The sequence below is a fragment of the Dyella acidisoli genome (assembly GCF_030160295.1).
GTDB lineage: Bacteria > Pseudomonadota > Gammaproteobacteria > Xanthomonadales > Rhodanobacteraceae > Dyella_B > Dyella_B acidisoli.
Map to the genome: position 1 here is coordinate 86,084 of NZ_BSOB01000010.1, position 57,478 is coordinate 143,561.

General features: G+C 61.0%; 53 protein-coding genes (1 of these 53 only partly in view). 37 read left to right on the forward strand and 16 right to left on the reverse strand.

Annotated elements, in window-relative coordinates; genetic code table 11:
* The first annotated feature begins 112 nt into the window (after window positions 1-112).
* Genes crcB through QQJ86_RS05205 form a run of 4 tightly spaced genes read left to right on the forward strand, consistent with a single transcriptional unit; the run spans window position 113 to window position 2,879 of the window.
* A complete protein-coding gene (crcB, locus tag QQJ86_RS05190) occupies window positions 113-499 on the forward strand; it encodes a fluoride efflux transporter CrcB (RefSeq protein ID WP_284319860.1) in 387 nt (128 codons plus the stop codon).
* 18 nt (window positions 500-517) lie between these two features.
* On the forward strand, window positions 518-880 hold the full coding sequence (locus QQJ86_RS05195; protein ID WP_284319861.1) for a DUF190 domain-containing protein: 363 nt from the start codon (window positions 518-520) through the stop codon (window positions 878-880).
* Window positions 877-1,995 (forward strand): cyclopropane fatty acyl phospholipid synthase, encoded by a 1,119-nt coding sequence (cfa, locus tag QQJ86_RS05200; RefSeq protein ID WP_284319862.1) that lies wholly within the window; start codon window positions 877-879, stop codon window positions 1,993-1,995. The genes QQJ86_RS05195 and cfa overlap by 4 nt, the downstream gene beginning before the upstream one ends.
* An 8-nt stretch (window positions 1,996-2,003) precedes the next feature.
* On the forward strand, window positions 2,004-2,879 hold the full coding sequence (locus QQJ86_RS05205) for a TraB/GumN family protein (protein ID WP_284319863.1): 876 nt from the start codon (window positions 2,004-2,006) through the stop codon (window positions 2,877-2,879).
* 172 nt (window positions 2,880-3,051) lie between these two features.
* Here the strand turns inward: QQJ86_RS05205 and QQJ86_RS05210 are convergent, their stop codons facing one another.
* Window positions 3,052-3,513, reverse strand: a complete 462-nt coding sequence (locus tag QQJ86_RS05210; protein ID WP_284319864.1) for a hypothetical protein — start codon at window positions 3,511-3,513, stop codon at window positions 3,052-3,054.
* A gap of 117 nt (window positions 3,514-3,630) precedes the next feature.
* Here QQJ86_RS05210 and parC point away from each other — a divergent pair, with 117 nt between their 5' ends.
* The 7 genes from parC (at window position 3,631) to QQJ86_RS05245 (ending at window position 10,116) form a co-directional block, all read left to right on the forward strand.
* Complete coding sequence (parC, locus tag QQJ86_RS05215) at window positions 3,631-5,871, forward strand: DNA topoisomerase IV subunit A (protein ID WP_284319865.1); 2,241 nt, start codon at window positions 3,631-3,633, stop codon at window positions 5,869-5,871.
* Window positions 5,872-6,047: 176 nt separating this feature from the next.
* The gene (locus tag QQJ86_RS05220) at window positions 6,048-6,533 is read left to right on the forward strand and encodes a hypothetical protein (protein WP_284319866.1); all 486 of its coding nucleotides are present in this window, start codon (window positions 6,048-6,050) and stop codon (window positions 6,531-6,533) included.
* A gap of 254 nt (window positions 6,534-6,787) precedes the next feature.
* Window positions 6,788-7,627 carry an alpha/beta hydrolase gene (locus tag QQJ86_RS05225; RefSeq protein ID WP_284319867.1) on the forward strand — a complete coding sequence of 280 codons (840 nt, stop codon included), beginning with the start codon at window positions 6,788-6,790 and terminating at the stop codon, window positions 7,625-7,627.
* A 14-nt stretch (window positions 7,628-7,641) separates the two neighbouring features.
* The gene (locus tag QQJ86_RS05230) at window positions 7,642-8,001 is read left to right on the forward strand and encodes an EamA family transporter (RefSeq protein WP_284319868.1); all 360 of its coding nucleotides are present in this window, start codon (window positions 7,642-7,644) and stop codon (window positions 7,999-8,001) included.
* Complete coding sequence (locus QQJ86_RS05235) at window positions 7,998-8,459, forward strand: DMT family transporter (RefSeq protein ID WP_284319869.1); 462 nt, start codon at window positions 7,998-8,000, stop codon at window positions 8,457-8,459. The genes QQJ86_RS05230 and QQJ86_RS05235 overlap by 4 nt, the downstream gene beginning before the upstream one ends.
* A 186-nt stretch (window positions 8,460-8,645) precedes the next feature.
* Complete coding sequence (locus QQJ86_RS05240; protein ID WP_284319870.1) at window positions 8,646-8,900, forward strand: acyl carrier protein; 255 nt, start codon at window positions 8,646-8,648, stop codon at window positions 8,898-8,900.
* A gap of 1 nt (window position 8,901) precedes the next feature.
* Complete coding sequence (locus QQJ86_RS05245; RefSeq protein ID WP_284319871.1) at window positions 8,902-10,116, forward strand: beta-ketoacyl-[acyl-carrier-protein] synthase family protein; 1,215 nt, start codon at window positions 8,902-8,904, stop codon at window positions 10,114-10,116.
* A 168-nt stretch (window positions 10,117-10,284) separates the two neighbouring features.
* On the opposite strand, the gene QQJ86_RS05250 is transcribed toward QQJ86_RS05245, so the two are convergent.
* The gene (locus tag QQJ86_RS05250) at window positions 10,285-10,773 is read right to left on the reverse strand and encodes an NUDIX hydrolase (RefSeq protein ID WP_284319872.1); all 489 of its coding nucleotides are present in this window, start codon (window positions 10,771-10,773) and stop codon (window positions 10,285-10,287) included.
* Between the two features lie 94 nt (window positions 10,774-10,867).
* On the opposite strand from QQJ86_RS05250, the gene QQJ86_RS05255 reads away from it, so the two are divergent.
* Window positions 10,868-11,680 carry a phosphodiester glycosidase family protein gene (locus QQJ86_RS05255; protein WP_284319873.1) on the forward strand — a complete coding sequence of 271 codons (813 nt, stop codon included), beginning with the start codon at window positions 10,868-10,870 and terminating at the stop codon, window positions 11,678-11,680.
* Window positions 11,677-14,091: a penicillin acylase family protein gene (locus QQJ86_RS05260; protein ID WP_284319874.1), complete on the forward strand. Its 2,415-nt coding sequence runs from the start codon at window positions 11,677-11,679 to the stop codon at window positions 14,089-14,091. The genes QQJ86_RS05255 and QQJ86_RS05260 overlap by 4 nt, the downstream gene beginning before the upstream one ends.
* Window positions 14,092-14,309: 218 nt before the next feature.
* On the opposite strand, the gene dapE is transcribed toward QQJ86_RS05260, so the two are convergent.
* The 6 genes from dapE to map all read right to left on the reverse strand — a co-directional run bounded on the left by dapE (window position 14,310) and on the right by map (window position 20,863).
* The gene (dapE, locus tag QQJ86_RS05265) at window positions 14,310-15,470 is read right to left on the reverse strand and encodes a succinyl-diaminopimelate desuccinylase (protein WP_284319875.1); all 1,161 of its coding nucleotides are present in this window, start codon (window positions 15,468-15,470) and stop codon (window positions 14,310-14,312) included.
* A gap of 3 nt (window positions 15,471-15,473) precedes the next feature.
* Window positions 15,474-15,839, reverse strand: coding sequence for an arsenate reductase (locus QQJ86_RS05270; RefSeq protein WP_284319876.1), 366 nt, complete (start codon window positions 15,837-15,839; stop codon window positions 15,474-15,476).
* Window position 15,840: 1 nt separating this feature from the next.
* Entirely contained in the window at window positions 15,841-16,668 is an 828-nt protein-coding gene (gene dapD, locus QQJ86_RS05275; RefSeq protein WP_284319877.1) for a 2,3,4,5-tetrahydropyridine-2,6-dicarboxylate N-succinyltransferase, read from the reverse strand.
* Window positions 16,669-16,751: 83 nt separating this feature from the next.
* On the reverse strand, window positions 16,752-17,228 hold the full coding sequence (locus QQJ86_RS05280; RefSeq protein WP_284319878.1) for a PepSY domain-containing protein: 477 nt from the start codon (window positions 17,226-17,228) through the stop codon (window positions 16,752-16,754).
* Between the two features lie 120 nt (window positions 17,229-17,348).
* Window positions 17,349-19,997: a [protein-PII] uridylyltransferase gene (gene glnD, locus QQJ86_RS05285; protein ID WP_284319879.1), complete on the reverse strand. Its 2,649-nt coding sequence runs from the start codon at window positions 19,995-19,997 to the stop codon at window positions 17,349-17,351.
* A 101-nt stretch (window positions 19,998-20,098) separates the two neighbouring features.
* The gene (gene map / locus QQJ86_RS05290; RefSeq protein WP_284319880.1) at window positions 20,099-20,863 is read right to left on the reverse strand and encodes a type I methionyl aminopeptidase; all 765 of its coding nucleotides are present in this window, start codon (window positions 20,861-20,863) and stop codon (window positions 20,099-20,101) included.
* A 309-nt stretch (window positions 20,864-21,172) separates the two neighbouring features.
* Between map and rpsB the strand changes: the two genes are divergently transcribed.
* Window positions 21,173-22,069: a 30S ribosomal protein S2 gene (gene rpsB / locus QQJ86_RS05295; RefSeq protein ID WP_284319881.1), complete on the forward strand. Its 897-nt coding sequence runs from the start codon at window positions 21,173-21,175 to the stop codon at window positions 22,067-22,069.
* 63 nt (window positions 22,070-22,132) lie between these two features.
* Window positions 22,133-23,014, forward strand: a complete 882-nt coding sequence (gene tsf / locus QQJ86_RS05300; RefSeq protein ID WP_284319882.1) for a translation elongation factor Ts — start codon at window positions 22,133-22,135, stop codon at window positions 23,012-23,014.
* A 98-nt stretch (window positions 23,015-23,112) separates the two neighbouring features.
* On the opposite strand, the gene QQJ86_RS05305 is transcribed toward tsf, so the two are convergent.
* Window positions 23,113-23,514: a VOC family protein gene (locus tag QQJ86_RS05305; RefSeq protein WP_284319883.1), complete on the reverse strand. Its 402-nt coding sequence runs from the start codon at window positions 23,512-23,514 to the stop codon at window positions 23,113-23,115.
* Window positions 23,515-23,749: 235 nt separating this feature from the next.
* On the opposite strand from QQJ86_RS05305, the gene pyrH reads away from it, so the two are divergent.
* The 13 genes from pyrH (at window position 23,750) to dnaE (ending at window position 39,933) form a co-directional block, all read left to right on the forward strand.
* Window positions 23,750-24,472 carry a UMP kinase gene (gene pyrH, locus QQJ86_RS05310; RefSeq protein ID WP_284319884.1) on the forward strand — a complete coding sequence of 241 codons (723 nt, stop codon included), beginning with the start codon at window positions 23,750-23,752 and terminating at the stop codon, window positions 24,470-24,472.
* Between the two features lie 158 nt (window positions 24,473-24,630).
* Window positions 24,631-25,188 carry a ribosome recycling factor gene (gene frr, locus QQJ86_RS05315; RefSeq protein ID WP_284319885.1) on the forward strand — a complete coding sequence of 186 codons (558 nt, stop codon included), beginning with the start codon at window positions 24,631-24,633 and terminating at the stop codon, window positions 25,186-25,188.
* 265 nt (window positions 25,189-25,453) lie between these two features.
* Window positions 25,454-26,200 (forward strand): polyprenyl diphosphate synthase, encoded by a 747-nt coding sequence (uppS, locus tag QQJ86_RS05320; protein ID WP_284319886.1) that lies wholly within the window; start codon window positions 25,454-25,456, stop codon window positions 26,198-26,200.
* A gap of 188 nt (window positions 26,201-26,388) precedes the next feature.
* On the forward strand, window positions 26,389-27,216 hold the full coding sequence (locus QQJ86_RS05325; RefSeq protein ID WP_284319887.1) for a phosphatidate cytidylyltransferase: 828 nt from the start codon (window positions 26,389-26,391) through the stop codon (window positions 27,214-27,216).
* A gap of 186 nt (window positions 27,217-27,402) precedes the next feature.
* A complete protein-coding gene (gene rseP / locus QQJ86_RS05330) occupies window positions 27,403-28,752 on the forward strand; it encodes an RIP metalloprotease RseP (RefSeq protein WP_284319888.1) in 1,350 nt (449 codons plus the stop codon).
* Window positions 28,753-28,928: 176 nt separating this feature from the next.
* Window positions 28,929-31,382 carry an outer membrane protein assembly factor BamA gene (gene bamA / locus QQJ86_RS05335; RefSeq protein WP_284319889.1) on the forward strand — a complete coding sequence of 818 codons (2,454 nt, stop codon included), beginning with the start codon at window positions 28,929-28,931 and terminating at the stop codon, window positions 31,380-31,382.
* 142 nt (window positions 31,383-31,524) lie between these two features.
* Complete coding sequence (gene lpxD, locus QQJ86_RS05340; RefSeq protein ID WP_284319890.1) at window positions 31,525-32,553, forward strand: UDP-3-O-(3-hydroxymyristoyl)glucosamine N-acyltransferase; 1,029 nt, start codon at window positions 31,525-31,527, stop codon at window positions 32,551-32,553.
* On the forward strand, window positions 32,546-33,019 hold the full coding sequence (fabZ, locus tag QQJ86_RS05345) for a 3-hydroxyacyl-ACP dehydratase FabZ (protein ID WP_284319891.1): 474 nt from the start codon (window positions 32,546-32,548) through the stop codon (window positions 33,017-33,019). Before lpxD ends, fabZ begins: the two co-directional genes overlap by 8 nt.
* Window positions 33,016-33,789: an acyl-ACP--UDP-N-acetylglucosamine O-acyltransferase gene (gene lpxA, locus QQJ86_RS05350; RefSeq protein WP_284319892.1), complete on the forward strand. Its 774-nt coding sequence runs from the start codon at window positions 33,016-33,018 to the stop codon at window positions 33,787-33,789. The genes fabZ and lpxA overlap by 4 nt, the downstream gene beginning before the upstream one ends.
* 21 nt (window positions 33,790-33,810) lie before the next feature.
* Window positions 33,811-35,043 (forward strand): lipid-A-disaccharide synthase, encoded by a 1,233-nt coding sequence (gene lpxB, locus QQJ86_RS05355; protein WP_284319893.1) that lies wholly within the window; start codon window positions 33,811-33,813, stop codon window positions 35,041-35,043.
* Between the two features lie 42 nt (window positions 35,044-35,085).
* Window positions 35,086-35,760 (forward strand): ribonuclease HII, encoded by a 675-nt coding sequence (rnhB, locus tag QQJ86_RS05360; RefSeq protein ID WP_284319894.1) that lies wholly within the window; start codon window positions 35,086-35,088, stop codon window positions 35,758-35,760.
* A 219-nt stretch (window positions 35,761-35,979) separates the two neighbouring features.
* On the forward strand, window positions 35,980-36,177 hold the full coding sequence (locus QQJ86_RS05365) for a hypothetical protein (RefSeq protein ID WP_284319895.1): 198 nt from the start codon (window positions 35,980-35,982) through the stop codon (window positions 36,175-36,177).
* Between the two features lie 156 nt (window positions 36,178-36,333).
* A complete protein-coding gene (dnaE, locus tag QQJ86_RS05370; protein ID WP_284319896.1) occupies window positions 36,334-39,933 on the forward strand; it encodes a DNA polymerase III subunit alpha in 3,600 nt (1,199 codons plus the stop codon).
* Window positions 39,934-40,008: 75 nt separating this feature from the next.
* On the opposite strand, the gene QQJ86_RS05375 is transcribed toward dnaE, so the two are convergent.
* Entirely contained in the window at window positions 40,009-40,479 is a 471-nt protein-coding gene (locus tag QQJ86_RS05375; protein ID WP_284319897.1) for a hypothetical protein, read from the reverse strand.
* A gap of 5 nt (window positions 40,480-40,484) precedes the next feature.
* Window positions 40,485-40,901, reverse strand: a complete 417-nt coding sequence (locus QQJ86_RS05380) for a transglycosylase SLT domain-containing protein (RefSeq protein ID WP_284319898.1) — start codon at window positions 40,899-40,901, stop codon at window positions 40,485-40,487.
* A 244-nt stretch (window positions 40,902-41,145) separates the two neighbouring features.
* Here QQJ86_RS05380 and QQJ86_RS05385 point away from each other — a divergent pair, with 244 nt between their 5' ends.
* From QQJ86_RS05385 to tilS, 5 genes are all read left to right on the forward strand, one after another.
* The gene (locus QQJ86_RS05385) at window positions 41,146-42,102 is read left to right on the forward strand and encodes an acetyl-CoA carboxylase carboxyltransferase subunit alpha (protein ID WP_284319899.1); all 957 of its coding nucleotides are present in this window, start codon (window positions 41,146-41,148) and stop codon (window positions 42,100-42,102) included.
* Window positions 42,103-42,113: 11 nt separating this feature from the next.
* Window positions 42,114-42,500 (forward strand): VOC family protein, encoded by a 387-nt coding sequence (locus tag QQJ86_RS05390; RefSeq protein ID WP_284319900.1) that lies wholly within the window; start codon window positions 42,114-42,116, stop codon window positions 42,498-42,500.
* Window positions 42,501-42,581: 81 nt separating this feature from the next.
* Entirely contained in the window at window positions 42,582-44,120 is a 1,539-nt protein-coding gene (locus QQJ86_RS05395; RefSeq protein WP_284319901.1) for an adenosine deaminase family protein, read from the forward strand.
* A 51-nt stretch (window positions 44,121-44,171) separates the two neighbouring features.
* Window positions 44,172-44,924 (forward strand): NYN domain-containing protein, encoded by a 753-nt coding sequence (locus QQJ86_RS05400; RefSeq protein WP_284319902.1) that lies wholly within the window; start codon window positions 44,172-44,174, stop codon window positions 44,922-44,924.
* Window positions 44,917-46,218, forward strand: a complete 1,302-nt coding sequence (gene tilS, locus QQJ86_RS05405; RefSeq protein WP_284319903.1) for a tRNA lysidine(34) synthetase TilS — start codon at window positions 44,917-44,919, stop codon at window positions 46,216-46,218. Before QQJ86_RS05400 ends, tilS begins: the two co-directional genes overlap by 8 nt.
* Window positions 46,219-46,222: 4 nt before the next feature.
* Here the strand turns inward: tilS and QQJ86_RS05410 are convergent, their stop codons facing one another.
* Complete coding sequence (locus QQJ86_RS05410; protein WP_284319904.1) at window positions 46,223-47,515, reverse strand: MFS transporter; 1,293 nt, start codon at window positions 47,513-47,515, stop codon at window positions 46,223-46,225.
* A 229-nt stretch (window positions 47,516-47,744) separates the two neighbouring features.
* Between QQJ86_RS05410 and QQJ86_RS05415 the strand changes: the two genes are divergently transcribed.
* Complete coding sequence (locus QQJ86_RS05415) at window positions 47,745-48,002, forward strand: exodeoxyribonuclease VII small subunit (RefSeq protein WP_284319905.1); 258 nt, start codon at window positions 47,745-47,747, stop codon at window positions 48,000-48,002.
* Between the two features lie 174 nt (window positions 48,003-48,176).
* On the opposite strand, the gene QQJ86_RS05420 is transcribed toward QQJ86_RS05415, so the two are convergent.
* Both QQJ86_RS05420 and pmbA read right to left on the reverse strand, forming a co-directional pair.
* Window positions 48,177-48,611, reverse strand: a complete 435-nt coding sequence (locus QQJ86_RS05420; RefSeq protein WP_284319906.1) for a DUF4870 domain-containing protein — start codon at window positions 48,609-48,611, stop codon at window positions 48,177-48,179.
* 89 nt (window positions 48,612-48,700) lie between these two features.
* Window positions 48,701-50,071, reverse strand: coding sequence for a metalloprotease PmbA (gene pmbA / locus QQJ86_RS05425; protein ID WP_284319907.1), 1,371 nt, complete (start codon window positions 50,069-50,071; stop codon window positions 48,701-48,703).
* Between the two features lie 100 nt (window positions 50,072-50,171).
* Between pmbA and QQJ86_RS05430 the strand changes: the two genes are divergently transcribed.
* Window positions 50,172-50,426 carry a DUF1653 domain-containing protein gene (locus QQJ86_RS05430; RefSeq protein ID WP_284319908.1) on the forward strand — a complete coding sequence of 85 codons (255 nt, stop codon included), beginning with the start codon at window positions 50,172-50,174 and terminating at the stop codon, window positions 50,424-50,426.
* The gene (gene yjgA, locus QQJ86_RS05435; protein WP_284319909.1) at window positions 50,423-50,947 is read left to right on the forward strand and encodes a ribosome biogenesis factor YjgA; all 525 of its coding nucleotides are present in this window, start codon (window positions 50,423-50,425) and stop codon (window positions 50,945-50,947) included. Before QQJ86_RS05430 ends, yjgA begins: the two co-directional genes overlap by 4 nt.
* Window positions 50,948-51,113: 166 nt before the next feature.
* On the opposite strand, the gene tldD is transcribed toward yjgA, so the two are convergent.
* Entirely contained in the window at window positions 51,114-52,553 is a 1,440-nt protein-coding gene (tldD, locus tag QQJ86_RS05440) for a metalloprotease TldD (protein WP_284319910.1), read from the reverse strand.
* Between the two features lie 409 nt (window positions 52,554-52,962).
* On the opposite strand from tldD, the gene QQJ86_RS05445 reads away from it, so the two are divergent.
* Window positions 52,963-54,165: a sterol desaturase family protein gene (locus QQJ86_RS05445; protein WP_284319911.1), complete on the forward strand. Its 1,203-nt coding sequence runs from the start codon at window positions 52,963-52,965 to the stop codon at window positions 54,163-54,165.
* Window positions 54,166-54,171: 6 nt separating this feature from the next.
* On the opposite strand, the gene QQJ86_RS05450 is transcribed toward QQJ86_RS05445, so the two are convergent.
* Window positions 54,172-57,478, reverse strand: partial view of a YhdP family protein gene (locus tag QQJ86_RS05450; RefSeq protein ID WP_284319912.1) — the 3' portion only. It continues 563 nt past the right edge of the window; the window shows 3,307 of its 3,870 coding nt (coding positions 564-3,870); the start codon falls outside the window, past its right edge; the stop codon is at window positions 54,172-54,174.

Sequence of the window (57,478 nt, forward strand, 5' to 3'; positions counted from 1 at the left end):
ACCTTTCCCGTGGAACGAACCACCGCAAGGTTGATGATGCCTGCACCACCGGATTCCGGCGGCGCAGGCATGCCTGTGTTGCCGGGGAATCGCACATGGGAGACAACACAGCATGAGTTGGAGTGGCTTTTTTGCCGTCGGCCTCGGCGGCGCGATCGGGTGCTGGATGCGCTGGATACTCGGCATCCTGCTCAATCCCGTTTTCCCTACCCTGCCCCTGGGCACGCTGGCCGCCAATCTCAGCGGCGGCTTGATCATGGGTTGCATGATGGGTTTGTTCGAGCATTTCCAGGCATTGCCGCCGGAAGTGCGGCTGTTCGTGATGACAGGCTTTCTTGGCGGCCTCACCACCTTTTCCACTTTTTCCGCGGAAGCGAATACGCTGCTGTTGCGCGGACAAATCATGTGGTTTGGCGCACATGTCGCGTTCCACCTGATCGGCAGTCTTGTGATGACCATCCTCGGCATCTTCCTGACGCGCGGACTATTGCGCCACTGATACGGAGTCGACCACGCCATGAGCATCGACATCTCATTCCGTAACACGCCCGCCAATGGTGTCTTCCTGCGCTTCTACACGCACGTACACGCCAGGCACGATGGACTGCTGATGTCCGAATGGCTGTTGGAGCTGGCCAAACGCAACAAACTGGGCGGTGGCTCAGTGTTCCGCGCCACCGCCGGCTTCGGCCGACATGGCGTGCTGCATCACGAAGCCTTTTTCGAACTCGCTGACGATCTGCCGATGAAGGTGGAATTCCTGCTCAGCGAAGCGAATGCGCAGACCTTGCTGCGCCTGGTGCGCGAAGCAGGCGTTGATCTGGTCTATGCGTGGTCCCCGGTACATTTCGGTGTGTTGGGCAAAGAAGGAGACGCATGAGTCAGGATTCTTTGCGGCAGCGCGCCGCCGAATTGCTGGAAATGGCCGGAGTGCATATCAACGGCTCGGCACCCACGGATATTCGCGTACACGACGAACAGTTTTATGCGCGCGTGTTCGCACATGGCTCGCTGGGCTTGGGCGAGGCCTATATGGACGGCTGGTGGGACGCAGAAGATCTTCCCGGCCTTTTCACCAAGATTCTTCGCAGCCACCTGGACGACCACCTCAAAACGTTGGACACGCTGATCGCGCACTTTAAGGCACGTTTCATCAACAGGCAGCGCGGCCAGCATGCGTTCGAGATAGGCAAGGCGCACTACGATCGCGGCAATGACCTGTTCAAGGCCATGCTCGGCAAGCGCATGATGTACTCCTGCGGTTATTGGGCAAGCGCCACGAATCTGGACGATGCGCAGGAAGCCAAACTCGACCTGATCTGTCGCAAACTAAAGCTGAAACCCGGCATGCATGTGCTCGACATCGGCTGCGGTTGGGGCGAAGCACTGAAGTTCGCCGCGGAACGCTACGGCATCAACGGCGTGGGCATCACCGTTTCCAGCGAACAAGCAGAGTTCGCGCGGGAGATGTGCCACGGCTTGCCGATCGAGATCCGGCTACAGGATTACCGCGAACTCGACGAACCGTTCGACGCCATCATGTCGATCGGCATGTTCGAACACGTCGGCGGCAGGAATTACCGTGAGTATTTCGAAGTCGCGCGCCGTTGCCTGAAGGAAGATGGCCTGTTCCTGCTGCACTCTATCGGTACCAACCAGGCGCCGGCACAGACGGATCCGTGGATCGAGAAATACATCTTTCCCAATTCGATGATTCCCGCCGCCAGCCAGGTCAGCGCAGCCCTTGAAGGCTTGTTCGTCGTGGAGGACTGGCACAACTTCGGCACGGATTACGATCGCACGCTCAGCGCATGGCGTGCCAATTTCGAGGCAGCATGGCCGATGCTGTGCAACCATTACGACGAGCGTTTCCGCCGCATGTGGCATTTCTACCTGTCGGTGTCGACCGCCGTTTTTCGTAGCCGGCGTAATCAACTCTGGCAGCTCACCTTGAGTCCGCACGGCGTGCCTGGCGGCTATCGCGTTCCACGTTGAGTCTTCTCATGTCCATATATCGACGTTTGCTCATCCTGCTGCCGCTGCTCTTCCTGCTGTGCGGCAATGCTTTAGCGCATCCTGCTCTGTGGCACGTCAAAAGTGGCGATAGCACTGTGTATCTATTCGGCACCGTACATCTGCTGCCGAACGATACCGATTGGCGCTTTCCAGCGTTGAACGACGCCTTGTCGAAAAGCCAGACGCTGTATATCGAATTGACGGATGACGATCAGGCCAGCATGACTTCGCTGGTGTTGCACTATGGCATGGACACCGAGCATCCGCTTTCCACGCAATTGAGCGAAAGCGACAACGCAGCACTCGCCAAAGCCGCACAACTGGCGGGATTACCCGGCGGCACCACGGCCTTACAGCCGATGAGGCCGTGGCTGGCCGCGTTGACGCTTGCCGTCGCACCATTGATGAAAGCCGGCCTCGACCCTGCTAGCGGCGTGGACAAGCAGTTGCAGACGCAGATGACGCAAGCCGGCAAGCCGGTGCATGGTCTGGAAACAGCGGAACAGCAGATCCGCTTCCTCGCCGATCTACCCCAATCACTGCAGCTCGCGTTTCTGCGCGATACCTTGCACGACGTTGAAAAGGACAAAGCCGAACTGCTGTCGCTCATCGATGCCTGGAAACGCGGTGACGTCGCAGCGATTGCGAAGCTCGAGAACGACGAGCTGAAAACGAAAGAACCCGTGCTGTACCAGAAGCTGCTAGTGCAGCGAAATCAGGATTGGGCGGCCAGGATCAAGGACATCATGCTCAGGCAGCCTGGCACCACTGTATTCGTTGCGGTAGGCGCGGCACATCTGGCTGGACCGGACAGTGTGCAGGCGCAGTTGGCGAAGATTGGGGTCACAGCGCAGCAGGACTAACGAAGCCCCTCGCCCTCCGGGAGAGGGGTTGGGATGAGGGTACGGCCAACGCGAGATGATGAAGGCTCGCGCAACGCTCTTCACCGCGCTTCGCCCGAACCCTCATCCGCCTATCGGCACCTTCTCCCGGGGGGAGAAGGGTTCACGCTTCAACCGTGAGGTACATCGCGCTTCAGAACGAAGCGGTAATCGCCTTAGGTGATAACGGAAAGCGCGGCATATGGATGGTATAGGCATCCATCTTGCCCAGATCCGTATACGACGCAGTCAGCAGCGTGGCGTTGAAGCCGACGTCGATGCGATACACATGCCCTGCCTGCACGTCGTCAATAGTCACCTGCTGGCGATTGAGCTGATGCGAATTCGACAGCGTGAGCTTGATCACCTGCTTACCCGGTAGCACGCGCACCCAAGGCGTCTTGCCGCCGTTGAATTTTTCCCACGTGGCGACCTGGTTCACGCCGGTGATGCCACAGATGTACTGCTCCTGCTCGGCACACACGACCAAGGCGGTATCCGCCTGCGGATGATCCTTCTCCGTGTACCCGAGCAGTGGATGCCGGCCCGCGAAATGGGCACAGCCGGCCATCAGCATGCAGGTCAGAACAATGGCGGCACGGCGTGGAAAGCGCATGGTCAACCCGGAGTGCGTGGATAGCGCCGCATTCTAGCCCAAGCGCCTCGGCATCTGGCACCATCTTAGGGTTGTGACCCCGCCGTTCCTGGCGTCGCCCCTGGCAGTCCTCTCCCCATGACCCTGCAAGCCAATTACGAACAGATCCCGCTCAAGGAATACGCCGAGCGGGCCTATCTTGATTACTCGATGTACGTGGTGCTGGACCGCGCCCTGCCCTATGTGGGCGACGGCCTCAAGCCCGTGCAGCGCCGCATCATCTACGCGATGAGCGAGCTTGGCCTGGCCGCCAGCGCCAAGCCGAAGAAGTCAGCGCGCACCGTCGGCGACGTGATCGGTAAGTTCCATCCGCATGGCGACAGCGCCTGTTACGAAGCGATGGTGCTGATGGCGCAGCCGTTCTCTTATCGCTATCCGCTGATCGACGGTCAGGGCAACTTCGGCTCGCCGGATGATCCGAAAAGCTTCGCAGCGATGCGCTACACCGAATCGAAGCTCAACCCGCTCGCCGAAGTGCTGCTGGCCGAGCTAGGCCAGGGCACGGTCGACTGGGTGCCAAACTTCGACGGCACACTGGAAGAACCCAGCTGGCTGCCGGCACGCCTGCCGCACGTGCTGCTCAACGGTTCGATGGGCATCGCCGTCGGCATGGCCACCGACATTCCACCGCACAACCTGCGCGAAGTCGCCAGCGCGTGCATTCGCCTGCTAGACGATCCGGACGCCACTGCGGCCGATCTGTGCGAACACGTGCGCGGTCCGGATTATCCGACCCCGGCGGAAATCATCACGCCACGCAACGAACTGGTTGCGATGTACCAGAGCGGCACCGGTTCGATTCGCGCACGCGCCGTGTATACGCACGAAGACGGCAACATCGTGATCACCGCGCTGCCGCATCAGGTGAGCCCGTCGAAGATCCTTGAGCAGATCGCAGCGCAGATGCGCGCGAAGAAACTGCCGATGATCGAAGACCTGCGCGACGAATCCGATCACGAAAACCCGATCCGCCTGGTGATCGTGCCGCGCTCCAACCGCGTGGACGCGGACGAGGTGATGCAGCACCTGTTCGCCACCACCGATCTGGAAAAGAGCTTCCGCGTCAACCTCAACATGATCGGCTTGGATGGCCGGCCGCAGGTGAAGGATCTCAAGCGCATTCTTTCCGAGTGGCTGACCTTCCGCATCGACACGGTGACGCGCCGTCTCAACCATCGCCTGGCCAAGGTCGAACGCCGCCTGCACTTGCTGGAAGGTTTGCGCATCGCCTACCTCAACCTGGATGAAGTGATTCGCATCGTCCGCACCGAGGACGAACCCAAGCCGGTGCTGATGGCGCGGTTCAAGCTCAGCGAGGAGCAGACCGATTACATCCTCGAAACCAAGCTGCGCCAGCTCGCGCGCCTGGAAGAGATGAAGATCAATGCCGAGCGCGATCAGCTCGAGGAAGAGCGCGCCAAGATCAACGTGCTGCTGAAATCGCCGGCCAAGCTCAAAGGTTTGATCAAGGAAGAGCTGCGCGCCGACGCCGCGAAGTACGGCGACGATCGCCGCTCACCGCTAGTGCAACGTGAAGCCGCGCAAGCGCTGGACGAAAGCGCGCTGGTTGCCAGCGAACCGGTGACCGTGGTGCTGAGTCAGAAGGGCTGGATTCGCGCCGCCAAAGGGCACGACGTCGACGCCGAAGGTTTGTCGTATCGCGAAGGCGATAGCATGCTCGCCACGGTGAAGGCGCGCACCACGCAGCAGATCGCGGTGATCGACTCCACCGGCCGCAGCTATTCCACGCCAGCGCATACGCTACCTTCCGCACGCGGCAACGGCGAACCGCTCACCGGCCGCTTCACACCGCCGGCCGGCGCACGCTTCGATGCAGTGGCCGCAGGCGACAACGACACTCGCCTGATACTCGCCACCGATTTCGGCTACGGCTTCGTCACGCGTTTCGAAGCGCTGACCGGTCGCAATAAAGCCGGCAAACAGATCATCACGCTGGGCGATGGCGCGCGCGTGCTTGCGCCGCAGGTAAGTGCAGATCCGGCACGCGATCGCATTGTGGTTGCCACGACCGACGGTCATTTGCTGATGTTCTCGGTGGCCGAACTGCCCGAACTCGACAAGGGTAAGGGCAACAAGCTGATCGAGATTCCGAAGGCCAAACTGAGCAGCGGCGATGAGCGCGTGGCAGGCGTCGCCGTCGTCACCGAAGGCAAAGGCGAAATCACGCTGTACGCCGGCCAACGCAAGCTCACCCTGCGCTGGGCCGATCTGGTTGAATACGGCGGCAATCGCGCCACGCGCGGCAATGTGCTGCCACGTGGTCTGCGTCGGGTGGAGCGGATCGAGACAACTGGTTAACGTATTCGAGAATCGCCGTTCACACCTCATGGTCGTCATTCCCGCGCAAGCGGGAATGATGACCATGGGGGAGGCACACTTGAAGGAACTTCATCCGCCCGCAAGTCGTCGAATGGACATGTGCACGGCAAGGCATTGCTGTGCGTTATGTACGTGACGTACCTCGGAGCACCTTGATGAAAAGCCGCGCCCTCACCGCCTTGGCCGCAAGCCTGCTGGTTACTACTGCCTGGGCGCAGACGGCCAATCAGCAGCCGCTGAATCTGAAGCTTCCGGCCAACGGGTACCAGGGCTATCCCGCATCCAGCTCCACCGCCGCTCAGCCGGCCTCATCGTCGAGCGCCAACGGCAAAGGCACGGTGACCGTGAACGGCCACCCTGCTGCGATCAGCCCGGCGCCAGGCGTCTATTACGGTGACACCAGCGGCGCACGGGGCAACGACCGAGCTGCCGTGCCGGGATGCGACGACTCCACCTACAACAAGACGCAGGTGCATGGTTCGGTCGGCATGGGCGTCATCAGCGGTAGCCATATCGGCACCGGCAACTATCAGTCCGGTACGGTCAGCATGGTGCAGAACACCGGCAGCTGCGATCACCCCACGGGTTCAGTAGGAATCTCGATTGGCGTGAGCCGGCTGGGTGGGTTCGACCGGCATTGATGCTTTAGCCCCTTTCCCTCCGGGAGAGGGGTTGGGGTGAGGGTGCGGCCATCGCGCGATATTGAAGTCTTGGGCGAGAGATCATCATTACGCTCCGCCCAAACCCTCACCCGCCTCTCGGCACCCTCTCCTAAAGGGAGAGGGATTCACCAGGTAACACCTCGCAAGCCTCCGCGCCACCGAAAGCGCATGGAAAGCCGCTGCCCACACACTGCTGAACTATCCCGCCCTTTAGTTTGCAGTAGAGACCCTAAGTGATCCAAAACGTCGAGTTCCGCTTCGAAGGTGGCCGTATCGGCGTGCTGCTCATTCATGGTCTCACCGGCACCCCCACCGAGATGCGCCTGGTTGGCAAAGGGCTGAACCGCGCAGGTTTCAGCGTCTACGGCATGCAGCTGGCCGGTCACTGCGGCGACGTACCGGATTTGCTGGCCACCGGCTGGAAGGATTGGTACGCCAGCGTGGAAGCTGCTGCGGACGCATTCCGGCACGAAGTGGACCATCTGTTCGTGGCAGGCCTGTCGATGGGCGCGATCCTCGCGCTGAAACTCGCGGCAGAGCGCCCGGAATGGGTACGCGGCGTGGGTGTATACGGCGCCACTTTCCGCTACGACGGCTGGGCGGTGCCGTGGTACAGCCGCCTCTCCTTTCTACTGCCGCTGATCACACGCCTGGGGCTCTGCAAACACCGCATGGTGCATGAGAGCGAACCCTATGGCCTGCGTGATGAACGCCTGCGCGCACAAATCAGCGGCCTGATGCTCGGCGGTGACAGCGCGGCAGCCGGCCTGCCCGGCAATCCATGGCCCTCTTTGGCCGAGATGTACGACATGGCCGCGGTGGTCAAACGCGAGCTACCCAAAGTGACTGCGCCATGTCTGATCGCACACGCGACCGAAGACGACGTGGCCAGCCTGGAAAACGCCCACCTCGTGGCGCGCGCAGTCTCGGGTCCCGTGGACATGCTGTTGCTGGAAGACAGCTATCACATGATCACCATCGATCGCGAACGCCGTGTGCTGATAGATCGCTCAGTGGAATTTTTCTCCAAGATCGCCGCGAGCTGCACGCCCGCTGCACTCGCCGCCGCCTAACCGCAGGCTCGCACGTGTCTGCGCTTATCGCCACGCTGTGGCTGATCAACGTCTCGCTTGATACCGGTGGCCAGCTTGCCTTCAAGGCTGCGGCCAGCGATCCGCGCGCGGGCGATGGCATCGCACGCTGGCGCTACATGGCCAGCCGTCCGTGGCTGTGGCTGGGATTGTTGGCGTACGCGCTGCATCTGTTGTCATGGATTGCCTTTCTTTCGCTGGTCGATCTGTCCAAGGGCATACTGCTCGCGTCCATCAACATGGTGGCGATCATGATTGCTGGCCGCCTGCTGTTTCGGGAAAAACTCTCGCCGCTGCGCGTAGTCGGCATTCTGCTGGTGAGTGCAGGTGTGGCTATCGTGGGCGCAAGCGGATGAGCGCCCACACTCCCACCTCTGCGCGCACCTGGCGCTTCTACCTGGGCGGCTTCGCTTTGCTGATGGTTTTCGACACGCTCGTGCAAGTGAGCTTCAAACTGACCGGCACGCATGCGTTTCCACCCGAAGCGAGTTGGGCCTGGGTGCTGCGCATCGTCGGCCATCCGTGGATCTACATCGCTTTGATCGGCTACATCGGCAGCTTCTTCACCTGGATGAGCCTGCTCAAATATGCGCCGATCGGCCCCGCATTTGCCGCAACACATCTGGACGTGGTGAGCGTGATGCTGGCCTCTGCGTGGATATTTCACGAGGCCCTTACGCCCGTGCGCTTGCTCGGCGCCGGGGTGATCATGCTTGGTATCCTATGTTTGGCACTTGCCGAAAGTGGCGCCCATCCCGAACATGACGCACCGACTGAAGCCAAGGGCGCGCTCGGGGTCATGGCCGGTGACTGAGGCTGGCAATTGGGCCATTCAAGAACTGCAAGGTTTAGCTATCGCACGCGACGATGTGTCGCGCCCCGGCACAAGCGCGGTGAACGAAAGGTCCCGGGGAACACAAAAAGTTACGCTTCCCGCTCATATGGACAAGGCACGCGCGCTTCGTCACGCTTTGGAGCGGGGGACCAACGGGGAAGTTACATGAGCAATGTGCAACAAGAAGTTTCCGAGATCATCAGTAAGCAGGCGAAGATCGACATCAGCACCATCAAGGTCGAATCCACGCTCAAAGATCTCGGCATCGCCTCGCTGGATGCCATCGAAGTGATTTTCGACATCGAAGAACATTTCAACATCACCTTGCCCAACGAAGATGTCAATTTCGAGAGCGGCACCGTCGGCGACTTGACCGCCGCGGTAGAGCGGCTGCTCGCACAGAAATCCGCCGATAGCTGATATGCGCCGTATCGTGATCACCGGCATGGGCGGCATCTGCGCGCTCGGCCACAACGCTTCCGATATCTGGCAGGCCATGACCGAGGGCCGCAGCGGCATCGCTCCGTTGCAGCATTTCGATTCGAGCCTGATGCGCGGCAGTCCCGTTGGCGCCGAGATCGCTGATTTCGAACCGCTGGCGTTTATCGATGAAGCACGCTTGCCATTTCTCGATCCACTGGCCCAGTACGCGTTGGTGGCTGCCAACGAAGCCATCCAGCAAGCAGGTTTGGAATTCCGTAACGAGCGCGCCGCGCGCACCGCCGTGGTGGTTGGTACTGGCTCTGCTGGCGAAGAAACACGCGACGGCCTGTACCGCAAGCTTTACGCCGAAAAGTCTGGGCGGTTTCATCCGCTGGGCATCGTGCGCATCATGAGCAGCGCGCCATGCAGCCAAATCAGCATGGCACACGGCATCACCGGACCCACGTTCACGGTGGCTAGCGCGTGTGCCTCATCCAATCACGCCTTCGCGCAAGCCGCGATGATGATACGCGCCGGCTTGGTGGACACTGCCGTGGTCGGCGGCACCGAGGCCTGCATTACGCCCGGCGTGATGCAGGCGTGGGAAGCGATGCGCGTGCTGGCGCCCGACACTTGCCGTCCTTTCAGCTCAGGCCGCCGTGGGCTAGTGATTGGTGAAGGCGCCGCGATGTTCGTGCTGGAAACGCTCGAAGGCGCGCAAGCGCGCGGCGCCACCATCCTGGCGGAACTGGCCGGCGTGGGTATGAGCGCGGATGCTGGCGACATCGCCGCACCATCGGACGTTGGCGCGGCGGCGGCCATCCAGGCAGCTTTGAACGATGCCGGCATGCAACCCGCCGAGATCGATTACATCAACGCGCACGGCACCGGCACGGTGGCGAATGACTCCACCGAAACGCGCGCCATCCACAATGTGTTCGGTGAGCATGCGCATCGCCTGGCAGTGACTTCCACCAAGCCGATGCACGGGCATGCCATCGGCGCTGCCGGTGCCCTGGAAATGATCGCGGTGATCGGTGCGCTGCGCCACGGCATCGTGCCGCCCACGCTCAATTACGTCGCCCCTGACCCTGCTTGCGATCTCGACTATGTGCCGAATGAAGCGCGTGCCATGACGGTGCGTGCAGCGTTGAGCAACTCGTTTGCGTTTGGTGGCTTGAACGCGGTGGTCGCGGTGCGAAAGGCGTCCTAGGTTGGGGTGCAAACCCCAACATTTCCATCTGCACAGGCACGACAACGTTGGGGTTTGCACCCCAACCTAAGCACGGCTGAAAAACCTCAGCACCGCGTTTGCGCACCAGCAATACGTGCGCTGCGTCACCGCAAATCATCGCAACGACGATCTCGATCTCCCGCATGGTCACAGCCGTGTGTACGCCCACGACTGCATGCGCCCATCCTTGTACGGCATGACACCGTGGAACGGGCGTGGGTCACGATCGAACACCAGTGGCAGGAAATGGCGATCGCCCTCCCACATCGGCAGCTCCATCAGGCGGTCCAGGTCGATCCATTCGAGCGTGCCTTCCGGGTTGGCCGTGTACGGCTCGCCGCTGAAGCTGTCGATGACGAAGATGAAACCCAGCCAGTCTTCACCCTGCTTACCGAAACCGGGCCAGTTGAGGGTGCCGCGCAGATGCATCGCTTCGCATTCGATGCCGGCCTCTTCGTGGATCTCGCGCCGCATGCATGCTGCAATGTCCTCGCCCGGCTCCATCTTGCCGCCAAGGCCGTTGTACTTGCCCAGATGCTGGTCGTCGGGCCGCGCGTTGCGATGGATCATCAGCACCTTGCTCCGATCGGGAGAAAGCACGTAACCAAGCGTGGCGACGATGGGCGTGTAGGGCATGGCATCCCATTCCTGAGATCAAAACTGAAGTTTACGCGCTCAACTGGTGCGGATGCTCTTGCATCCATCACGTCCGGGCAGCGACCATCTCGGGATGCGCTCGTCCGCCCTCGCCCATCGGTTGCGTCGCAGCCTGCTGCATCGTCTGCTCGCCCTGTTAGGGGCGCTGCTGCCTTTGGCTGCCTGCAACAGCCAGGTGCAACCGATGGAAAGTCGCGAGGTGAGCTTCCAGGGCCAGGATTTCACCGTGGTGAGCTTGGATCTGCATCGTGAAGCGCTGACGCTGCATTGGAAAAATCCCGACACGGGCCAGCCTTTCGGCGATATCCAGAGTCTGCGCGAATGGGGCGCCGCCAATGGCAAGCGTCTGATGTTCGCGGCCAATGCCGGCATCTACGACCAGGCGTATGCACCGCTGGGCTTGTATGTTGAAAACGGCAAGGTACTCGTGCCGCTGAATCTGTTTCGCGGCAACCCGGCCGCCGGCAATTTTTCGATCCGTCCCAACGGCGTGTTTGCCATCTATCCAGACGGCCATGCCGCTGTGCGCTCCAGCACGGACTTCAAGACGGACGGCAAACCGGCGGACTGGGCCACTCAGTCGGGACCGATGCTGGTGGTCGACGGCAAGATCAACGATCAATTCGTGCATGACTCCACCAGCACCAAGTGGCGTAGCGGCGTGTGTGCACGCACAACGCATCAGGTGGTATTCGTGGTGAGCGACGCGCCGGTGAATTTCCATACCTTCGCACAACTGTTCCGCGACAAGCTCGGCTGCCACGATGCGCTTTTCCTGGACGGCACCATTTCGCAGTTCTACATCGACGGTACCGGCTACGCCGGTGCTCCCACCTTCATGGTCAAGCCCTATGCGGGCATTTTTGCGGTGTTTGCCGAACAATGACAACGAAACCTCGCTTCCGTTGGTTCCGCGCGCTGTTGATCCTTGTGCTGCTTTTAGTGATCGCTCTGTTCGCCACTGGCTGGTGGCTGCTATCGGGCAGCCTCGCGAAGCTGGATGGCCAGCAGCAAGTAAATGGGCCGCAGCATCCGGTGACCATCACGCGCGACGCGTTGGGCACCGCCACCTTCACCGGCCAATCGCGCGACGACATCAGCTATGCGCTGGGCTACGTGCATGCGCAAGAACGCTTCTTTCCAATGGATCTGATGCGCCGCGTAGCGGCCGGCGAACTGTCGGAACTGGTTGGCTCTGCGGCGCTGAATACCGACATCCAGCATCGCCGCCATCGGCTGCGCGCCATAGCAGAAGCCGCCTATGCAGCGCTTGCACCTGAGCAAAAACACACGCTGGATCTTTACCGCGACGGCGTGAATGCGGGCCTGGCGAATCTGCGCGAGAAACCGTGGGAGTATCTACTACTCAAGGCCAAACCGCGACCCTGGCGTTCGGAAGATACGATGCTGGTGATTGCCGCGATGTATCTGGATTTGAACAACGACGGCCTCAATGATCGCGAATTGCACATCGCGCAAATGCGCGCTGTGCTGCCCGAGCCGCTGGTGAATTTCCTGATCTCGCCCGATCCAAATTGGGAGGCGCCGTTGAAAGACGGTACTTCGCCATCGCCTGTGATACCGGCGGCGGACGTCTTCGATCTGCGCAAGAGCGGTGCACAGAATGGAAACGCGAAACTGGCCGCAACGTCCATTGCGTCCGTGGACCGCGCCTACCCCGGCAGCAACAGCTTCGCCGTAGCAGGCAGCGTTTCGCGCACGGACTCGGCCATTCTCGCCAACGATATGCATCTGGGTTTGCGCGTGCCGGACATCTGGTTCCGCGCGCGCCTGCGCTATCCCGATCCTTCTGCGCCGAAGGGACAGCGCGACGTCATGGGCGTCACCCTGCCTGGCACGCCGGCCGTGGTGGTAGGCTCGAACGGACAGGTTGCGTGGGGCTTCACCAACAGCTACGGCGATTGGCAGGATTGGGGGCGCATTCAACGTGATCCGCACGATGCGAATCGCTACAAGGTGCCGGATGGCTGGACGGCTATCGAGCCGCATGACGAGATCATCAGCATCAAGGGCGCCGCGCCATACACCTTGCATGTAGAAGACACGCGCTGGGGACCGATTCTGGATAAGGATACGGACGGCACGCCGCTCGCCCTTGCATGGATCGCCGATCAACCGCGTGCCTACAACGTCGCCATGATGCAACTCGAACACGCCAGCAGCGTGGCCGCAGCACTGGATCTAGCGCCGACCTTCGGCATGCCGCCGCAGAATTTCCTCGCCGCCGACAGCGCCGGCCATATCGGCTGGACCATCGCCGGCAACAGCATTCCGTTGCGTACCGGTTTTGACCCACAGCGTCCGGCCGACTGGTCCCAACCAAACACGGGTTGGACAGGGTGGGCCACGCCCTCACAATACCCTCGCATCGAAAATCCCGCCGACGGACGGCTATGGACGGCCAACAATCGTACTGTCGGCAGCGATGAACTGGCCTTGCTCGGCGAAGGCGGGCACGACGTCGGCGCACGTGCGCAGCAGATTCGCGACGATCTGCGTGCACGTGCCGATTTCGGTCCAGGCAATCTGCTGGACATCCAGTTGGACGATCACGCGCAGTTCCTTTCCCGCTGGCAGCAATTGCTGCAGACCACGCTCGCCAACGTGCAAGATCCTTCGCTCAATCAGCTGCGCCAGCTCACTGCGGCATGGCGCAATCAGGCTGCACCGGACAGTGTGGATTACCGTTTGGTGCATGCCTTCCGCGATGAAGTGCACAGACTGGTGCTCGCACCGTTCACTGCGCAGATACAGCAGCGCTTCGCGGATTTCGAATGGCCAGGCCCAGGCAATCAGGAAGCGGCTGTGTGGATGCTGATCCAGCAGCAACCCACACACCTGCTCGATCCCGCTTATCACGACTGGCATGCCCTGCTCATACAGGCCGCGCGCAATGTCGCCGACACTTTGGGCAAGCAACAAGGCGGTTTGACTGCGCGCACCTGGGGTGAAGTGAACCGAGCTGGTGTTCGTCATCCGCTATCGCGTGCCCTGCCCGGCTTCATCGGACGATGGCTCGATATGCCGGACGAACCCTTACCCGGTGATCACAACATGCCGCGCGTTGCATCCCCGGGCTTTGGAGCCTCTGAACGTATAGACGTCTCGCCGGGTCACGAAGACGAAGGCATTCTGGAAATGCCCGGCGGACAAAGCGACAACCCGCTATCGCCGTTCTATGGTGCCGGTCACGAGGATTGGGTACGCGGGCGGCCTACACCGCTGATGCCGGGTGAAGACCGGCATACATTGGTGCTGGAGCCAGCACCGCAATAAACGCGTTTGCGCAAACCTCTCATTCGGAGCCACCTAGGTTAGGGTGCAAACCCCGAGATATCCCCACGTTTTTCGCTCGTCATCCCAGCTTTCGCTGGGATGACCATCACGCGGTTTGAAATATCAAGGCGAGCTTGGATAGCTTCAAGTTTCTGCGGAAGCCACCAAATAGAAACGTGGGGATGTATCAGGGTACAAACCCCAAGCATACAAAAGCGTCAGCAGAACGGCCTGATTAGCATCCGCTCGCAAATCGTCTGATACAACTCCGGCAAGCGCTCCAGCTCCGCCACGTCGACGCACTCGTCGACTTTGTGGATGGTGGCGTTGACCGGGCCGAGCTCCACTACTTCCGCACCCATCGGTGCAATGAAGCGTCCATCCGACGTGCCGCCGCCGGTGCTCTGCTCCGGATCGGTGCCGCACAATTCGCGACATACCGAGACCACCGTATCGCGCAAGCGACCACCCGAGGGACACAGGAAGGGCTCGCCTGACAGCGACCATTCCAGCGAATAATCCAGGCCATGCTTGGCGAGAATCGCCTCGGTACGCGCGCGCAAGTTCTCTGCAGTGCTCGCAGTGCTGTAGCGAAAATTGATCAGCGCAGTGAGCGAACCGGGAATGACATTGGTCGCGCCCGTGCCCGCGTTGAGATTGGAAACCTGGAACGACGTGGGCGGAAAATCTGCATTGCCTTCGTCCCAACGTTCCGCCGCAAGTTCCGTCAACGCAGGTGCAAATGCATGGATCGGGTTCAACGCCTTGTCTGGGTACGCCACGTGCCCCTGCACGCCGCGTACCGTCAACGTACCCGACAGCGAACCGCGACGGCCGACGCGAATCAGGTCACCCAGCTTTTCCTTGGACGAAGGCTCACCGACCACGCACCAGTCGATGTGCTCCCCAATCTCGCGCAAATAAGCAGCGATCCGCCGCACACCATCGAGATTGGTCGGACCTTCCTCGTCGCTGGTCAACAGCAGACCCACGCGGCCAGGATGATCCGGGTGCATGGAAACGAATCTCTCCAGCGCCACCGTCATGGCCGCTACTGCGCCTTTCATATCCGCCGCACCACGGCCGTATAGACGGCCATCGCGTACGGTCGGCTCGAACGGCGGACTCTGCCACGCTTCTTCCGGACCACTGGGCACTACGTCGGTATGCCCGAGGAAAATCAGCAGCGGCCCCTGCCCCGGCACGTTGTTCGCGCCATGCGTCGCCCAGAAATTATCGACTTCGCCATAACGAAGATGCTCGATGCGAAAACCGAGGCGCGTCAGCCGTGCGCCAATTTCCGGTAAGCAACCCGCATCTTCCGGCGTGATCGAACGGCGACGGATGAGATCAATGGCTAGATCGAACACTTCAGACATAACTCAGCGTCCGAACAATTTCTTGAAGCCGTTATCAGTAAACCCAACGCTGACCGCACCATCTTCCTGTACGACAACCGGACGGCGGACCAGCGCGGGATATTCCTTCAGCAGCAACGTCCACTCCGGATCAGTGCCGGGGTTCTTACGTTGCGGCAGCAAATTGCGCCAGGTTGTGCTGGATTTGTTGACGAGTTTTTCCCAGCCACCGAGTTGCTGCGCCCAGGTCTTGAGCGTGGCCGGCGCCACGGGATGGGCGCGATAGTCGACGAATTCGTGCGCGACTTCGAAGCGCGCGAGCCAGTTGCGCGCCTTCTTGCAGGTGTCGCAGTTCGGAAGGCCGTAGAGGGTGATCGTGTTCGCGCTCATATCAGTCGCCGCTGCGCAGGAGTTCGTTGATGCCGGTCTTGCTGCGGGTTTTTTCGTCCACCTGCTTGACGATGATCGCCGCATACAGGCTGTGGCTGCCATCCTTTGCCGGCAGGCTGCCGGCTACCACCACGCTGCCTGCGGGCACGCGGCCATAGCTGATTTCACCCGTGGCGCGGTTGTAGATGCGCGTGGACTGGCCGAGGAATACGCCCATGCCGATCACGCTGCCGCGTTCCACCACCACGCCTTCGACCACTTCGGAGCGCGCGCCGATAAAGCAGTTGTCTTCGATGATGGTGGGATTGGCCTGCAACGGTTCCAGTACGCCGCCGATGCCGACGCCGCCAGACAGATGCACGCCTGCACCGATCTGCGCGCAGGAACCAACCGTCGCCCAGGTGTCGACCATTGTGCCTGTGCCAACGTAGGCACCGATGTTCACGTAGCTCGGCATGAGCACTGCATCTTTCGCAATGTGTGCGCCGCGGCGCACCAGCGCGCCGGGCACTACGCGCGCACCGAGCGTTTCCAGTTCGGAATCATTACCGTGCGCAAAACGCAATGGCACTTTGTCGAACGCTTGTGCCGGACCGCCATCCACCACGCGATTGCCGTGGATGCGGAAATACAGCAGCACCGCTTTCTTCAACCACTGATTGACCACCCAGTCGCCTTTACCGTCTGGCGCAGCAACGCGCTGTTCACCTGATTCGAGCAAATCCATCACCTGGGTCAGCGCGGGGCGCAGATGGGTTTCGATTTCGCTCTGGGTGAGGTCGTTACGGCGTTCGAAGGCGTCGTTGATCAGGGTTTCGATGGACTGCATGGGAAAAGGCTCGTGTTCGGATCGATGGGAAGATAGCGCAATGGCTGCCGCATGCCCAAATGGCGATAGGTGCGGATTCGGCTTCAAATGATCGCAAGCACGATCGGGACCACCGTCCCCGCTGCCAGCAATACACTGATCAGCACATGTTTGCGCGTATAGCGATACGCCATGTAGAGACCAAGCAACGTCGACACGAACAGCCCAAACGAAACAAAGGCGGAGAAAATCTTCAGCGGCAGTGGATGTGTGATCGGCGCAGCCGGTGCATCGGGCATGATCGGCAACGGTGCTGGTGCATGGTTCGGATTCGATACCGGCGCAGCTTCCACTGGATGCGGCTTGCGCGCGGGCAGCACGTCGGTCTGCTTTTTATGCAATTGCGCAGCTATCGCCAACCATACTGGCGGTTTGTAATCGCTGCCGCGAGAAGTTTCGTGCAGGCCGAACACCTGCAAACCTCCAGTGAACGCAAAGAACAGCACGGCAGGTGCAATGAATACACCGATGTACAGGTGAAGTTGTCGAGCGAGTTTGAGAAAGGTATGAGATGCGGACATGAGGGCACAGCCTTACGTGGCAGATTCAGCCAAAACGGGAAAAAGGGATTAACGATGACAGGCTGCCGATGCAGCCCCGCGGGAAATCATCCCCTGCGAGCTCGCATAACCGTGGGTGGGCTATGCGGACAAGCTCTGTGGTCCGATCCGCTCGACCAAAGCCTGCCACAAACGCTGCTGCTGTGTCTCGCTCAGCGGTGCGTTACGGCGATCGGTGAGTTGGAAGAAGTCCTCCACGCGCTCCCCGAAAGTGGCAATGCGGGCATCGTGCACGCGCACTTCGCAGGCCATCATCACCTGCGTAACCGCGGCAAGCAGGCCGGGGCGGTCGCTGCAGACCAGCGCCATCTGCGTACGTCCGTCCGATTGCTTGAAGTCGATGCGTGGCACCATCTGGAAGTGCTTCAAATGACGCGACATGCTGCGTCGTGACGGCATGATCGGCGCCGATTGCGACAAGGCGCGATGCAAGCGTTGCTGCAGTTCTTCGGCACGCTCGGAGCTGGCCGGCTTCTGGTTTTCCGCTTCCAGCAGCAGAAATGTATCCATCGCCTTACCATCCGGCGAACTCAGCACGCGCGCTTCCATCACGGAGAAATGCAGGCGATCGAGCATGGCCGTGACGTTTGCGAACAGGCCATCGCGGTCCGGCGCGTAGACAAACAATTCGGTACTGCCGCGCACCGACAGCGGATTGACCGCGATCAACGGCAGCTTGCCCTGTCCATGCAGAATCTGCGAAGTCTGCCAGGCGATCTGCTCCGGCCGATGGCGCAGGAAGCTCACCATCGGGAAGGTGTCCCACAACTGCGCTACAGCTATTGCATCGTTGCCATCGGCCATCAACAAGGCCATGGCCTGCTCGCGGCACGCTTGCGCACGCGCGGCGGCACCGGTCGAAGGTTTGGCGTCGCGGCGCAAGGCGTAGCGTGTGGATGTATAGAGGTCCGCCAGCAGGCGATCCTTCCATGCATTCCACAGACGCGGACTGGTGCCGATGATGTCTGCGATGGTCAGTAGATAAAGCTGCCCAAGCCGTTCACGTCCACCAACGATGTCGGCGAAGCGATGCACCACGTCCGGATCAGTGATGTCCTGGCGTTGTGCGGTGGTACTCATCAACAAGTGCCAGCGCACCAGCCAGGCCACGCGTTCGATGTCGTCTTCCGGCAAACCCAATTTCTTGCCAAAAGCGCGCGCATCTTCTTCGCCGAGCACAGAATGATCACCACCACGTCCCTTGGCGATGTCGTGAAACAGCGCCGCCAGCAGCAGCACTTCCGGCTTTGGCAAGGTCGACCACACTTCGCACGCCAGCGGAAATTCGGCTTGCGTGGATTCATCGGCAAAACGCGCTACGTTACGCAGCACACGTAGCGTGTGTTCATCCACGGTGTAGACATGGAACAGGTCGTATTGCATGCGACCGAACACCTTGCCGAACGCAGGCAAGATGGAGGCAAGCAAGCCGTGTCGATTCATGCGCCACAGCGCATCGACCGCTGGTGCGCCATGTCGTAGCAATTGCAAGAAGGAAACGAGTACGTGTGGATCGTCAGCCAGCTGCGTGCCCATCACCGCAGTGGTCTGATGGACACGGCGCATGGTGTCGGCGGTGAAGCCGATCACGCCTTTCTGATCCAGCCTCGCGATGAAAATGTCCACCAATGCGGCCGGTCGATGCGTAAACAGGTCCGGATCTCGCACGGCGATGCGTGCGCCGTAGCGCACGAAATCCGTACCCACCGGTTGCGCATCGCTCGGCGGCTCCAGCATTTCCACAAAGCGCTCGGCAATCTGCCAGCCTAGACGCTCCACCTGACTGGCAGCGCGATAGTAGCCCTGCATGAATTGCTCAACGCCGAGGTTTTTCTCGTGCTCGTCTTCGAAACCCAGCCGCGCGGCGAGCGCACGCTGATAGTCGAACAGCAGACGCTCTTCGGGACGTCCCGCTTCAAGATGCAAGGCGAAGCGATAACGGCGCAACGTAGTTTCAGCTTGCAGCAGCGTGTCGCATTCGGCCGGATCGAGCAGGCCTTCGGTCACCATGTCCGGAAAATCCGGCGCATGCGCCAGGCGTTTGCCGAGCCAGCGTAGCGAATCGAGCGTGCGCAATCCGCCCGGACCATCCTTGAGATTAGGCTCAAGGTTGTAGGCCGTATCGTCGAAACGCGCGTAGCGTGCATCGCGTTCGGCCAAACGCGCTTGCAGGTAGGCAGGCGGTGGCCAGATGTCCGAGTCATCGACGATCATGCGCAAGCTTTCGTCCAACACGGGATCACCGGCCAAACGCCGTGCATCCAGCAAGCTGGTGAATACGCTGGCCTCCGACGCAGCCAGTGCGCGGCACTGTGCCGGATCACGGACCGCATGGCCTACCTTCAGGCCGATGTCCCAGAACGTCGCAAAACATTGTTCGAGCGCGCGCAGGCGCGACGGATCGGCGTTCTGCACCAGCGCCAGCAGATCGATATCTGAATAGGGAAACAGCAAACCGCGGCCGAAGCCGCCGATAGCGAACAACGCAGCGTCTGTTACTTCGCCCAGGCAGGCCATCCATACGTGCGCCACGATGCGCGTGACCGCATCGCTGCGTCGACGCGCCAGCTCGCTGGCATCAGCGCCTTCTTGGAATGCAAGCGTGATGGAACGATTGAGGTCGCCAAGCAGCTGGCGCAGTGCGCTGCGGGCTTCGGTAGAGACGCCTGAGCGCGGGACGGCGACGGGCAGGCGGGGTAATGGCGGGAGAGGTATAGCGGACGACGTCATCCGGAAACTTGCCTGGCACGTAGGTTGGGGTGCAAACCCCAACATCATCATCCAGATCGACATGGCAATGTTGGGGTTTGCACCCCACCCTACGCCTTCGATCAGGCATCCGGCCAGCGCGTAAGAATCTCGAACCCCTCATCCGTCACGGCAATGGTGTGCTCCCACTGCGCCGACAGCGAGTGATCCTTGGTGACCACCGTCCAGCCGTCCGGCAGTTGCTTGGTCTGCGGCTTGCCGGCGTTGATCATCGGCTCGACCGTGAACGTCATGCCTTTCTGCAGCACCACGCCCGTGCCGGGCTTACCGTAATGCAGCACCTGCGGTTCGTCGTGGTAGACCTTGCCGATGCCGTGGCCGCAGTACTCACGCACCACCGAGAAGCCGGCAGCCTCGGCGTGCTTCTGAATGGCGTGCCCCACGTCGCCCAGCGTCGCACCGGGGCGCACTGCCTGGATGCCACGCATCATCGCTTCGTAGGTGGTCTCGACCAGGCGCTTGGCCAGCACGGCAGGCGTGCCCACGTAGTACATGCGGCTGGTGTCACCGTGCCAGCCGTCCTTGATGACGGTGACGTCCAGATTGATGATGTCGCCATCCTTCAGCACCTTGCCGGGACTGGGGATGCCGTGGCAGATCACGTGGTTGACCGACGTGCACAGGGTCTTGGGGAAGCCGTGGTAGCCCACATTGGCCGGGATCGCCTTCTGCACGTTCACAATGTGCTCGTAGGCAATACGGTCGAGGTCTTCGGTGGTGACCCCCGGCTTCACGTGTTCCTTGAGCATGGCCAGCACTTCGGCAGCCAGTTGGCCGGCGGTGCGCATGCCTTCGAGGTCTTGGGCGGATTTGAGAGTAATGGCCATAAGTTTTATGAATATGGCGACAAGACGGCCAAAAACCAGCCCAACTTGCCGCAAGGCGGTAGTCCCGGCTACAATTTCCGGGTTTTGCAGACCGCTTCCGGCCACTTGATGGCCCACACGGCGCAAAGCGAAGCGGGATTGTAACCGCGCTGCGGTACAACCCCAACCAACGCCACACATGTATCGGCACCGTCTTCGGGGTGCTGTAGCTGCCCCTCTTCAAGCCACGGGCGCTACGGTCGAAGCCGGGATACATGGAGGTCCCAACCCCCGGGCCAATCGAAAAAGGCCCACTGCAGGAGTACTACCATGGCTCAAGTCACCATGCGCCAGATGCTGGAAGCTGGCGTGCATTTCGGTCACCAGACCCGCTACTGGAACCCGAAGATGGCTCCGTACATCTTTGGCGCCCGCGGCAAGATCCACATCATCAACCTCGAAAAGACGCTGCCGCTGTTCACCGACGCGATGAACTTCCTGTCGGGTCTGGCGCAGAAGCGCGGCACCGTACTGTTCGTGGGCACCAAGCGCTCCGCCCGTGAGCCGCTGGCTGAAGAAGCCGCCCGCGCCGGCATGCCCTTCGTCACCGCCCGCTGGCTCGGCGGCATGCTCACCAACTTCCGCACCGTGAAGCAGTCCGTCGGTCGCCTGAAGGAGCTGGAAGCAGCCGAAACCGACGGCAGCTTCGACAAGCTGGTCAAGCACGAAGTGCTGGCCCGTCGCCGTGAGCGCGCCAAGCTGGAAAACTCCCTCGGCGGCATCAAGAACATGAACCGCCTGCCCGACGCGCTGTTCGTGATCGACATCGGTCACGAAAACATCGCCGTGCTGGAAGCCAAAAAGCTCGGCATCCCGGTGATCGCGGTGGTCGACACCAACTACAACCCGGAACTGGTGGACTACCCCATCCCGGGCAACGATGACGCAATCCGCGCCATCCAGCTGTACGCACGCGCTGCCGCCGACTCCATCCTCGAAGGCAAGGCTGCTGCTCCGGCCGCTGCCCAGGGCGATGCCAATGAGTTCGTCGAACTCGACGAAGCAGGCAACCCCGTCGCGAAGGAAGAAGATGAACGCCGCGCTGCCGCGCCGCGCCGCAACCCGCCGGCCAAGAAGGGCGCCGGCCGTGGTGACCGCGACGGTGGCCGTGGCAACCGCGGTGGCCGTGGCGGTCGCGCGCAGAATGACGTCACCGACGCCGACTAAGTCTCACACCGCGCCGGGCGCTCCACGCGATCGCCCGGCGCCTCCAAGTTTTCCGAGGATCCCATGAGCAATATTTCCGCCCAACTGGTCAAGGAACTCCGCGAGCGTTCCGGCGCCGGCATGATGGAATGCAAAAAGGCGCTGGTCGAAAACAATGGCGATATCGAAGTCGCCATGGAATGGCTGCGCAAGTCGGGCCTCGCCAAGGCTGACAAGAAGGCTGGCCGCGTGGCTGCCGAAGGCCGCATCGTTGCCGCCCAGGCTAACGGCAACGCCGTCCTTGTCGAAGTGAACTGCGAAACCGACTTCGTCACCAAGAACCCCGACTTCGTGAAGTTCAGCGACAACGTCGCCGAGATCGCATTGAAGTCCGGCGCGAAGGATGTCGACGCGCTGAAGGCAGCCGCCTATCCGGAGGGCGGCACGGTTGAAGAAGCGTCCAAGTCCCTGATCGCCACCATTGGCGAGAACATCCAGGTGCGCCGCTTGGCGACCGTGTCCAACAGCGGCGTTATCGCCAGCTACCTCCATGGCGGCCGCATCGGCGTACTGGTGGCACTCAAGGGCGGCTCCGAAGAGCTGGCCAAGGGTATCGCCATGCACGTCGCCGCGATGAACCCGCAGTTCGTGCGCGCCGAGGACGTCCCGGCCGATTTCCTGACCAAGGAAAAGGAAATCGCACTGAGCCAGATGTCCGACAAGGAAAAGAACAAGCCGGCCGACATTCTGGAAAAGATCGTCAGCGGCAAGGTCGCCAAGATCATTTCCGAGGTCACCCTGCTCGGCCAGCCCTATGTGCTGGACACCAACGTCACCGTCACCGACGCACTGAAGAAGGACGGCGCCGATGTGGTGTCGGTGGTGCGCCTGGCCGTCGGCGAAGGTATCGAGAAGGTGGAAGAGGATTTTGCCGCCGAAGTGATGAAGCAAGCAGGTCTGGCGTAAATTGCCACGCTTCGTTTGTAGAAAAGGCCGCGGGAAACCGCGGCCTTTTTTTGTTTTTGAGGGGATGCGTAGGTTGGAGTCAAACCCCAACCGACTACTCAGGCCGACTTCGCTCGCGGTTGCAACAAATCCCACTTGTTGCCATACAGATCCTCGAACACCGCCACCGTGCCGTACGGCTCTTCGCGTGGCCATTCGAGAAAACGCACACCGCGCGAACGCATCACTTCGTAGCGCGCATAGAAATCATCAACATGCAGGAACAGAAACACGCGTCCACCACCCTGCTCGCCCACGTGAGAATCCTGTTCGGACGTACTTGCTTGCGCCAGCAGCAGACGCGCCTCGCGTGAACCGGGCGGCGCCAGCAACACCCAGCGTTTGTCGCCTCCCAACGGCGTGTCCTCGATCAATTCAAAGTCCAGGCACCCGGTATAGAACGCGATTGCCTCGTCGTAATCACGCACCAGCAATGCAATGGCGGCAATGGTGTGCTGCATGACGGGCTCCGGCTATGACTGCACTATGAAGCATCAGGACGAAGCATAAAGGCATGGCGCGCTGACGTCTGCCACGCGCTCCGCTACAATGCGGTCGTTTTGCTTGGGGCATCGGGAAAATACGCGACTGTCTCACGGCGCGTAGACGTGCTGCCTGCAAGTAGTCATGCCAGATCGGCGTCCGGAAACATCTCGCGGTTGTTTCCGATGTTTCACATATCCACCCGGAGTTCTCATGAGCGACCAGTTAAAGTATCGACGTATCCTGCTCAAACTCTCCGGTGAAGCGTTAATGGGTGATGCGGACTACGGCATCGATCCCAAAGTCATCGGCCGCCTGGCCGATGAAATCATCGAAGTACAAAAGGTCGGCGTGCAGATCGGCGTAGTGATCGGCGGCGGCAACATCTTCCGCGGCGCAGGTCTGGCAGCAGCCGGCATGGACCGCGTCACCGGCGACCACATGGGCATGCTGGCCACCGTGATGAATGCACTCGCCATGCAGGACGCCATCGAAAAGCGCGGCGGTTTTGCACGCGTGATGAGCGCCATCCAGATCCATGACGTGGCGGAGGATTTCATCCGTCGCCGCGCGATTCGCCACATCGAAAAAGGCCGCATCGCGCTGTTCGCCGCCGGCACCGGCAACCCCTTCTTCACCACCGACTCTGCTGCTGCGCTACGCGCGATTGAAGTAGGTGCCGACCTGCTACTCAAGGCTACCAAGGTTGACGGTGTCTACAGCGCCGACCCGGCCAAGCATAGCGATGCCACACGTTTCGAACAGCTCACTTACGATCAGGTGATCGAACGCAAGCTCGCTGTCATGGATACCGCGGCCATTGCCCTGTGTCGCGACCAGCGCATGCCGCTGCGTATCTATGACATGACGGTGCCAGGCAACCTGATGCGCATCATGCATGGCGAGCCGATCGGTACGCTGGTCGACGCCAACTGAGAAGTGGGTGGATAAGGAATAGAGAAAGCATCCCCGGCTCCGAACACCGATGCTTTCTCTCATCCCTTAATCCTCCCTACCCACTCCCAATTCCTGCCCTCTGGCAGGCTGACACCCCTGCTATACTTGACGGCTTGCACGCCAACGGGTGATTTCACATGCTCAACGACATTAAACGCGATGCGCAGACCCGTATGGGCAAGAGCATCGATGCCCTCAAGCACGACCTGTCTCGCCTACGCACCGGCCGCGCGAGCACGTCGCTGGTCGACAGCATCAAGGTGCCCTACTACGGCTCGGACATGCCGTTGAACCAGGTGGCGTCGATAGCCCTAGCTGATGGCCGCTCCATCATCATCACCCCGTTCGAAAAGAACATGGTTGGCCCGGTCGAAAAAGCGCTGCTGGCTTCTGATCTGGGCATCACGCCGACTACCGCCGGCACGGTGATTCGCCTGAACATGCCGCCGCTCACTGAGGAACGCCGCCGCGAGCTGGCCAAGCATGTGTCGCATGAAGGCGAAAACGCGAAGATTGCCATCCGCAACGTGCGCCGCGACGCACTGCAGCACGTGAAAGACTTGCTCAAGGAAAAGAAGATCACTGAAGACGAGGAGCGTCGGGCGGATGATGATATCCAGAAGCTCACTGACCAGTTCGTCAAGGAAGTCGACAAACTGGCCAAGGCTAAGGAAGAAGAGCTGATGTCCATGTAAGGACATCGGCGCATGCGGGAACGAATGATCGGCACACGGTGTCCGCTGCTATCGGGCAGAGGATAAAGAGGGGTGAGGGGTCCATCTTGCACAACCACCATCCCTTTAAAAGCTCCGGGCATACTCGCCGCGTGAGCCCCGCTTCCGCCATCATTCTCGCCGCCGCGAGGCAGAAGGGTGCCGGCAAATGGCTTTTCCCTGACGAATGCGTTTTCGGTAACTGCCCCGACGAAGCAGGTGTTCCCGCCCCCTTTACTCTCCATCCATGACCACGACTACGCACAATTACGTACCGCGCCATATCGGCATCGTGATGGATGGTAATGGCCGCTGGGCGAAGGCCCGCCATCGTCCACGCAGCTTCGGCCACAACGCCGGCCGCAAGGCCGTGCGCGAAGTAGTGGAAGGTTGCATACGTCATGGCGTGGAAGCGCTGACCCTGTTCGCCTTCTCCAGCGAGAACTGGCAGCGTCCGCCGGATGAGGTCGGAGCCCTGCTGGATTTGTTCATGCGCGCGCTGGACAAGGAAGTGGACGAGCTGGACGAAAACAACGTGCGCCTGCGCTTCATCGGCGATCTATCCGCGTTCGATAAGGCACTGGAGAAGCGCATGATCGAAGCGGCAAATCGCACCGCCAACAACACCAAGCTGCAGCTGAACATCGCCGTGAATTACGGCGGCCGCTGGGACATCGTGCAGGCCGCGCGCAAAGCGGCGATGGCGGTGGCTCGTGGCGACCTTGCCGTAGATGCCATCGACGAAGCTGCCTTTGACGGCTGGACCAGCCTGTCCGCAGTTCCGCCGTTGGATCTGTTCATTCGCACCGGCGGTGATCACCGCATCAGTAATTTCTTGCTATGGCAGCTAGCCTATGCGGAACTGTACTTCACCGAGACGCTATGGCCGGACTTCAACCAGGCCTCGCTGCAGCTAGCCATCAACGATTTTGCCCGTCGCGAACGCCGCTTTGGCCGCACCGGCGATCAGGTCGCCCAGGCTGCGGTCCGTTGAACCGGCCTGCGATGGCCCCCGCATCGGGTCTACTCCTTTCGGCTGCAAAGAATAACCAGGGCGTGCATGCCGACATGCGACTGAACAAGGACCCCGCCGGATATGCGAACCGCCCCATCCATGCTTGCCTGCCGCACATTCCTCGTGCGGGTTGCGCAGTCGCCGTGAACAGGCACTAGAGAAAGCCCATGCTGCGACAGCGTGTTATCACCGCCCTGCTTCTTGCGCCATTGGCGATCCTGCTGATCCTGCTGTTGCCGACCAGCGTGTTCGCTTGCCTGCTAGCCGCAGCGTTCCTGGCCGCCACCTGGGAATGGACTCGACTGTCGGGCATGAAGAGCCGAGGCACCCGTGGCGTGATACTCGGGATCGTGTCACTTGTCTTTGTCGCGCTATGGACCCAGCGCACTTCGACATGGCTATGGCCGGCACTCATCACGGCCGGCGTGGCCTGGTGGGTGTTGGTATGCGTATGGCTGCGCCACTTCGCCTTCGCGGCTGCGCCGACGCCCGAGAACCGCAACTTGAAGTTGCTGGCCGGCGCGTTCGTGGTGTTTCCGGCTTGGGTGGCCGGCTTGAGCATCCACGGCAGCCCCTCGCATGGCCACGTATGGGCATTCCTCGCCATCCTGCTGGTATGGGCCGCAGACACGGGGGCGTACTTTGCGGGTAGCTACTTCGGCAAGGGTAAGCGCAAGTTGGCGCCGCAGATTAGCCCAGGGAAGACTTGGACCGGGGTCTATGGTGCCTTTGCCACCAGCGCGCTGGTAGCCGCCGTGGCCGGCTGGCTGCTGGATGTGCACGATCTACGCCTCGTCGGTCTGATCGTGGTCACGATTGTTACGGTCGCCAGCTCCATCGTCGGCGACCTGCTGGAAAGCCTGATGAAGCGCCACGCGAACGTAAAGGACTCTGGCGCCCTTTTCCCTGGTCATGGCGGCCTGCTGGACCGCCTGGACAGCGTTTTCGCCGCCCTGCCGGTGTTTGCGCTGGGAAAACTGCTACTGGGGCTTTGACCATCAGCCCTCCCCCGGAGCGGAGGGATTCATCCGACCGCGTTCACATATGGAACTGCCGCCGCGCATCGCGGTCGATAACCCAACCCCGAGCGTACGCCACCGCGGAGCCTGTCCGGCCGCCCGGCGGGTACTTCGCAACGCTTACTGATAAGCTTTGAGTTCCCAAGAGACGTACTTGCTTTGATGAATCCCTTTCTCGGCTCGGTGTTCTGGCTGCTCGTCACGCTCGGCGTGCTGGTCACCTTTCACGAATTCGGACACTACTGGGTTGCGCGCCGCTGCGGTGTGAAAGTCCTGCGCTTCTCGGTCGGCTTCGGCCGCGCGATTTGGAAGCGCATCGGCCGCGACGGCACGGAATACCAGATCGCCGCCATTCCACTGGGCGGCTACGTCAAGATGCTGGATGCCCGCGAGGGGGAGGTTGACCCCGCGCTGCGCGATCAGGAATTCACTGCGCAATCGATCTGGAAGCGCATCGCCATCGTGGCCGCCGGTCCTGGCTTCAATATCATCTTTACCATCGCTGCGTTCTGGCTGATGTTCGTGATGGGTCGCACCGATTACGCGCCGATCGTCACTGCCGCACCGCAAAGCATGGCAGCGCAGGCAGGCATCCATCCGGGTGACCGCTTACTTACCGTAGGCGGTGAACCAGTAACCACCTGGAGCGGCTCGTACGACATCATCATCAATGCGCTGCTCAGCCGCGCACCGCTGCCGGTGACAGTACGCGGCACAGACGGCACGGAACGCTCAATCGTGCTGCCGCTCAGTCGCCTGCCGGCAGGCGAAGACGTTGGGCAGTATGTGGACAAACTCGGGTTGGAGCTCGCGCCTCCGCCGGCGATCGCGGCCACCGTTACGCCTGGCGATCCAGCCGCACAGGCCGGTTTGCAGGCAGGTGATCACATCCTGCGCGTCAACGGCAACGGCGTAAAAGACTTCAACGACATCGGTACGCAGGTCAAAGCTGCAGCCGCGAAGTCACCCAAGCTATCGGTGGACATCGAGCGCAATGGCAAGCCGATGACCTTCCTGGTGTCGGCGCGCATGAAGTCGGAAAACGGTGCGTCGCCGCAATGGATCATGGGCATCACCTCGCAAGCCGCGGAGATGGCCATCCAGCACTACGGTCCGGCCAAGGCACTCAGCGAATCGCTTTCGCTTACCTGGCAGCGCACCACCGACACCTTCGGCATGGTCAGCAAGATGATCACCGGTGAGGCGTCGACACGGAACATTTCCGGTGTGATCGGCATTGCACAAGTGGCCAATGCTGCGGCGCAAATGGGCCTGGACAAATTCCTGGAATTCCTCGGCCTGGTGTCGCTCAGCCTGGCGATCATCAACCTGCTACCCATCCCGGTCTTGGATGGTGGCCATCTGCTGTATTACCTTATCGAGCTGATCAAAGGCAGCCCAGTCAGCGAGCGGACCATGATCGCGGGCCAGTACGTGGGCATCGCCTTGCTGTTCACGCTGATGGGGCTGGCGTTCTACAACGACATTCACCGCATCATCCTGCCCTCGTGAGACGGGTGCGCGCCGCTTGCAACCTCCGGTTGAACGTTGGCCGCGATCGTCGTATCGCGTGGCGAGCTACGCGCCACATGCGGAACACCACGAGGCCGGGATGATGCCGGTTTTGGAAAAAATGCAACGGAGCGGCCGCGAAACCGCCCCGTCCGAATAACACAACGGAATCGACGATGAAGCGTATCGCCGCCCTGATCCTGCTTGCCTCCCTTTCTACCGGCGCATTCGCGCTGGAACCCTTCGTCGTTTCAGACATCCGCATCGAGGGCCTCAACCGCATTTCCGCGGGCACCGTGTTCAACTACCTGCAGATCAACAAGGGCGACCGCCTCACCACCGAGGAGGCCCAGCAGGCGATCCGCGCGTTGTACGGCACCAAGTTCTTCAGCGACGTGGAACTGGAACGCGATGGCAGCATCCTGGTGATCAAGGTGGTGGAACGTCCGTCCATCGCCAAGCTCAGCATCCGCGGCAACAGTGACATCAAGACCGACGACCTCAAGAAAGGTCTGAAGGACATCGGCTTGTCTGAGGGCGAAACGTTCGATCGCCTCGCGCTGGACCGCGTGCAACAGGAACTGATCCGCCAGTACTACAACCGCGGTAAATACAACGTGTCGGTGTCGCCACACGTGACCACGCTGGACCGCAATCGCGTTTCGATCGACATCGAAATCCGCGAAGGCAAGGTTGCCAAAATCAAGGAAGTGAACATCGTCGGCAACACGGCGTTCACCGACAAGGAAATCGAACAGAACTTCGAATCAGGCACCACCAACTGGCTGTCGTGGTATTCGAAGAACGACCAGTATTCGCAAGACAAACTTTCGGGCGATTTGAAGAAGCTGCAGTCCTACTACATGGACCGCGGCTACGCCGACTTCGGCGTCGACTCCACCCAGGTGACGATTGCGCCGGACAAGCGCGCGATGTACATCGCCGCTGACGTGGTCCAGGGCGACATCTACCACATCTCCGGGACGCACCTGCTCGGCCAGCTGATCCTGCCGGAAGATACGCTGCGCAAGCTGGTGTTCGTGAAAGACGGCGATCTGTTCAACCGCCGCGCGATCGAAGCCACCTCGGACTCGATCAAGGCGCTGCTCGCCAACATCGGCTACGCGTTCGCCAAGGTGAACTCGGTACCCAAGCTCGACAAGCAGAATAAAACCGTCGACGTGACCTGGTACATCCAGCCGGGTCCGCGCGTATACGTGCGCCGCGTGATCTTCCAGGGCAACACCCGCACCGAAGACGACGTGCTGCGCCGTGAAATGCGCCAGCTCGAAGGCTCGTGGTACTCGCAGGCAGCCATCGACCGTTCGAAGATCCGTCTGCAGCAGCTCGGCTACTTCAAGACTGTCACCATCGACAAGCAGACCGTGCCCGGCAGTGACGACGAAGTCGATCTGACGGCGAAGGTGGAAGAACAGTCCGCCGGCAGCCTCACCTTCGGCGTGGGCTATTCGCAGTACTCGGGCATCATCCTGTCGAGCTCGGTGTCGCAGAACAACTTCCTGGGTACCGGTGATCACTTCACCATCGGCGCGCAGCGCAGCGATTACCTCACCTCGATCAATGCGGGCTACTACAACCCGTATCTGACCGAGAACGGCATCGGTATCGGCTATAACGCCACCTATTCGAAGGCCGACTACAGCAGCCTGGGCAGCCAATACGCCAGCTACTCGAACAGCACCAAATCGTTCTCCAGCACCCTCGGCGTTCCGATCACCGACTTCGACCGTTTGAGCGGCAGCCTCGGCATCAGCAGCACCAAGATCAACACCTACTCGGGCTATACCCCGCAGGTGCTGGTTGATTACATCAACGCGCTGGGCCACGAAACCGTCCACACCTGGACCGGTTCGCTGAGCTGGGTCCACGACACCCGCAACTCGTACTGGGCGCCCACGCACGGTGGCCAGCTCACCGCAGGCGTGAACGTGGCGCTGCCGGGTTCCACGGTGCAGTACTGGACCTTGAACGCGGAAGCCAACCACTACTGGCCACTCTGGAAGGGCTTTGTGCTGTACCTGGATGGCAAAGTCGGTTACGGCGATACCTACGGCAATCAGAAGTACGCCAACACCACGACTGATTACACACCAGCCAGTGGTGGGAACTCCCAAATCGGCTATAAGGCTGGCCAGACCATCGCCTTCCCGTTCTGGATGAACTTCTACGCCGGCGGCGTGACCGACCTGCGCGGCTTCCAGGACAACACCCTCGGCCCGCGCGCTTGCGCAGGCTACGACACCACGTCCAGCAACGGCAAACCCATCGTGCCGCAGGCCAACGGCTACTGCCCGGGCAGCACGTACACCTACGCTCAGCCGATCGGCGGTGCGTTCAAGGTGCTGGGTACAGCGGAGCTGTACCTGCCTCTGCCGTTCCTGAAAGACATCAACACCGCGCGCGTATCGCTCTTCATGGACGTGGGCCAGGCCTACCAGAACGTGCAGCACTTCAGCGCCAGCCAGCTCGATGCCTCGGCCGGTGTCTCTCTGCACTGGCAGGCGCCGATCGGCCCGCTGATCATCAGCCTCGGCTTCCCGTTCCGCACACAGGCAGCCGATCGCCAGTACGAAGAACGCATCCAGTTCACCTTCGGCAGCCAGTTCTAAGGCAGCTCGCAAGGATCGCCCCTACAGAAAGCGCGGCTTGGCCGCGCTTTCTTTTGTAGCCCGCGGATTCTTCCGAATCGCAAAATGATGCCCGCCGCGGGGAAGCAGCCCCTACAATGCGGCGGTCGCCTCGGAGCCCTGGATGATCATTACCCACTACAGCGTTGCCGAACTCGCCGAACGCTTCGCTCTCGAGTTTCGGGGCGACGGTGCGCGCATCATCGATGGCGTCGGCACGCTTGCGGGCGCGGGGCCGACGCAGCTCAGCTTTCTATCCAACAGTAAATACACCGCGCAGTTGGCAACCACGCACGCGGGCGTCGTGGTGCTAAGCGCCGACACCGCGGACAGTTGCCCAACCGCTGCACTGATTGCGCGCGATCCGTATGTGGCCTACGCCCGTATCGCTGCTTTGTTCGAGCGTTTGCCCGCTGCGCCGCCCGGCATACATCCCACCGCCGTCGTCGCGCCGAGTGCGCGCGTCAGCGCGTCTGCAAGCATCGGCCCTGGCTGCGTGATCGAAGACGGCGCGGTGGTGGAAGACGGAGCCATACTCGGCCCGCATTGCATCATCGGGCCTGAGTGCACGGTCGGTGCGCAATCGCGACTGGTCGCACGCGTCACCCTGGTGATCCGTGTGACGCTCGGCAAGCGCGTACTGGCGCATCCGGGCGCGGTGATCGGCTCGGATGGCTTCGGCCTCGCCTTTGATCGCGACCACTGGGTAAAGCTGCCGCAGCTGGGCGGTGTACGCATCGGCGATGACTGTGAGATCGGCGCCAACACCACGATCGATCGCGGTGCACTGGACGACACCGTGCTCGAAGAAGACGTGCGCCTGGACAACCAGATCCAGATCGCCCACAACGTTTATATCGGTGCGCATACCGCCATGGCCGGCTGTGCCGCTGTGGCCGGCAGCGCGAAAATCGGCCGTTATTGCATGATCGGCGGCAATGCCGGCGTGCTCGGCCATCTCGAAGTGGCCGACCGGGTTACCATTACGGCCAAGAGCCTGGTGACGCATTCGATTCGGGAGGCTGGCGAGTATTCCTCCGGGGTGCCGCTGCAAGAGAACCGACAGTGGCGCCGCAATGCTGCGCGCTTCAAGCACCTGGACGAGTACGCGCGCCGATTGTCGGCGCTGGAAAAGGATAAGAACGATGACTGACAACACCGCCCCGATCACGCTGCCTGTGACCGTGGAGCAGATCCAGCAACTGCTGCCGCACCGCTACCCGTTCCTGCTGGTCGATCGCGTCATCGAGATCGTGCCGGAACAGAGCGTGGTTACGCTGAAGAACGTGACTATCAACGAACCGTTTTTCAACGGCCATTTCCCCGGTCATCCGGTGATGCCCGGCGTGCTGATCGTCGAAGCGATGGCGCAGTCTGCAGGTCTCCTTACACAGATCAGCGCACGTCTGAAAGGCGGTTCGGCTAGCCCGCTGTTCTATCTCGCCAAGGTCGACAACGCGCGCTTCAACGCGCCGGTGGTGCCGGGCGACCAGTTGCGCATGGAAGTGCGGCTCAAGCGCCTGCTGCGCAACATGGGCCTGTTCGAGGCGCGCACGTTGGTGGACGGCAAGGAAGTGGCCAGCTGCGAACTGATGTGCGCGGCGAGGTCGGATAAATGATCCATCCGACCGCGCAAATCGATCCATCGGCCGTTATCGGCAACAACGTCAGCATCGGCGCTTTCACTGTCATCGGCGCGGACGTGGAGATCGGTGACGGCACCGTGATCGGCCCGCACGTAGTGATCCAGGGCCCCACCAAGATCGGCCGCGACAATCGCATCGCGCAGTTCGCCTCGCTCGGCGGCGATCCGCAAGACATGAAATTCAATGGCGAACGCACCGAGCTGATCATCGGTGATCGCAATCTGATCCGCGAATTCGTCACCATCAATCGCGGCACCGGCGACGGCGGCGGCGCTACCCGCATCGGCAACGACAACTGGCTGCTCGCCTACGTGCACGTTGCGCATGACTGCAAGATCGGCAGCCATACGATCTTCTCCAATTACTCGGCTCTCGCCGGCCACGTGGAAGTGGGCGACTGGACTGTGTTCTCCGGCTATTCCGGCGCACATCAGTTCTGCAAGATCGGCGAACACGCCTTCATCGCCATGGGTTGCTTGCTCGGCGCCGATGTGCCGCCGTTCCTGATGATGGCGAATGATCAGGGTGGACGTCCGCGCGGTTTAAACACCACTGGCCTCAAGCGTCGTGGCTTCGAACCCGAACGCATCACCGCGATCAAGCGCGCGTACCGCACGCTGTACACCTCCGGCCTGTCGCTGGCCGAAGCGCGGGAGCAGTTGGTCGCGCAAGCCAAAGACAGCGAGGACGTGCGTGCCATGCTGGATTTCCTCGATCGCAGCGAGCGCGGGTTGGCGCGCTAACCGACATGCGCGGCGCACATCATGTCCGCTGAAGCCGAAGCTCCACTGATCGCGCTGATCGCCGGCGAAGACTCCGGCGATCAACTCGGTGCGGATCTCATCGCGGCGCTGCGCCGGCATTATCCGCAGGCGCGCTTCATCGGTATCGGCGGCAGGCGCATGCAGGCGCTCGGTTTCGAATCCTGGTACGACATTCGCGAACTGTCGCTGTTCGGCTTTGCGGAAGTGATCAGCCATCTGCCGCGATTGCTCAAACTGCGCAAGGAACTCGTGGCACGTCTGTTAGCGGCAAAGCCCGCCATCGTGGTCGGCATCGACGCACCCGATTTCAATCTCGGCGTCGAGCGTCGCCTGAAGCAGGCGGGTTTGCGCACGGTGCACTATGTAAGTCCATCGATCTGGGCCTGGCGCGAAAAACGTGCGGACAAGATCGGCCAGAGCGTGCATCGCGTGCTGTGTCTGTTTCCGATGGAACCGCCGATCTACGCGCGGCATGGCATTGATGCACGCTTCGTCGGCCACCCACTAGCCGATCGTTTTCCACTCGTTTCTGATCGCGTGCCGGCACGCCGCACGCTGCAATTGCCGCTGGACGCACCCGTGCTGGCGCTGCTACCTGGCAGCCGCAACTCCGAATTGGAGCGCATGGGCGCCATCTTCCTGGATGCCGCCCGACGCGTCGCCACCGCGATGCCCGGATTGCGCGTGGTCATACCCGCCGCGAATTCACGGGCGCTTGCCACGCTGAAGTCCTTGCTTGCGCGTGGACCGCATGATGATTCCGCGCCGATCCTGGTCGATGGCCACGCACATGAAGCCATGCTCGCCGCCGACGTTGTGCTGTTGGCTTCGGGCACGGCCACCTTGGAAGCGATGCTGGCCAAGCGCCCGATGGTGGTGGGTTATCGCGTCTCGCCGTTGAGCTATCGCATCGCACGTTTGTTCAACATGCTCAAGACCGACGTGTATGCACTGCCCAACATCCTCGCCCGCGCCAGCGGCATGGGCAAAGACGTCATGCTCGCACCTGAGCTGATGCAGGACGATTTCACCGCGGACAAGCTAACCCACGCCACACTGCAATTGTTCCGCGACAGCGAGCGCCGCGGTGCCATCGTCGCTGCGTTCGAACAACTGCATGAAGCTTTGCGCGGCCATCTGCCTGGGCATGCCGGCGATCATGCCGCGGCGGCGATCGTTGAATTAATCGATGCACCCAACTCCCTCTCCCCTCCGGGGAGAGGGCTGGGGTGAGGGGCCAACCTCGCCACAGCAGGCATATCGGAGCAGCTTGATATGAAAGCCGAGGCAAGCCTTGCCCCCCTCACCTCAATCCTCTCCCCGAAGGGGAGAGGAAGCAAACGCGAAAAGCGCGTTGCTCAATACGCCACCCACTATGTGGCTGGCGTGGACGAAGCCGGCCGTGGTCCCCTGGCTGGCCCGGTGGTAGTGGCTGCCGTGATTCTCGACGCACGCCGCCCCATCGAGGGCTTGAACGATTCCAAGAAACTCTCCGAAACCAAGCGCGAAACACTCTTCCCGCTGATCGTGGAGCGCGCGCTGGCTTATAGCGTGGTGGTGATCGAGCGTGAGGAAATCGATCGCATCAACATCTTCCAAGCCACCATGGCCGGCATGACGCGTGCCTTGCTCGGTTTGACGCCAGCCGCCACCGAAGCGTTGATCGACGGCAACCGACTGCCGAAAGATCTCCCCTGCCCGGCGCGCGCCATCGTGGGTGGCGATGCGCTGGAGCCATCCATCAGCGCAGCATCAATCCTGGCCAAGGTCAGCCGAGACCGGCTAATGGTCGCGATGGATACGCAATTTCCCGGTTACGGCTTTGCCGAACACAAGGGTTATCCCACGCCAGTCCACCTGGCTGCGTTGCAACGGCTCGGCCCATGCGTCGAACACCGGCGCAGCTTCGCACCGGTCAAACTGCTGCTGGATCAAGGGCAGCTTTTCTGAATGCCTGAACGTTCGCGCAGCGTTTTTCAACCTGTATGACGTTCGTCATCCGTGTAACCTTTCCTATTGCGCGCGCATCAGAGCAGGTATAGGAATGGAGTCGGAAAGCCACTACGCCGGCATGTGAAGCAGAGACGTAGCGACTGCCTTGCATGGACGCGTCACCGCCGTCCGGTGCCCATACCAACCATCAGACACCGGACTTTCGAGGAGGGTGTCATGATGTTTCCTTTCCGCCGCCGCCCGAAGTCGAAACCGAACGCCAAGAAGCGCGCGCCCAAGGCCACCGCTCCACTGCCCGACGTGACCGAGTTGCACCTGCAGCATCTCGATTACAACTTGGAGCCGTTGAGCGTAGAAAGCCTCTCGCATTACATCGAGCCAATCGTCCCGGACGAGCGTTTCCGGGTGCACTGATCGAAACCAGGGAATGGGGATTAGGGAACAGCGAACGTGGTGCTTGCAGTGAACTCCATGTTCCCCGCTCCCTGTTCCCCGTTCCCAGCTCCATTGTCAATTCTTGCCCGCTCGCACCTGCCCCGCTAGGCTGAGCCATTGCTTCGCGTGCGAGCCATGTCCGTCCGTTTCGCTCATCTGCATCTGCACAGCGAATATTCGCTGGTCGACTCGACCATCCGCATCAAAGCGATGGTAGCTGCGTGCGTGCAGGCCGGTGCGCCCGCTGTCGCACTCACCGATGAGTGCAACATGTTCGCCTTGGTGAAGTTCTACAAGGCGTGCAGTGCGGCGGGTATCAAGCCGATCGGCGGTTGCGACCTGTGGATCAGCTCCCCGGACGATCCGCGCCCCTGGCGCATGACCGTGTTGTGCCAGAACCGCGACGGCTATCTCAACCTTTCCCGTCTCGTCTCCCGCGCTTGGCGCGAAGGCCAGCACGGCGGCCGCGCACTGGTCGAGGCGGCATGGCTCACGCCCACTGCGACAGATGGCCTGATCGCGCTGCTGGGACGCGAAAGCGAAGCCGCCCGCATTGCCGTCAACCAAGGCACGGACACAGCCACGCCGCGTCTGCAAACGCTGACGCAGCTGTTTCCGGATCGCCTGTACCTGGAACTCACTCGCTGCGGCCGCGAAGGCGAGGAAGTGTGGAACAACGCCGCGCTCACCTTGGCGACCGGCCTCGATCTGCCAGTGATAGCCAGCAACGACGTGCGCTTCTTGAAGCAAGACGATTTCGAAGCGCACGAAGCACGCGTGTGCATCCACCAAGGCCGCGTGTTGGCCGATCCCAAGCGTCCGCGCGACTACAGCGACCAGCAATACCTGAAAACGCCGGAGCAGATGGCCGAGTTGTTCGCGGACATCCCCGAAGCGCTGGAAAACACGATCGAACTGGCCAAGCGCTGCAACCTGGAACTCTCCTTCGGCACCTACTACCTGCCGAACTTCCCGGTGCCCGAAGGCCATGACCTCGACAGCTATATTCGTGAAACCGCGCGCGAAGGTTTGAAAGAACGCCTTTCCGCCGCGCCGCTCGCAGAGGGCTACACACTCGCCGATTACGAAGCACGCCTGGAACGCGAGCTGGACGTCATCATCAAGATGGGCTTCCCCGGCTACTTCCTGATCGTGGCGGACTTCATCAATTGGGGTAAGCAGAACGGCATTCCAGTGGGTCCCGGCCGTGGTTCGGGCGCAGGTTCGCTGGTGGCGTGGGTGCTGAAGATCACCGATCTGGACCCGCTGCAGTTCAACCTGCTGTTCGAGCGATTCTTGAATCCCGAACGTGTCTCGATGCCGGACTTCGACATCGACTTTTGTATGGATCGCCGCGACGAAGTGATCGACTACGTCGCGCGCAAATACGGTCGCGATCACGTCAGCCAGATCATCACCTACGGTTCGATGGCCGCAAAGGCAGTGCTGCGCGACTCCGGTCGTGTACTCGGCATGGGTTACAACGCGGTCGACAAAATCGCCAAGCTGATTCCGCCGCGCCCGCTCGATCTCACTCTGTCCTGCGCACTCGGTCGCTCGGAGAAAGCGCAGAAAGAACCCGAGCGCGTCGTGAAGGAGTTCTGCGATCTCTACGAGCAGGACGAAGAAGCCAAAACGCTGATCGACCTGGCGCTGAAACTTGAAAGCCTCACGCGTAACGCCGGCAAGCACGCCGGTGGCGTGGTGATCGGCCCGAAACCGCTCACCGAATTCGCGCCGCTGTACTGCGAACCGGGCGGCACCGGTGTGGTAACGCAGTACGACAAGGACGACGTGGAAGCCGTCGGCCTGGTGAAGTTCGACTTCCTTGGTCTGCGCACGCTCACCATCATCGATTGGGCGGTGAAGGCGATCAACGTGCGCCGCGCGAAAAGCGATGAAGAACCGCTGGATATTGCCGCACTGCCGCTGGACGATCCCGCGCCGTACGACCTGTTGAAAAAAGCGCAGACGGTCGCTGTGTTCCAGCTCGAATCTTCAGGCATGCAACGCATGCTCAAAGATGCGAAGCCCGACCGTTTCGAAGACATCATCGCGCTGGTGGCGTTGTACCGCCCCGGCCCGATGGATCTGATCCCCAGCTTCGTTGCGCGCAAACACGGCCGCGAGGAAGTGGAATATCCCGACCCGCGCGTCGAGCCGATCCTGAAAGAGACCTACGGCATCATGGTCTACCAGGAGCAGGTGATGCAGATGGCGCAGATCGTCGGCGGCTACTCGCTCGGCGGCGCCGACCTGCTGCGCCGTGCAATGGGTAAGAAGAAAGTCGAGGAAATGGCGAAGGAACGCGCCAAGTTCCGCGAAGGTGCTGCCAAGGATGGGCTCAGCGGTGACAAAGCCGATTCCATCTTCGACTTGATGGAGAAGTTCGCGGGCTACGGCTTCAACAAGTCGCACGCCGCCGCCTACGCACTGGTGTCCTATCAAACGGCATGGCTGAAGGCGCACTACCCCGCGGAATTCATGGCCGCGACCATCTCGTCGGACATGGACAACACCGACAAGGCGGTGACCTTCCTCGACGAATCGCGCGCGATCGGCCTGAAGATCCTGCCGCCGGACGTCAACGCTTCGAAGTTCATGTTCGAAGCGGTGGAGCCCGACGAGCCTTCTTCTTCCGGACGCCAAGGCGTCCGGACCATACGCTACGGCCTGGGCGCGATCAAAGGTGTTGGCCAAGGCGCTTGCGAAGCCATTGCCGACGAACGCAAAAAAGGTGGCCCGTACAAGGATCTGGCCGACTTCTGCCGCCGCGTCGATCCCACCAAACTCAATCGCCGCGTGCTGGAAGCTTTGATTCTCTCCGGCTCGCTGGACGCCCTGGCACCTACCCGCGCCAGCCTGATGCTGCAACTGCCGGATGCCATCAAGGCAGCCGACCAGCATCTGCGCGATCGCCAATCGGGTCAGAACGACATGTTCGGCGCGTTCGCGTCGGATAAGAGCGGGAGCGCCGCCGCGCCAGTGGTACAGATCAACCTGCCCACCGCGCCCGAATGGCCGCTGGAGCAGAAACTGCAAGGCGAGCGCGACACGCTCGGGCACTACCTCTCTGGCCACCCTACCGACCCTTGGCGCGAGGAGCTGGCCCAGCTCTCCACCTGCCCGCTGGGCGAGATCGTCGACCGCTACCAGCCACCACGCCCGCGCAAGAACGACGGTGACGACAACCGTTTTCGCCGCGGCCCTGACACGCCCTGGACCGTTGCCGGCATGGTGGTGGCCGTACGCAAGCGCGGCGACAGCGACGCCTTCGTGCGCCTGGAAGACGGCACCGGAAGCATCGAGGTGAGCTTCTTCGGCGAGCTCTATCAACAAGTCGCCCCCCTCCTCACTCGCGATGAAGTGCTGGTCGTGGAAGGCGGCCTGCGCATCGATGAATTCTCTGGCGGCGGCTTCCAGGTGCGGGCGCGTAGTGCGATATCTCTCGCCGACGCCTGCCGCCGCTACGCGCGGTTGCTACGCGTGAAGGTCAACGGCATCGGTCCGGACTTCATCCCACAACTGCGCCAAACCCTAACCGGCTACCGCGGTGGGAACGCCAGTGTGCAGCTCAACGGTTATCGCAACGCGGTAGCCCAGGCAGACATCATCGACTTCGGGCAGGAGTGGAAGGTGCACGCCATCCCTGAACTGTTGCGCACGTTGCGAGGCATGCCAGGTGTCCTGGGCGCCGGGGTGCGAATCGTCAAAACGGGTGGCGGAGACGCGTAAGCAGCGTCTCCGATTCATTCGATAAAAGGCGCCTTCGAACACCGCATGCCGTGGCATACGGTGCTCGTCCGGACACTACATGGATTCCGGCAAATAACCGGTAAATTCGTTTTTGATGGATGCCGGCAATATCGAATAGTCATCGACATTGCCGAACCACCGCGTCGAGACGCGATTGTCCTGCCGTTCGAAAAAGCCAACCCACAACCTTGGCTTGTTCAAATCAATGACAACCATGGCAAAGGCTGCGGGACAATTGTGCGGCATGCATTGATGGACGACGAGAAAATCACCCTGCTGCTCGATTTTGTCTTCTACGTCGTAACTGGCAAGCGCCGCGCGGTCTGCAGGCGATAATAGCCGGTGTAGCGCCGTCTGAATGGCGGGCTGGTAGAGAAAGCCACCCTTCTTTCCATTTTTGTAGACCGAGGGATATTTCCCTACCCAGGACAAAAATGCCGCTTTGTCCCAGGCTTGCGTGCTGTCGGCCGCGTAAAGCGAAACCGGCATAAGTAGTGCCAATATCAGTGTAAGCATCATTCTCATGGGGATCACCGATGAATCATCTGCAATGCGACCATAGGATGCGTGCCGTCGTTTTTCAGCGCTGTTTCGCAGGCGCAAATGGATTTTGAATAACCGGCACCTGTACCAAACGACTTATCGACACCGGCAAGTTTGGTCTTGCAGATATCCAGATAATAGGTTCCGCATTGGATATTTTTTGCCGCATCGGTCATTTCATTGTGACTGAAATGAATACCGGCCGGGCTGTTCTTGTTGACCAGATCCACCGCCCCCTTCGTAAGCTGCATCAGGCCTGTCGCGGTAGACCTTCCGTTGGCAATTCCCGGCTCAAAATTCGTTTCCTTCCACATCAGGCAGATAACGAACTCGTCGGAAAAAATCTTCGACCTATTGTTGTCCTTAACCAGCTTTACCATCTGCTCGTAACCTAGCCCGCTCATCCCATTCTCCTTAAGCGATGTCCAAAAAGCTTCCATAGAAATGGGCGCCATTCCGGGCGCCCAGCGCAGATCATGCGTCAGACGTCGAGACCCGAGCAACACACTCCGTCACGATTCCCGAATACCCCCGCCCCCTCCCCACCGCCGGCGAGAAACCGCATTGCGAGGGCCCATACGCCTCCGTTCCCGCCCCGTCACGCACCCCGGGTATACTGGCCCGCTTCTGTGCCACGTAAGTGACCGAATGAACCCGAATTTCCTCGATTTCGAACAACCGATTGCCGAGCTGGAGGCCAAGATCGAGGAGCTGCGGCATGCCAGCTCTGGCCAGGCGTTCAACATCGACGAGGAAGTCGTCCGGCTGCGCGAGAAGCTCAAGGTGAAGACGGCGGATATCTTCCGCACGCTTACACCTTGGCAAGTCACCCAGCTGTCGCGTCACCCTGCACGGCCTTACACGCTCGATTACATCGGCGTGATGTGCGAGGAATTTCACGAACTGGCTGGTGATCGTGCGTATGCCGACGACGCCGCCATCGTGGGCGGCATCGGCCGCATCAATGGGCGTTCGGTCGTCATCATTGGCCATCAGAAGGCGCGCGATACCAAAGGCAAGGTACGCCGCAACTTCGGCATGCCGCGACCAGAGGGCTATCGCAAAGCGCTGCGGCTGATGAAGCTCGCCGAACGTTTCAAACTTCCATTGCTCACGCTCATCGATACGCCAGGTGCGTATCCCGGTGTCGGTGCGGAGGAGCGAGGCCAAAGCGAAGCCATCGCACGCAACCTGCTGGAAATGGCCGAATTGAAAGTGCCGATCATTTGCACGGTGATCGGCGAAGGCGGCTCCGGCGGCGCGCTGGCGATCGGCGTAGGCGACCGCACGATCATGCTGCAGTACTCCACCTATTCCGTGATTTCACCGGAAGGTTGCGCATCGATCCTGTGGAAGAGCGCGGAAAAGGCCAAGGATGCCGCAGAGGCGCTGGGTCTGATCGCTCCACGCTTGCTGGAGCTGGGCCTGATCGACAAAGTCGTGCGCGAGCCTTTGGGTGGCGCCCACCGCAATCCGCACTCGATGGCAGTGCGCCTGAAGGCCGTACTGCTCAACGAGCTGGACAAGCTCGAAGCCATTCCGACCCCCGAACTGCTGGAGCAGCGTTATCGCCGCCTGCGCAGTTACGGCGCATATACCGAGTAAGTGGCAGTGCCATGGCGGGTGTGCAGGGCATAGATCACGTCAACCTCAGCGCACCCGCCGAGCTGCTTGAACGGGTGCGCCACTTCTACGTGGACATCATCGGCCTGCACGAGGGGCCGCGCCCCACGTTTCGCTCCGGTTCGCGCGGCTACTGGCTTTATGCGGGCGCCGAGCCGGTCATGCATCTGACATCACGCGGCGGCGGTCAGGCATCTGCGCAAGCCACCGGCTGGCTGGATCACGTCGCCTTTGCCTGCGTCGGCCTTCCAGCCATGCGCGCGAAGCTCGATGCAGCCGGCGTTCCCTATCGCATCGATGTGGTGGACATGCCACCGCAGGTACAAGTATTCCTCACCGATCCGGCCGGAGTCGGGGTGGAATTGAATTTCCGCAGCTAACGAAGCTTTCGTCAGGAATAGCTGGCAGCCTCCCGGTTTTTGCTGAAGAATCGCCGGACATCTCCGTCACGTGATTCTTCCATGCAGGCTCACTCCTTTTTGCGCTGCGCACTCATCGGCGCAGCGTTGATCTGTGCGACCCATGTTTCGGCGCAAGCCGTGCCAAAGCTTGCCGACGCCGCCGAGACACAGACTGCCAAGGCTTTCGAGACAGCCCGCCAGCAAGGCCCGCTCGCCTTGCATGCTTTTCTAGCCAGCATGCCCAAAGGTGGCGATCTGCATAACCATCTCAGCGGCGCGGTGTATGCCGAGTCGTGGATCGCCCAGGCGGCCGCCGATGGTTTGTGTGTGGATGTCACCACGTTGAGTCTGATCGACAAGCACGATGCCAGCAGCCCGAATTGCGGAACCGGCCAACGCCCCGCTGCTGATGCACTAAGCGACCAGCACTTCTACGACACGCTCGTAGATGTCTTCTCCATGCGTAGCTTCGTGCCTGCCAACGGCCACTCGGGCCACGATCAATTCTTCGACACCTTCGGCCGTTTCCAGGCCGTTACGCCACAGCAACACATGGGCGATTGGCTCAACGAAGTAAGCACGCGTGCCGCCACGCGGAACGAGCAATACCTGGAATTGATGGTGACGCCACCGTTTGCACACGCCAAGGAACTCGCTCGCACACTGGGTTGGCAAGCTGATTTCGATGCCGTGCGCAAACAACTGCTGGCGCACGGGCTGAAGGATGAAATGGCCGTCGACGAGCAACTGCTCACCCAGGCGCTGGCCGAACGCAAGCGCCTGCAGCATTGCGACAGCGCTCAAGCCGACGTTGGATGCGCGGTGCAGATCCGCTTTCTATATCAGGTGCTGCGCGGCGCGGCGCCTGAGCGTGTATTTGCGCAAACCTTGCTTGGCTTCGAACTGGCTTCGGCGGATCCGCGCTGGGTCGGCATCAACTTCGTGATGCCCGAGGACGGTTATCTGTCGATGCGCGATTACAGCTTGCAGATGCACATGCTCGACTATCTGCATCGCCTGTATCCCACGGTGCACATCAGCCTGCATGCCGGGGAATTGGCGCCCGGCCTGGTGACGCCGGATGGCCTGCGCTTCCATATCCGGGAAGCCATTGAACTGGGTCATGCCGAGCGCATCGGTCACGGCGTCGATGTAATGTACGAAGATCATCCCGAAGCATTGCTCGATGAGATGGCCAAACATCACGTGATGGTGGAGATCAACCTCACCAGCAACGACGTGATCCTCGGTGTGCGCGGCGCCGATCATCCTCTGCCGATGTACCTCAAACACAACGTGCCGGTGGCGCTATCCACGGACGACGAAGGCGTATCACGCATCGATCTCACGCACGAATACGTGCGCGCTGCCGAAGACTTCGGGCTCGATTACCCCATGCTGAAACAGCTGGCGCGCAACAGCCTCACGTACAGTTTTCTCCCTGGCGAAAGCCTGTGGGTGTCCGACGCTTGCCAGGGCCAGATGCTTGGCAGCAACCACCCAGGCGCCCGTTGCCAACGGTTCCTTGCAGGCAGCGAGAAAGCTGCCGCGCAGTGGGAATTGGAACATCGCTTGCACGCCTTCGAAGATGCACACTGAGCATGGCGGATTAGCGCTACCATCCCGCTAATGCCACCGGGAGTCGCCAGCATGGCCAACGAGCAAACCACCAAGCTCGCCGTCCTGATCGATGCCGACAACACGCAACCGTCGATCGCCGACGGCCTGCTGGCTGAAGTGGCCAAGTACGGCACCGCCCACGTCAAGCGTGCTTACGGTGACTGGACAGGCACTCAGCTGAAGAGCTGGAAAGAACAACTGCTCACGCAGTCGATCCAGCCGATCCAGCAATTCAGTTACACAAGCGGCAAGAACGCCACCGACTCGGCCATGATCATCGATGCGATGGACCTGCTCTATTCCGGCCGCTTCGATGGTTTCTGCATCGTTTCCAGCGATAGCGATTTCACTCGACTGGCTGCACGCATTCGCGAATCCGGCCTGATCGTGTATGGCTTCGGCGAACGCAAAACGCCAGAACCCTTCGTCGCTGCCTGCGACAAATTCATCTACACCGAAATCCTTGCTGGGAAACCCGACGAAGAGCAGCCGCTCAAACCACGTCCACCGGCACAATTGAAAAAGGACGGCGGCCTGATCAATCTGCTACGCAACGCCATCGACGCCGCATCCGACGACGAAGGCTGGGCGGGGTTGGGTGGCGTGGGCTCGATCATCACCAAGCAGCGTCCGAACTTCGATTCGCGCAGCTATGGCTACGGCAAGCTGAGTGATCTCATCGCTGCGATCGATCTTTTTGAACTAGACCGACGCAGCCCCGGCGAGGGTCGTCCCAAGGCGATCTACGTTCGCAACAAGAAGAAACCGGTGGCGCGTGGCTGAAGCATCCCTATCTGGTGTTCTGCAGCAGGCGCTGTGCACGCATCGGGAAGGATCGCTCTGCGTCGCCTACAGCGGCGGCCCGGATTCAAGCGCGCTGCTGCATGCCCTGGCACACATGCCTGAAGCACGCGCACGCGGCTTGCGCGCATTACACGTAGATCATGGCCTGCACGCGGAAAGCGCACGCTGGGCCGCGCATTGCCGCGCTTTCTGTGCAGCGCTGGGATTGCCTTGCGACGTGCACGTCGTCAAGGTGGACCGCTCCAGCGGCATCGGTCTGGAAGCAGCCGCACGACATGCTCGCTACGCGGTTTTTGCCGAATATCTTCACGAGAACGAGCGACTGGTCTTCGGCCATCATCTGGATGACCAAGTGGAAACCGTGTTGCTGAAACTGTTGCGCGGCGCCGGCCCTGAAGGGCTCGGTGGCATGCGTGCGGAACGTCCACTCGGCCACGGCGCGGTTTGGCGACCGCTACTTGAAGTGCCGCGACAGGTGTTGCGCGATTACGTCCAGACGCATGACTTGCCTTGCATCCACGATCCGTCCAACGATGATCGCCAGCTCGCACGCAACCACTTGCGTCACGAAGTCATTCCGCTGCTGAGAACGCACTGGCCGCAGGCAGCGATCTCCGTCGCGCATAGCGCCAAGTTGTGCCGCACTGCTGCGGACGAGCTGCAGAACGAATGGCTCGCCGCGCTAGAAACGCTACGCGACGACGTCACAAACAGCCTGGATGCTCGTGGCTGGCTGGCATTGCCCCCTGCTTTGCGCGACCCACTGCTAGCGCATTGGTTGCACTCGCAGGGATTGACCGCGCCAACCACGGGGCAGCGTCAACAGATCGAACGTCAATGCACGGCGCAAGATGGGCAGCTACCGTGCATCCAATGGCCCGGTGCTGAAGTGCATGTGTGGAAAAACCGGTTGTGGGCGATGGCGCCGCGCAACTCCGTGCCACCACCTGCGAATTTATCTTGGCAAGGCGAACGACTGCCGTTACCCGATGGCGGCTCGCTGAGCCTGACGCATACAGCACAGCTTCCGGTATTGCTCGACGTGCGCTGGCGCAGCGGCGGCGAGCGAATCAAACCCATTGGCCACCGTCACACTCGGGATCTTCGCTCGCTGTTTCAGACCGGTGCGATTCCACCGTGGCAACGCGATGTTTGTCCGCTGCTCTATGAGGGCGACGAGCTGATTGCAGTTGCCGATCGCTGGTTGAGCGAACGTGCCGCGGAAATTTTCCGCGGAGCCGGCGCTCAACCGCGATGGCAACCTGGGCGCTAGCGCCTCACGACTCCTGCGTTGCCCCACTTCCCTGCTGGGGCGCCTGCGCAACGGCCGCACCCGCCACCCTGCGGTTCACGAAATACATCAATACGAACGACAGCAACGTGGTGCACACAATAACGTCACCCAGCACTTCGAAATGCAGCAACCGGCTATCTGCCGCCTGCACCACAACCAGGCCACCAAGCATCGCCGCGAGGCCGCCAGACATCTGCTGCAGCGAAGAACTGATCGACATATACGCGCCGCGATCGGCAGGTTTCGGCAACGCGGACATCAGCGCCGACGACGAAATCATGCGCGAGAAGATGCCGATCTGCAGCAGCGCGCTGATGGCGATCAACGTCCACAACGCCTCGTTGGACATACGCGTGTAGATCACCACCATGATGACCGTAGCCATGCAGCCGAACGCAAACACGCGGAACTTGCCGAACGCGTCGCTGGCGCGACCGATCAGCGGTCCCATGATCGCCGAGATCACACCCGTCACCAGATACACCACCGTCAACTGATCCACCGAAATGCCGACGTTGTGCACCAGGAACATCGTCGAATACGGCATTAGCAGAAATCCACCCATGGTCAGCATGGCCGTAGTGGCAAAACCGATCAGGTAAGAACGGGTGGTGAGGGTTTGCAGCAAGTGATGCAATGGACTGCGATCCGGATGCAGCGCCAGATGCGCATTCACCGGACGCAGCCGCCCGAAGATCATGCCGCCGACCGCTGCGCACACCGCCACGATCAGAAAGAACGGAGAATTCCATCCCCAATGGGTGGACATCCACAGGCTCAGTGGCAAACCCAGCACCGTGCTGGCCGCGAACGCCGATTGAATGAAACCCATCACGCGCCCGCGCATCGACAGCGGAAACAGATCGGTGACAATTGCCATCGACGCGGCGCCGACGACGCCCGCAAACAGCCCCGTCACCATGCGCGCCAGCAACAGCGTGACGTAGGTATGCGCCAGCCCGCACAACAAGGTGCCGAGCATGAAGCCGCTGTAGAACACCAGCAAAAGCTTCTTTCGGTCGAAGCGGTCGGCAAAGCCGGCTGCGAGAATGCCCGACACACCCGCGGCGAACGCGTAAGCCGACACCACATCACCGAATTGCCCAGGCGTGATTTTCAATGCCGGTGTCACCAGCGCGCCCAGCGGCGCCAGCAGCATGAAATCCAGCACGATAGTGAATTGCAGGAAGGCCAGTACGGCCACTACGAATTTCTGATACCCGGAAAAACCCATGCCGCCCGCTTCGGCGGCAGGCGAGGACGCAGTCGTCGTCACAAAAACTCCTATGGCGAGCCTTCCTGGGCTCGCACGGATTTGGGGAGGGTCGCAGGATATATTTTCGATATATCGAAATCAAGCCCTAGGGACCATCACTGCTGACAAATCCGCCACATGCCTCTTAGTCAGCACGCACCCTTGGCGGGGAACACAAACGTCTCGTTGGGTCACGTTGCTTCACTGCGGCGATTGATTCCGTGTTAACGCTGCGCTAGCGTTGCCCGCCATGGCCAAGCCCACTCCCGCCCCCGCTGAAACCACCCCGGTTGCCGACTTCGAGCATTCGCTCGACGAACTGGAACAGCTTGTGGCCCGCATGGAAGGAGGCGACATGAGCCTGGACGAATCGCTCAGCGCCTTCGAGCGCGGCATTGGCCTTTATCGCCACTGCCAGCAAGCCCTCGATCAGGCCGAGTTGCGCGTGCGCCTGCTGCTCGATCCGGATGCGCCGGATACGGCCGAGCCGTTCGAGCCGGAAGCCTGATTTTTTCTGTCTGGTGGTCTACGTAGGTTGGGGTGCAAACCCCAACATTGCCATGTCAATCAAGATCGCGACGTTGGGGTTTGCACCCCAACCTGCGACCGCGATATTCAGCTTTTTGGCAAGGTTATCCCCTCACCCCAGCCCTCTCCCCGAAGGGGAGAGGGAGTTAACTCGTCACTTGATCAACCGCAACACAAACGGATAACGGTAACGCACGCCTTCGTTCGCCTTCACGCCGGCGATGATCGTCAACACCAACCATCCGATTCCGATGATCACCCACAGCGGAATCGCGATGATGAAGCCGATACCGAAGGTGATCACTGAGAGTATGAGCAGCACCAGGGTAGCGATCGCTACGGAGATGTTGAAGTTCAAAGCTTCTTTAGCCTGATCGGCAACAAAAGGCATGGTGTCTTTCTTCACCAGCCAGATCACGAGCGGGCCGATAAAGCATCCCCAACCGGCGCCGAGCGAAGCCGTAAGCAAGGCGCCCAGCAAAGCTGATAAGTGGCCGAACATAGCCCAAGTGCGCTCTTCGGCAGGAATGTCCCCACCGATGGGCTCGCTCGGTGGAGGCGGTACAACAGACTCGGGCGGAACGCTCATGCGCATCTCCTTTCAAGTCGTGCAAACGCCGGCCCATGCCGGTGAAAAGCATCCTATCAGGGTGCGCAGGAACTTGCCGTTAGGCCGACCTACTCGCCAGCGATAGTCATGCGATCAAGCAGAATCGAACCGGTCAGCAGATGAGACCGTTTATCCACATCGCTGCCGACGGCAACAATGCCTGTAAGCATGTCGCGCAGATTGGCGGCGATGGTGATCTCCTCCACCGGATAGGCGATCTCGCCGTTCTCAACCCAGAAGCCTGCCGCACCGCGCGAGTAATCGCCGGTGATGGTATTTACGCCCTGCCCCATCACTTCAGTCACCAGCAGGCCCGTACCAAGCCGGCGCAACATACCGTTGAAATCGTCTACTGCGCCGCCATCGCCATGCCCCGGCTCAACGACCAGGTTATGGATGCCGCCGGCATTGCCGGTAGATTCCAGCCCCAGCTTGCGCGCGGAATAACTGCCCAGCACATAACGAGCAAGCACACCGTTTTCGATCAGCACGTTGTCACGTGTGGCAACGCCTTCCGCATCGAATGCACCCGAACCTTGTCCGCGCAGCAAATACGGGCGCTCCACGATGTTGAGCCACGCCGGCATGATCTGCTTGCCTGCGTGATCGAGCAGGAAACTCGCACGGCGATAAAGCGCGCCGCCGCTCACTGCGCCCACCATGTGGCCGATCAGGCTGCGCGCGATCTCCGGCGTAAACAACACAGGAGACTGCCGCGTCGAAAGACGCCGCGCACCTACGCGCGTAAGCGTACGTTCGGCGGCTTTATCACCCAGCACCTTCGCGCTCATGAAATCGTCGGCGCTGCGTACGCTGTCGTACCAGTAATCGCGCTGCATGCCGGCCTCGTCGCCGGCAATCAAGGCGAGCGACAGCGAATGACGTGTGCCACGCTCACGTCCCACAAAGCCATGCGAGTTCGCATACACGGACACGCTCTCGCCCATCTGCACGCTGGCACCGTCCGAATTGGTGATGCCGGCGTGGGCGCGTCCAGCCGCTTCGATCTGCTGGCCTAGTTCGATGGCGTCTGCGGTGTCGATCGACCACGGATGCCATAGATCCAGATCAGGAAACTGCTTGGCCATGCGCGCGGCATCGGCCAGCCCGGAGGCCGGATCTTCTTCCGTGTAGCGCGCGATGGCGCAGGCCTGGTCCAGCGTGGCCTGGATGGAATCCGCATTCAGGTCGGCGGTGCTGGCCGAACCCTTGCGCTTGCCGAAGTACACGGTCAGCCCGAAGCCACGGTCACGCGTGTGCTCCACGGTTTCCACCTCGCCCAGGCGCACGTTCACGTTGAGGCCGGTGTCGATGCTGGCCGATACCTCGGCCTGGCCGGCACCCGCGGCGCGGGCGCGGCGGATCACGTCTTCGGCCAGTTCGGCCAGTCGGTCGAGTTCGCGCTGGCTGGTGTCTTGATTGATCGCAACGTCGCTCACGTGGGTTTCCTGCGGGACTGATGGGTACAATAGGCGAAGATGGGGCCGCCCAGACCCGTTGCCAATGTTCGAGCCAGAAAGGTTGCCACAGGAGCGGCCCATGTCCATAGCCACCGGCATCTACCGTCACTACAAAGGCCAGAGTTATCGCGTGATCGGCACCGCCCGGCATAGCGAAACCATGGAAGAGCTGGTCGTCTATCAGGCGCTCTACGGCGATCACGGCCTATGGGTGCGGCCCGCCACCATGTTCGCCGAAACCGTGGAACTGGAAGGCGAGCCGATTCCCCGCTTCGCGTTGATCGAAGCCATGCCGGCCGAGTTTGCCCAAGCTTCCCACCGGAATACGCCGTGAACCGCACTTACACCGACGATCCCGAACACGATTACGGCCCTACTCGTACGCAGCAACGGCGCGACGCGCTGGCGGTACTGGCATTCGCCTCGCAATTGGTGGAACTGCCGCCATCCAAGCTCGCACGCGCCGATCTGCCGGAAGACGTGCTGCGCGAAATCGACAACCTGCGCCGTATCACTTCACACATCGCTCGCAAACGCCAGCTGGGTTTTCTTGCGAAAGTGATGCGCCGTCACGACGATGAAGTCTTCAGTGGCGCACGCGCTTTGCTCGGCGAGAACCGCGATCAGCAGCGCAAGGAAACGGCCGCCATGCATCGCATGGAAGCACTGCGCGAAAAGTTGTTGGAAAGCGATGAAGCCTTGCAGGAATTGATCGATCAACATCCCGCGGTCGATCGCCAGCATCTACGCTCGTTGATTCGTCAGGCGCGGATCGAGCGTGACGGGAACAAACCGCCACGAGCGTATCGAGAGATTTTTCAGTTGCTGAAAGGCTTGGCCGAAGACACGCCGTAACCGTGCAATCTCTTGGTCATCACGGGTCCGGCGTTCCATGCGCCCAAGCATCCGCGCAAAGAAAAACAAGGCAGCGTCGACATGACGCCGCCGTTGCATGATGGTCATCAGAAACTAGGGACAGGTGTGCAATTGCATTCCCCAGCACTCTGCCCCTTTACGAAAATTATGACGCAGTACCACCCACCGTCATGCTTTCTACGCGCAGTGTCGGTTGACCCACGCCCACCGGCACGCTCTGACCATCCTTGCCGCATACGCCAATGCCTTCGTCGAGCGCAAGATCGTTGCCGATCATCGACACGCGCGTGAGTACGTCCGGGCCACTACCGATCAGGGTGGCACCCTTTACTGGCGTGGTGACTTTGCCGTCCTCGATCAGATAAGCCTCGCTGGCCGAGAACACGAACTTGCCGTTAGTGATGTCCACCTGGCCACCGCCGAAGTTCACGGCGTATAAGCCCTTCTTCACCGAACGGATGATTTCCTGCGGATCATGCTGGCCGGCGAGCATGTAGGTGTTGGTCATGCGCGGCATCGGCAACTGTGCGAAGGATTCACGGCGACCGTTGCCGGTGGGTGCCATGCCCATGAGGCGCGCATTGAGCTTGTCCTGCATGTAGCCCTTGAGGATGCCGTCCTCGATCAGCGTGGTGCACGAGGTCGGCGTGCCTTCGTCGTCGACGCTCAGCGAGCCGCGGCGGCCTGGCAGCGTGCCATCGTCCACTACGGTGACACCCGGCGCTGCGACACGCTGGCCGATGCGGCCGGCAAAGGCAGAGCTGCCCTTGCGGTTGAAGTCACCTTCCAGGCCATGGCCAATCGCTTCGTGCAGCAACACGCCAGGCCAGCCGGGGCCGAGCACCACGGTCATGGTGCCTGCGGGTGCCTCCACGGCATCCAGATTCACCAACGCCTGGCGCACCGCCTCTTCCGCGAAAGCATGGGCGCGGCCATTTTCAAGCAGCTCACGATAACCATAACGGCCACCACCGCCCGCATAACCTTGCTCGCGACGCCCGTTCTGTTCGGCGATCACCTGGACAGAGAGACGCACCAGCGGGCGTACGTCCGCGGCCAGCGTGCCGTCGGAGCCGGCGACAAGCACGGTGTCCAGGGTGGCGTTCAAGCTCACGATCACCTGCTTCACGCGCGGATCGCGCGAGCGTGCATACGCATCCACTTCGCGCAACACGGCGATCTTTTCGGGATTGGGCAGACTCTCGACTGGATCGATGGCCGGATAGAGCGACTTCACCCCATGCACCGCCAGCGGCTTGCCCGCACCATTGCCGCCTTGCGCGATGGCGCGCGCAGCCTTCGAAGCCTCCAGCAGCTGCGGCAACACGATCTCGTCGGAATAGGCAAAGCCGGTCTTCTCGCCGCTGATCGCACGCACGCCCACACCCTGCTCGATCGAGTGACTGCCGTCCTTGACGATGCCCTCTTCCAGCACCCAGGACTCGCTGCGCGAATGCTGGAAATACAGGTCGGCCGCGTCGATGGATGGCCCCATCAGCTGGGTGAACACGCGCTCGAGGTCGCCGGTGGCAAGCCCGCCAGGGGTGAGCAGGCGGTTTTCGGCCTGGGCGATAAGAGAATTCATGGATGGTGGCCCGCTTGAATGGATCGGTCAGGTCAATCTGGGGTTGAGTCGGTCAGTTTAAAACCCATGCGGCACACGGTCGATGAGAGGGATACTCTGATCAATTCCACGCGGGCGGCATGATGTCCAGAAGGCCCGCAGGGTGTGTTGCGCGACGCAGGGAAGACTGGCTGTCTTTTCAAGTCGCGCGGCGCAGTCTGCGGGCCTTCTGGACATCACCCTTCGGGCCGCTCCTGTCTGTCCGCATCTCTTCGGTCCATCGTCTTGGCAGACGGCCAGTCTGCCTTCGCCGATAGCCCTATGATCTGCGAACAGACAGGAGCGGTGACGCTCACGTGGAACTGATCAGAGCATCCCCCTAGCATGACAATCCAACGAGTCGCCCATCCACCGTATGTGAAGGAACACCATGACCGACACCTCCAAGCCGGATCTGCTGGAAAAGCTCATCGACCGCACACTCAAGACACCGGTCGAAGAAACCCGCGAACTGTTGCGCAGCGACGGCCAACTGAAGCCTGGACAAGGCACCGTCAGCAGCGTCATCGCCCTGTCACTTGGCATTCTGTGCCTGCTCGCGGTGCTGGCCTTCCACTTTCCGCAATACCTGACCACGCCGGACCTGCGGCACAAATATTCGGTCGATGTATTGCGCCAGTTGCTGCTGGCGGGGCTGCTGGTTGCAGGCGGCTTGTCGTTGGCCAACGTGATACTCGGCCGGCGTCGCCAGATCAGCATCGTGGCGTTTGGCTTCGTGCTGCTCGCCACCGCACTAGGTGGATCGCGCGTACCGGTCGGCAATTTTCCCGATCACACACCCTACATTGGGTTGGACTGGTTCATTCTGGACCTGCTCGGCTCAACCCTGATTTTCGTGGTAATCGAAAAGCTGTTCCCGCTGTACAAAGGACAAGCCGTATTCCGCAAGGAATGGCAGACGGACATGAAACACTTCGCGGTGAATCATTTCATTGTCGGCCTGGCTCTGCTGACCGTGAATTTTCTGCTGCACCATCTGTTCGGTGCGCTGCTCAACAATCCGTTTCAACTGTACGTGAAGCATGTGCCGTTCTTACCACAGTTGCTGTTGTGCATTCTGGTAGCTGATCTGGCGCAATACTGGACGCATCGCGCATACCACGAAGTACCGTTCCTGTGGCGATTCCACGCTGTGCATCACAGCGTGAAAACCATGGACTGGCTGGCCGGCTCGCGCCAACACATGCTCGAGCTGATCGCCACGCGCGTTTGCGTGTTGGCGCCGCTGTATGTGCTCGGTTTCAGCGAAGGCGTGATGAACGCATACATCATCGTGGTCGGCTTCCAGGCGGTGTTCAATCACGCCAACGTGCATTTGCCGTGGGGACCGTTGAAGTACCTGGTGGTGACGCCCGATTTCCATCACTGGCATCACGCTTCCGACGATGAGGCCATCGACCGCAATTACGCCGCTCATTACGCCTTTCTCGATTACCTGTTCGGCACCGCCGTTACATCGAAGAAGAAGTTTCCCGAAAAGTACGGCGTGGTCGGCGACTACATGCCGGACGGCTTCGTCCGGCAACAGTTGTTTCCCTTCCGTGGCAGCACCAAGCCAGCAGCCGGCGAATAGCGCCGTTTAATGTACAACGCTTGAAGCCGGTGCCGGCACCGAAGAAGTCGGCGCCGGTTGCACTGAAGAGGAACTGCTCGCAGGCGTTGAAGATCCTTTCGACGTAATCACCGGTTTATCCCAGCTCCCCGTGATGTGATAACGCTGGGTAGCCGCGTGATTGAGACCCTTGCCCAACACGGTCTGCACTGCCAAACCCGCCGCTGCGCCAATCGGCCCGCCGACCACTGCGCCCACTACTGGCAGGCTGTTGCCGATGTGCGGAATGACAACCATCTGCTGGTCGTAATCCTTGTTGCGCAAACCGGTACGGCCCTTGACGCTGATTTCCGCGGCCGGACCGTGAACTTTCAGATTGTCGGTATAAGCGTTGCCGCCGGTCAGCTTGAAATCGCCCTTGATCGAATCGAAGCCGAAGCCCTTGCCGAACACATCGTTGAAGTCGAACGACAAGCGGCGCGGCAAATCGGCAATGGATGCAAGTCCGAACAAACGCCCGACACCCGGCGATGCCTTGGGAATACTGCCGTTGCTGACGTCCACGCCGAGCGTGCCTTCCATATTGCCCAGTTCGAACGCCCATGGTCCGCCCGGCCAAATGGCATTGAGCTGCACATGGGTTTTACCGCCATTGAAAACGCCCGCATAACCAAACGCGGTAAGCATGTCGCCCAGATTGTTCGCGCTGAAATCCACACGTAGGCGCGTGTTGCTATGGGTGGGCGTACCGTTCCAATCGCCGCTGCCGCCGATCTGCACACTATGCGATTGCGTAGAAAGCTGATCGATATGCATACCGTCGGCGGTAGGCCAGGTTTCCAGGCGCGCCTCGCCGAGCTTGGTTTCCTCCACGCGCAAATCGTGCGCCCAAAAATGCAGCGGTGGAATCGTGCGCGGGTCGATCCCCGTGTTGGCCGGGTCGGTAACGGGAATCGGAACGGGAGCTTCACCGGGTGTCTTACCCGGGACGATCGGCTGCTTGGGCCAGTACATGCGCTGCAGGCGTGCCGTAATGCCGCGCTTGTTCAGATCCACCGTGGGTACGCTGAAGTGACCGGATGCCGAGGTGCTGTCCACGTCGAGCTCCAGCGTGTCGGCTTGCGGTGCGGCCGTCACATGCATCTGTGCAAAATCGCGGCCGAACACTTCGGCGTGTTCGGTGGTGACGTCGATCGTTTCCAGACTCAAGCCATTGCCGCTGTTGTTGCCGGCGATGGAGTGCTTCACCCATCCCGTTACATCCAGCTGCGGGGCATCGCCACGAATGCGCATACCCTTCGCTGGAAGGCTGCCGGGCATCTGATCACCGAAAGCGAATGTTGCGGCAAGCGGTGATGATTCGCCATTAGGTAGACGCAAGCGACCACGCACGACCGAACCTATCGACAACTGCATCTCTGTGCCCGCCGTCGGCAAACCGAGCGATACGTGCAACGGCAAGGTATCGTCGGCTGCCTTGTTCAACGGCACCGGGAAATTCAACACAACGCCGGATAGCGGCGAATCGATGCTGAGTGTTTGGGCGTCCGGATTACCCTCGCCGACACGCGCAATCTGATAGCCGATACTGAATTGGCTGCGTCCGCTGGCTACCTCGCCCAACCAGTTCAATTGCGGATAGCCCTGCAACAACTCCTGCACGGTGTAGCTGCCGTCGAGCTTAGCCTTGATCACTACATTCGGATCGCCGGTGGCACCGGCAATCGCCAAATCCACCTGCGAGGGCTCACCATGGAATCCACCCTGCAGCGTACCTGCATGGAAGCCATGGGCATCGAACGTTGCCGGGCCGTTGAGCTTGTCGAGCTGCAAGTGAGACTCTTCCATGTCGAGATCGACATCCTTCAGCTGCGCGGTGCCGTTGAGAAGGAAATCGTGCTGCATGTTCTTCATTGGCAACGACAGATGGAAATCGAAATTGCCGGTGCCGCCCAGCTTCAATTTGGCGAGCGCATCCGCATGCTTGTTGCCGATCGGGCTATTGGCGACGAAGTTGAGCAAATCCGACGCGTTACCCTCGCCGCTTACGTTGAGATCGAGCGTGGTGTGCGCCAGCTCCGGAATCACCGCTACCGCGCGATTCACCTTCACGCCAAGCGTTTCACCACTGCTCGCCTCCACCACCATGCCCATGTCGATGAAGTTGGCGACGGCTTGCACGTGCTCGGCCACCGGCCAGCTCTTGCCGTAACTCAACGTGAGATCGTTGATGTTGGTGTGTGCTTCGAAGCGACCTTCGTTGTGATGGAACGGCCAGTTGGCCAGGCTGCCGCGCACCAGTACCGCCGTATCGTCGATATGACCCGTGACGAATGCCTGATCCAGCCAATCGACGGCATGGGGGTTTAGTGAATCGATGGGCCAGAAAAGCTTGGCTGCGGCGGAGTCCGCATGCGGCAGCGCGAGATACAGATCGAGGAATGGGCGCCCGCCATCACGCGGCAAAGCGATCTCGCCCTGCGCATTGCCACCGTAGCCTTCGCCTTCGAAATCAAGGTTTGCCAGACCGATGTGGGTAGCGTCGCCGTCACGCCATGCGGCGATATTCCCCGCCAGTTGGCTCATCACGAACGGCTTGCGGAAGGTATGTGGAAAGTTGAGCGTAGCGGCTTGCTGCGGTAGCTCTAACGATACGGCTTCTGCATCGCCGCGCACCTGACCGTGCAGATGATCTATCCCCGGCAACTTGTCCACCGCCGTGATGCCAACGTTATCGAACGTGCCATCCAGCGTTTGCAGCCCCGCCGTGGCGCTCCAATGAAAGACGGCGCGTTCAATCAGGCCATGTGGCTGGCCTGCGCCCAACCACTGCGCCAGACCCGGCGAAAGCCCAGGCTTCAACGCCAACCATGGCATCAGCGGCGCAAGCTGCAGACGGCTTGCCACGGCACTGATCACCGATTGCGGCGTGCCGAAGTGATCGACATCCACACGCAACGCGCCGCCGTCGTTATCGGCCCAGCGCACGGAGTAGCCGCCATTGCGGCGGCTGAGTTCCGCCAACCCATTCAATTGCGCGATGTTCGCCTTGATACCGGTCGGATTGGTGACGACAAGATTGTGCACATTGAGCTGGAACAGATCGCGCACGATTTGACTGTCGCGCCAATCCATCCACACGGTGATGTCGCCCTGCCCGCTGTCGATGGTATAGCCACCCATGTCGAAGCCGGCTACCAAACCGTGCAGATCGGCGTTGTTCGCTATCGCCCAAATGCGACCGCTGGAGCCGTCGTCACGGAAGCGACCGGCCGCCTGCAGCACGCCGGTCGCGCCGAGTCGATGCACGCGCGCGCCCACGTGAATATGACCA

Bases quoted from the DNA above. Each gene is read 5' to 3' on its own strand.
- crcB (WP_284319860.1), top strand. From the start codon at position 113: ATGAGTTGGAGTGGCTTTTTTGCCGTCGGCCTCGGCGGCGCGATCGGG.
- QQJ86_RS05195 (WP_284319861.1), top strand. From the start codon at position 518: ATGAGCATCGACATCTCATTCCGTAACACGCCCGCCAATGGTGTCTTC.
- cfa (WP_284319862.1), top strand. From the start codon at position 877: ATGAGTCAGGATTCTTTGCGGCAGCGCGCCGCCGAATTGCTGGAAATG.
- QQJ86_RS05205 (WP_284319863.1), top strand. From the start codon at position 2,004: ATGTCCATATATCGACGTTTGCTCATCCTGCTGCCGCTGCTCTTCCTG.
- QQJ86_RS05210 (WP_284319864.1), bottom strand. From the start codon at position 3,513: ATGCGCTTTCCACGCCGTGCCGCCATTGTTCTGACCTGCATGCTGATG.
- parC (WP_284319865.1), top strand. From the start codon at position 3,631: ATGACCCTGCAAGCCAATTACGAACAGATCCCGCTCAAGGAATACGCC.
- QQJ86_RS05220 (WP_284319866.1), top strand. From the start codon at position 6,048: ATGAAAAGCCGCGCCCTCACCGCCTTGGCCGCAAGCCTGCTGGTTACT.
- QQJ86_RS05235 (WP_284319869.1), top strand. From the start codon at position 7,998: ATGAGCGCCCACACTCCCACCTCTGCGCGCACCTGGCGCTTCTACCTG.
- QQJ86_RS05240 (WP_284319870.1), top strand. From the start codon at position 8,646: ATGAGCAATGTGCAACAAGAAGTTTCCGAGATCATCAGTAAGCAGGCG.
- QQJ86_RS05245 (WP_284319871.1), top strand. From the start codon at position 8,902: ATGCGCCGTATCGTGATCACCGGCATGGGCGGCATCTGCGCGCTCGGC.
- QQJ86_RS05250 (WP_284319872.1), bottom strand. From the start codon at position 10,773: ATGCCCTACACGCCCATCGTCGCCACGCTTGGTTACGTGCTTTCTCCC.
- QQJ86_RS05255 (WP_284319873.1), top strand. From the start codon at position 10,868: ATGCGCTCGTCCGCCCTCGCCCATCGGTTGCGTCGCAGCCTGCTGCAT.
- QQJ86_RS05260 (WP_284319874.1), top strand. From the start codon at position 11,677: ATGACAACGAAACCTCGCTTCCGTTGGTTCCGCGCGCTGTTGATCCTT.
- dapE (WP_284319875.1), bottom strand. From the start codon at position 15,470: ATGTCTGAAGTGTTCGATCTAGCCATTGATCTCATCCGTCGCCGTTCG.
- QQJ86_RS05270 (WP_284319876.1), bottom strand. From the start codon at position 15,839: ATGAGCGCGAACACGATCACCCTCTACGGCCTTCCGAACTGCGACACC.
- dapD (WP_284319877.1), bottom strand. From the start codon at position 16,668: ATGCAGTCCATCGAAACCCTGATCAACGACGCCTTCGAACGCCGTAAC.
- QQJ86_RS05280 (WP_284319878.1), bottom strand. From the start codon at position 17,228: ATGTCCGCATCTCATACCTTTCTCAAACTCGCTCGACAACTTCACCTG.
- glnD (WP_284319879.1), bottom strand. From the start codon at position 19,997: ATGACGTCGTCCGCTATACCTCTCCCGCCATTACCCCGCCTGCCCGTC.
- map (WP_284319880.1), bottom strand. From the start codon at position 20,863: ATGGCCATTACTCTCAAATCCGCCCAAGACCTCGAAGGCATGCGCACC.
- rpsB (WP_284319881.1), top strand. From the start codon at position 21,173: ATGGCTCAAGTCACCATGCGCCAGATGCTGGAAGCTGGCGTGCATTTC.
- tsf (WP_284319882.1), top strand. From the start codon at position 22,133: ATGAGCAATATTTCCGCCCAACTGGTCAAGGAACTCCGCGAGCGTTCC.
- QQJ86_RS05305 (WP_284319883.1), bottom strand. From the start codon at position 23,514: ATGCAGCACACCATTGCCGCCATTGCATTGCTGGTGCGTGATTACGAC.
- pyrH (WP_284319884.1), top strand. From the start codon at position 23,750: ATGAGCGACCAGTTAAAGTATCGACGTATCCTGCTCAAACTCTCCGGT.
- frr (WP_284319885.1), top strand. From the start codon at position 24,631: ATGCTCAACGACATTAAACGCGATGCGCAGACCCGTATGGGCAAGAGC.
- uppS (WP_284319886.1), top strand. From the start codon at position 25,454: ATGACCACGACTACGCACAATTACGTACCGCGCCATATCGGCATCGTG.
- QQJ86_RS05325 (WP_284319887.1), top strand. From the start codon at position 26,389: ATGCTGCGACAGCGTGTTATCACCGCCCTGCTTCTTGCGCCATTGGCG.
- rseP (WP_284319888.1), top strand. From the start codon at position 27,403: ATGAATCCCTTTCTCGGCTCGGTGTTCTGGCTGCTCGTCACGCTCGGC.
- bamA (WP_284319889.1), top strand. From the start codon at position 28,929: ATGAAGCGTATCGCCGCCCTGATCCTGCTTGCCTCCCTTTCTACCGGC.
- lpxD (WP_284319890.1), top strand. From the start codon at position 31,525: ATGATCATTACCCACTACAGCGTTGCCGAACTCGCCGAACGCTTCGCT.
- fabZ (WP_284319891.1), top strand. From the start codon at position 32,546: ATGACTGACAACACCGCCCCGATCACGCTGCCTGTGACCGTGGAGCAG.
- lpxA (WP_284319892.1), top strand. From the start codon at position 33,016: ATGATCCATCCGACCGCGCAAATCGATCCATCGGCCGTTATCGGCAAC.
- lpxB (WP_284319893.1), top strand. From the start codon at position 33,811: ATGTCCGCTGAAGCCGAAGCTCCACTGATCGCGCTGATCGCCGGCGAA.
- rnhB (WP_284319894.1), top strand. From the start codon at position 35,086: ATGAAAGCCGAGGCAAGCCTTGCCCCCCTCACCTCAATCCTCTCCCCG.
- QQJ86_RS05365 (WP_284319895.1), top strand. From the start codon at position 35,980: ATGATGTTTCCTTTCCGCCGCCGCCCGAAGTCGAAACCGAACGCCAAG.
- dnaE (WP_284319896.1), top strand. From the start codon at position 36,334: ATGTCCGTCCGTTTCGCTCATCTGCATCTGCACAGCGAATATTCGCTG.
- QQJ86_RS05375 (WP_284319897.1), bottom strand. From the start codon at position 40,479: ATGAGAATGATGCTTACACTGATATTGGCACTACTTATGCCGGTTTCG.
- QQJ86_RS05380 (WP_284319898.1), bottom strand. From the start codon at position 40,901: ATGAGCGGGCTAGGTTACGAGCAGATGGTAAAGCTGGTTAAGGACAAC.
- QQJ86_RS05385 (WP_284319899.1), top strand. From the start codon at position 41,146: ATGAACCCGAATTTCCTCGATTTCGAACAACCGATTGCCGAGCTGGAG.
- QQJ86_RS05390 (WP_284319900.1), top strand. From the start codon at position 42,114: ATGGCGGGTGTGCAGGGCATAGATCACGTCAACCTCAGCGCACCCGCC.
- QQJ86_RS05395 (WP_284319901.1), top strand. From the start codon at position 42,582: ATGCAGGCTCACTCCTTTTTGCGCTGCGCACTCATCGGCGCAGCGTTG.
- QQJ86_RS05400 (WP_284319902.1), top strand. From the start codon at position 44,172: ATGGCCAACGAGCAAACCACCAAGCTCGCCGTCCTGATCGATGCCGAC.
- QQJ86_RS05415 (WP_284319905.1), top strand. From the start codon at position 47,745: ATGGCCAAGCCCACTCCCGCCCCCGCTGAAACCACCCCGGTTGCCGAC.
- QQJ86_RS05420 (WP_284319906.1), bottom strand. From the start codon at position 48,611: ATGAGCGTTCCGCCCGAGTCTGTTGTACCGCCTCCACCGAGCGAGCCC.
- QQJ86_RS05430 (WP_284319908.1), top strand. From the start codon at position 50,172: ATGTCCATAGCCACCGGCATCTACCGTCACTACAAAGGCCAGAGTTAT.
- tldD (WP_284319910.1), bottom strand. From the start codon at position 52,553: ATGAATTCTCTTATCGCCCAGGCCGAAAACCGCCTGCTCACCCCTGGC.
- QQJ86_RS05445 (WP_284319911.1), top strand. From the start codon at position 52,963: ATGACCGACACCTCCAAGCCGGATCTGCTGGAAAAGCTCATCGACCGC.